Raw genomic sequence first — 46,416 nt, 5'->3', positions numbered from 1 at the left:
AAAAACAACACGAAATGTCCTATAAGCCAAAAATTTATTCCACTTGATTCACTTCAACATTTTGATCGAAATTCCGGATCTCAATTCTGATACAGTATCCCCGTCTTTGTATGTTCTTTATACAAAAAGAAGGATGACCCATCCTTGGTAATGGAATGGGTCCTCCTTGGCCTGATTGTATATTTATTAGAACTGATTTCTTAGTCCAGAATATTCAATGCGTAAATACGGTATTCTTTTTCAAGTGCCTGCGACTTTTTAGCCATTTCGATCTGAAGATCAGATGCAGTATCATAATCTCCATCTTCAAGGGCTTCGTTCAGGCGGGTGCAGATGCACTTTTCTTCTTCTGTATCCTTGGCAAGTTCGATGCGGGCAGCTTTGATGGCTTTCCATCTCTTCTCGTCAAGTTTGTCATCGTTATCAAGTTTCTTGTAACCTTTGACAGCAGCTTCCGTTCCAGGAATGATACGGTCGATCAGTTCATTCTTCCAGCGGTAGAGGATGGAAGCGATGAAGGATTCAACGATATCCTTGGAAATGACATCATCTCTTGTAATGGATGCTACTTTGTCAGGATTTGCTCTCATGATGCGGACGTTTTCCCAGACGGTAGCCGGCGGTTTGCCAAATACAGCGTCTCTCTGTTCCTGATCGTAATCTTCGAATACGTTCTTTTCACAGCGGTATTCTCTGTCCTTGGAAAGGTAATCAGCATCCTCTCCTGCTGTCTTGGAAAGCTCAGCCAGGAGTTCATCCGGGCCTTTTCCAGAGTTCACTGCATATTCGATGCCGTCGAGAGCTGTCATGTAAAGGCAGGAAACAGCCATGTATGTATTGGTGAACGGGTTTGGGGCACGAAGTTCGAAGCGTGTTGCCTTCGGGTTTTCGGTATCGCGGATCAGGCCCATCAGGATGGATCTGTTTCTGGATGGAACTTCCGGAGAATGTCCGAGAGAAGTAACGATGCAGACCGGTGCTTCAAAGCCTGGTTTCAGTCTGTTGAAAGCATCTGTTGTTGAAGAAACAAACGGATTGGTTGCTTCATAGTTGTTGAGAATGCCCATGATGAAGCCATAGCCGACGGTGGAAAGAAAGTCAGCGCTCATGTCTTCCGGAGCAAGAAGGTTGATGGTCTTGCCGTTCTTAAGAAGAGCTGCAATGCCTACATGGGTATGTTCACCGCTTCCTGCTACGCCGATGATCGGCTTTGCACGGAAGGAAACGTCAAGGCCGTTTCTGCGGAATACCTCACGGATGACGATGCGGGCTTCCAGTTCGTTATCTGCAGCCTGCAGCGGGTTTGTCGAGAAAAGCCAGTCAAGTTCAAGCTGTTCGCATACGTCGAAAATGTGACCGTCATCATCGATCTTCGGCTTGATGCCTCCGACTTCCTTATGACCCATTTCAACGCGCATTCCGCGGGCATCCAGTTCTTCAATGGCCTGTTCCATAGCGGTACGGACATTGCCGCGCATGCGCTGCCAGTACTGTTCCTGCAGTCTCTGGGAAATGGAAAGGTGCTGAACGGTTTCTTTTTCGCTCGGCGTCTTTACCCAGAATTCAAGTTCAGTGCCGGTTGTAAATACGATATCCTGGATTTCAGAGAACGGGAAGTTTTCCATTCCCTTGACCTGTGCATCGGAAAGAAGCTTCTTGAGCTTTTCGGATACATATTCACAGGATTTCTTCAATACGGATCTGGAATCAATGAACTTGCCGTTATGGATCAGGAAGCATGGAATACGCAGCGTTCCGACCGGGCGGCCGTTTTCATCGGAAATATTTTCATCATTGTAATCAACGTACCAGTTGACGGTGCTGTCAGCGACCATGTCGACTCTGGCATCATTGAGTGTTGCAATGTTCATGAATACAACGGAGGATCCATCGGTCTGCACAGCTTTTCCTGCGAAGAAGTCCTCATAATCTTTCATAAAAATTTCAATCGGAATTTTCTCATCGGTATCGTTGCCTGCCAGATCGATTCCTACCAGAGATACGAATCTGATTTCCGGATGCTGTGTCAACAGGGACAGAACTCCTTCTTTTCCATATTGACCAGCGGGGATGCAGTACAGCAATTCTTTGTTCATCTTAGCCCTCCTGAAAAACTATCCACCATTTTTGTTTTCCCAGACTGCGCCTTGATAAAAATAAAATAAAGGAGACTCATCCCTTTCGGAATGAGTCTCCTTTGACGCAGCATATTAACTTATGTTCTAAGGATACACCACGCATCCTGCTTCTGTCAAGCACAGTCAAGCAAGAATCTTGCGCACGATCTGGTTAATTATCTTACCGTCCGCCTTGCCTTTAAGCTTTGCCATGACGGCCTTCATCACAAGGCCCATGCTTCTCTGCTCTGGATCCATTGCATCTACGACTGCTTTTACTACGGATTCAATTTCTGCTTCAGGCATTTCAGCCGGCAGGTATTTCTCCAGTACAGCAATCTCAGCTTTGGTCTGCTCAACCAGGTCTTCTCTTCCGGATCCGTCAATTTCAGCGAGAGTTTCCTTTCTCTGTTTGACTTCTTTCCGGAGAACAGCAAGAACCTGATCATCATTGAAGTCAGCGTGTCCGTCATCGATCTCAGCCTGTCTGATATGGGCACGAGCCATACGGATCGTATTCAGAGCAAGCTTTCCTTCTTCTTTTGCTTTCATGGCCGTTTTCATGTCGGCCATCAGCTGTTCCTTAATTGACAAAACGTATCACCTTGCAACCTGTTATTTAAACTTACGTTTTCTTGCTGCTTCAGATTTCAGTTTACGTCTAACGCTGGGCTTTTCATAATGTTCACGTTTTCTTACTTCAGAAAGAACCCCGGCTTTTTGGCAGGAACGTTTAAATCTGCGAAGAGCACTATCAAGAGATTCGCCCTTTTGAACTTTGATTTCAGACATCTATATCCCTCCCTCCCAATAAGACTGATGGGGTGCTATTGCACACTTATAAATTATAAATTAGAACCCTCTATATGTCAATTCCTATTTTCTAATTTATCAATCACGTGTTTCATTTACTGCAGGAAATCAATCGTTTGCCGGGAATGGAGGCCATCCCATTTCTCTGCCGCCGATAATGTGCGCATGGAAATGGAATACGGACTGGCCTGCCTTTTCACCGGTATTAATGACAAGGCGGAAGCCGTTTTCCTTCAGTCCTTCTGCTTCGGCAATCTTTTTGATGACGAGGAAAAAGTCAGCAAAGTTTTTATTGTATTCTTCATCAAATGCAAGAATGTTATCCACATGCTTCTTCGGGATCACCAGAATATGAACAGGTGCGCAGGGTTCAATATCCCTGAATGCGAACCAGTGTTCATCCTCATAAACTTTTGTGCTCGGAATTTCTCCGGCAGCAATTTTACAGAAAATACAGTCAGCCATTTTACTCCTCCTTCGCTAATACCCCTGAAAGGCCATCATCCGTCATCGTATCAATGAGTACGTTGTACATTCCGCCTCTTTCGACTCCCTGGCTTCTGATTGATACGCGGATGTATTCTTCTGTCAGCCCTTCAAAATATCCATCCTTGACCTCTTCGGCCAAGACGCAAACAGTTTTGCCCATGAAACGGGCTCTGTATTCACGCGAAATTTCCTTTTCGAGTTCCTGTACCCTGTGAACTCTCTGCTTCTTTATTTCATTCGGAACCTGATTCGGGTATCCGGCAGCCGGTGTTCCGGTTCTCTTGGAATACGGGAATACATGGATTCCGGAGAATTTAAGTTCCTTCAGCGTTTCCAGTGTCTCCTGGAACAGCTCCTCCGTCTCTCCCGGGAAACCGACGATGAGGTCGGTCGTGAGTGCAAGGCCCGGAATCTTTTCACGAAGTTCTGCAATGAGTCTCTTGTATTCAGGCAGGCGGTAATGACGGTTCATGCCGCGAAGGACGCTGTCTGATCCGGACTGGATGGGAAGATGAAGATGACGGCATACCTTCGGTTCATTCCTGATGATATCGATCAGTTCTTCTGAAAGTTCAACGGATTCAATAGAGCCGAGACGGATGCGGAGAAGATCCGGGATCTTGACCAGTTCTGATACAAGGCTGGAAAGAGACGTGCCGTCATGGAGATCCTTGCCGTAGTTTCCAAGGTGGATTCCCGTCAGGACGACTTCCCTGTAGCCTGTATCGACCAGGTTCCTGATTTCCTTGACTGCGTCTTCCTGCCTTCTAGATTTCAGCCTTCCTCTTGCATAGGGAATGATGCAGAATGTGCAGTAATTGTCACAGCCTTCCTGTACCTTGATGAAAGCTCTGGTCTTCACTTCCCCTTCGGGACGGACAAACATGTTTTCAAACGTGTTGACTTTCATGATGTCGACGACTTCATTCAAAGGCTTGCCTGCGCCTCTGGCCTCTTCCACATATTCCACAATGTGAGAACGGTTATGAAGACCTACGATGACATCGACGTCTCCCATTTTCTCAAAGACTTCCGGTGCAAGCTGTGCATAGCATCCGGCTACGGCAATGACAGCATCCGGGTGCTGGCGTCTGATGCGGCGCACCATCTGCCTTGATTTCCTGTCGCCGATGCTTGTGACGGAGCAGGTGTTGATGACATATACATCTGCATTCTTATAGTCTTCTACCTGGCTGTATCCCCCGTCAACAAAGAGGGTTCTCATGGCATCACTGTCATACTGGTTGACCTTGCAGCCAAGAGTAATGAATGATACGGTTTTCTCTGTGTTCATAATTTTATTTTCCATGGTTTTATTATATCACGAGTCAATCCCTGATGAGCGTCTGATTCAATCTCCTCAGGCATATAAATTCAGATAGGTAAGAAAAAAGCGGAAGCGCCCGGCTTCCGCCCTTCTTTTCATACAAGAAGCTCTAGGCTTTGGCTGCCTTAAGTTTCTTTCCTGTTTTTGCTTCTTTCGTTTCCTTGGCCTTGCGGTTTCTGTCGCTTGAAATATGTTCATTCCAGGTAACCCAGATGGACGTAGCCACGCAGACAGAGGAATAAGCGCCGGAAATGAAGCCGATCAGCATGACCAGGGCAAAGTTCTTTGTCGTATCCCCGCCGAAGAAATAAAGGGAAGCTACGCAGAAGAGTGTCGTTGTCAGCGTGTAAAGCGAACGGCGGATTGTCTGGTGAATGGAATCATTCGCCAGGACAGCATAACTGTCCGTACGCTTATGCGTATGCATCGCTTCACGGATTCGGTCGAATATGACGACAGATTCGTTCATGGAATAACCAAGAACTGTCAGGATAGCTGCCAGGAACGATGCATCCACTTCCAGATGGAAGAATGCAAAAATACCCAGAACCATCAGGATATCGTGCGTAATGGCGACAATTGCTGAAAGCGCGATCCTGTGTTCGAAACGGATCGACATGTAAAGGATCATTGCGCCGAAGGAAATGAGTACGTTGAGCAGTGTATTCTTCGTTACTTCGGAACCGATGACAGCACCGACCGTTTCCATACGCTTGAGCTCTGTCTGTCCGACTTCGCTGCTGACATCAGAAACGACCGTCTGTGCTTCTTCCGGGCTCAGGTTCTTTGTCCTGATGATGACATCATCACCGGATTCGCCCTGAACATTCTTGCCGGAAAGCTGGATGACTGCCGTCTCAAGACCGTCCTTGCGAAGACCGTCTCTGACCTGTTCGACAGTGACCGGCTTGCCAAATCCCAGTTCAAGGATGGTGCCGCCGGTAAAATCAATGCCCCAGTTAAAACCGAAGGTAACGATGGAAATGATGGAGAGTACGATCAGAATCCCTGAGAAAGAGAACCAGATCTTTCTTTTGGAAATGAAATCAAAGTTGTTAAACATTATCTGTCATACCCCCTTTCCCCGCCAAACCACCAGGGGTTATGAATCCAGTTGGCATCAATCAGGAGCATCAGGAGCGTGCGGCTGACGGTGATGGCTGTGAACATGGATACAGCAACGCCAAGGCCCAGTGTCAATGCAAAGCCCTTGACTGTTGCACTCCCCAGGAAGAAGAGGATGGCAGACGTAATGATGACCGTCATGTTCGCATCGAAAATCGTTACGAAAGCTCTCTTGAAGCCTGCCTGTACAGCAAGGCGGAGAATCTTGCCTTCCTGTATTTCTTCCTTGAATCGTTCAAATATGAGGACGTTCGCATCCACCGCCATACCTATGGACAATATGACGCCCGCTATACTTGGAAGCGTCAGTGTCGCATGGAGCAGGTACAAAACGCCTAAAAGAATCAGTACATATACCAGAAGCGCTGTATCAGCGACAAATCCGGATATGCGGTAAACTGCCAGCATAAACAGTACGACAAGCGAGAGGCCGATTGTAAATGCAACGATGGACTTGTCTTTGGAATCTTGTCCCAGGGACGGTCCTACTGTTCTTACTTCAAGGACAGACATCTTGACCGGCAGTGCGCCGCTTCTAAGAAGGATAGCCAGATCTTTGGCTTCTTCAAGTGTTCTCTGTCCGGTAATGACGGCTGCGCCGCCCGTAATGGCTTCATTGACGACCGGATTGGTCAGCATTTCACCATCAAGATAAATGCCGATATGTCTTCCGACATTGGCAGCAGTCAGGTCAGCAAACTTCTTTCCGCCTTCATCACTGAATTTCAGGGATACGAGCGGCTGCTTGTTCTGGCCGAGCTGTTCCTTGGCATCTTTCAAATCTTCGCCGGTCAGGCGGACATTTCCCTCTTCATCCTTGAACTGCAGGACGGCTGTCTTGCCGATCGTATCAATGGCCTTCTGCGGATCTTTCTCGCCCGGAAGTTCAATGATGATACGGTTGCTGCCTTCACGCTGGATGATTGGTTCAGTCAGACCCATTTCATTGACACGCTTCTGCATGATGTTGATGACCTGGGTAATGGCCTCCGGCGTAACCTTGTTCTGATCTGTATCTTCTGCCTGCATGACAATATGAGTCCCGCCCTGAAGGTCAAGGCCCTGACGGATATGTCCGGCAAGCCATCCGACGGTACATGCAAATATGCCGATAATCGCAAAAATGACTACGAAAAATCGAAGCAGAGCGCCCTTCCTCACGGGGCTTTTACTTTTCTTTTCCAAAACTTCAACCTCTTTTCGTAACGATGACAGATTTGTCGGTTACAATCTTCGCTATTTTCTGATCAAACGGTTCAGACGGGATATCCGGAATCACCTGGAAATCCCACAGGGCTGCCACTCTTTTCTCAAACGGGACGCGGGCAAGATATCTGTCATAATATCCTGCACCCATGCCGAGGCGGATTCCTTCCTGGCTGACAGCAAGTCCTGGTATCAATACCAGATCGAGCGATTCGGGACTGGTCACTTCATAACCGGCAGGAAGATTCCTAAGACCCAGCGGCCCTTTTTCGGAGTGTTCCATATCAATCAGGCGTCCTGCTTCCATCTGGCGCTCAGGAAGGCACACAGGAATGTAGACTTCTTTTCCATCAAGAAGAGCCTGCCTGATGAATCCGTCCAGATTGGATTCCCCTTTCATGGCAAGGAAAGCCATGATCTTTTTCGCGTTCTTGTATTCCGGAAGTGAAAGGATATTCTCTTTAAGAGAGGAACTCCTGCTCTCCGTTTCATTAGCAGAAAGAGCCCGCCTCATGGCGAGCATCTTCTGCCGAAGCCCCTTTTTCCTTTCGGAAATTGAAGGATTCGATTCTGTCATTTCTTTTCCTCTTTCGCCGGTGCCTTTTCAGTAGATTTAGCGTCTTCTTCGACAACTTCCTCAATGACCTCTGTGCCCGCATCTTTCGGATCATCTACTTCAACGACTTCTTCAACGATCTGAGTTTCGCTGCCGTCAGGATTCTGTACAGTCTTCACAGTTCCGTCGGCAACTGCCTTCTTGGCAGATTCTTCATCAATCAGCTTGACATCTCCATGCTGGATGGCAGATTTTTCAACTTTGATGACGACCTTCGGTGCAATTTCCAGTTCTACATACTTATCACGCAGAACCTTGATCACGCCGTGCACGCCGCCGGAAGTAACTACATGGTCTCCCCTCTTCAAGGACAGCAAAAATCTTCCTCTTTCAAGGCGCAGCTTCTTCTGCGGACGATACATGAAAAAGTAGAAAATGGCAATCAGGATCAGGAAAGGCCATACTAAACTCAAAAAGTTCATCGCTTGTTCCAATTCATTCACCTCCGTAAACTCATATCGTTTATTTTACCACAACAAATCGGGCTCTGTCTTTAATTTCTTTATCTTTTGTAGCCGCTCATGAAATTCTCACGGAATTCGCTGAAATTCCCGTCAATGATCGACTGGCGCATGTCTCTCATGAACTGCAGAAGGAAGTACAGGTTGTGGATCGTGGCCAGACGGAAAGCCAGAAGCTCTTCGGACTTGTACAAATGACGGATATACGCCCGGCTGTAATGCGTGCATGTATAGCAGTGGCATCCTTCCTCAAGCGGCGCCCAGTCTCTTTCGTACTTCTTGTTCTTCATGTTCATGCGGCCGCTGTGGACCATGGCCATCCCGTTTCTTGCCACGCGTGTCGGGAATACGCAGTCGAACATGTCGATGCCTCTTGCCACGCCTTCCACAAGGCAGTCCGGCGTTCCTACGCCCATGAGGTATCTTGCTTTATTTGTCGGAAGCCACTGCGTCGTGTATTCGAGGATATCGTACATGATGTCATGCGGCTCGCCTACAGAAAGTCCGCCGATGGCTATGCCGTCAAAGGGCCTGGAGGAAATTTCCAGTGCGCTTCTCTTTCTTAAATCCTTGTACATGCCGCCCTGCACGATGCCGAACATGCCGCGGTCTTCCCTTGTGTGCGCCTTGATGCATCTTTCTGCCCAGCGGGTCGTTCTTGCCGTGGACTGGTCCGCATACTTGTAATCGGCCGGATAAGGAATGCATTCATCAAATGCCATTGCGATATCGCTTCCGAGATCTTCCTGCGCATGGATGGATACTTCAGGGGACAGGAACTGTTTGGAGCCGTCAAGGAAGGAACGGAAATGGACGCCTTCCTCAGTGATTTTTCTCATAGCGCCAAGGCTGAATACCTGGAATCCGCCGCTGTCCGTCAGGATGCCCTTCGGCCAGTTCATGAAGGAATGAAGGCCGCCGGCTTCCCTGATAAGGTCTGTTCCCGGGCGGAGGAAAAGATGGTAGGTATTGGATAAAATGATCTGCGCTCCCATATCTTCCAGTTCTTCAGGCGTTACTGTCTTGACCGTCGCCTGCGTTCCTACCGGCATGAACATCGGTGTCTTGAACGTCCCGTGCGGCGTATGAAGGAGCCCTGCGCGCGCCCCTGTCTTCTTGTCTTCTGCAATCAGTTCGTAATTAATTACCATGGAATCGTTCCTTATCTGATAAACATGGCATCGCCAAAGCTGAAGAAACGGTATTTCTGGCGCACAGCTTCTTCATAAGCGGCCAGGATATGTTCTCTTCCTGCAAAGGAAGCCATCATCATAATGAGTGTGGATTCAGGGAGATGGAAGTTGGTGACGATGGCATCGACCATTTTCCACTGGTATCCCGGATAGATATAAAGCTGCGTCCAGTTGCTGCCACTCTTGAGCTTTCCGCTCTGGCCGGCAGATTCCAGCGTGCGGACGGACGTCGTGCCTACGGCAATGATCCTTCTGCCTTCTTCTTTGGCTTTATTGATCTTCTCAGCCGTTTCTTCGCTGACGGTGTACCATTCCTTATGCATCTCATGATCTTCAATATTCTCCTCCGATACCGGACGGAAAGTACCGATGCCGACATGAAGTGTTACAAAGAGGAGTTCTGCTCCTTTTTTCTTCATTTCTTCCATCAGTTCTGGCGTGAAATGAAGTCCTGCTGTCGGGGCTGCGGCCGATCCCTTGTACTTGGCATAGACGGTCTGGTATTCATCATTATTATCCAGCTTCTTATGGATGTAAGGAGGAGTCGGCATTTCACCGATCTGGTCAAGAAGGCTGTCAAAATTGCCGTTGTAATGGAATTCTACAAGGCGTCCGCCGAATTCTGTCTTGTCAAGGACCTTGCAGTAACAGTCATCGGAAAATTCAATTTCCGTTCCAGGAAGTGCTTTTCTTCCCGGGTTGACAAGGACTTCCCATACATCATTTCCCTTAGGAGTCAGGAGAAGCATTTCCACTTTTCCGCCGGTGTCTTTTTTCTTGCCATAGAGTCTGGCCGGAATAACCTTTGTGTTGTTGAATACGAAAATATCTCCTTTGCGGATTTCGTTCAGAATATCCCTGAATCCATGATGCTCCCACTCTCCCGTATTCTTATCGAGCATCATCAGACGGCAGGAATCTCTTGGTTCAGCCGGTTCCTGTGCAATTAATTCTTTTGGCAGATCGTAATTGAATTCTTCTAATTTCATTGCTTAATCTAACTCCCGTTTCTTTATAATTGATTGTTTCAGCATTTTTATGCTGAAGGCACGATTCAATAAATCTTCTCTATTTTTGTGCCTGTAAAATAATGGGACAAAATTGTTTTATAATAATTTTTCCCGTCACCATGCTTTTCAGCCATTGCCTCGGCTCCCCACTGGGAAAGCCCGAGCCCGTGTCCGTATCCATACCCTGTAATCGTCAGTTCTTTTCCCTTGGCAGAAATATCGAAAAGCGTGCTGTCCAGGCCGTAAAGCCTCTGCAGCCTTTCACCTGAAACGGTCGCACGTCCCTTCTTGCCGACAAAGACAACTGACTTGACGCGGCCGGAAATTCCCCTGTCGGAAGAATGATTGGCCTCGCCTTTTTTCAGATGGGATAATTTGATGCTCTTCAGGTCACCGATCTTGTATCCGGCATTTTCAAGGCTCTTGGTAAAAGATGCCCTCGTCATTGTTTTCTTCCATGGTGTCATGAGATAAGTGCTTGATTCTTCCTTGACGCCCCTTAAGTAAGGAATGACGGATCCCCATACATTTTCGCTGTTTTCGGTAAAGCCGCCGCCGCTTGAATGGAAAAGTGCATCGATCGGCTTTCCTGCATAGGTGACAACTTCACCGGCCGTTTCGGAAACTGCGCGGTTTGTAGCTGCTGTTTCCGCTGAAAAGCCGCGGTAGACCTGAGTCCTTGTATCATCGGTCACATCGTAGCCGGATGACCGGTATCCATTCCTGTGGTACGTCGCATAGGTGCGCGCGGCAACGGCCTGCGCCTTGATTGCATCCATTCTCCAGGATGGAACGATTTCACTTGGTACGACGCCCTTCAGGTAATCTTCCATGGGAAGCACATTGATGAGCGTGATTCCATTTCCCCATCTTGAGGGAATAGCCTTCATATCTCCCCTGTACTTGTTTCCCTTGACAAGAAAACCGGGCACATTGCGCGCGGGCGCGAAAAGAACCTCACGGCCTGCTTTTTTGCCGTTCACATACACATTGCTGCCTTTTCTCGTAAGGACTACGACAGAGCCTGTCTTGTACTTCCCGATGGTCTTTCCCCCGGCTTTTGCATTAAAGTCGGAAGCGCCGGCAAGGCGAAGTTCACATCCGGAAATGAGCCCTACTTCAATCAAAGGACTCGTGCTTATAGGCTTCTCGTCCTTTCTCTCTTCCTTTTCAGTCTTTGATCCGGCTTTTGAAATGGTCTTTTCATTTTGATAAGCCGTTTTCTTTACTGAAGGAGAAGCCGGCACGGCCGGCACTGACATATGCGTAATCGTTACAGGACGTCTCTGGATGGGAATCGCCTCGGCTTTTGCGCTGATGCCGGCACTTGCTGCCATAAGCGCTGCCAGGGCAATCGTAATGATTTTTCGTCTCATAGCGTTCACCTTCTGAAAAACAGGTTCAACAGAACCGTACCAACAATGCTGACTACAAGGCAGGATACCCATGGGAAGTAAACATCCGTATTGCCCTTGGAAAAATGAATATCGCCGGGAAGGTGCCCCAGAAAAGAAAGCTTTCCGCCTGCCATGAAAAACAGCCCGGCTGCAATACAAATAATTCCAAGGATAACAAGTGTCTTACCGATCCCCATCTGCTTCCTCCCTGAGAACCTCTTCCGGTTTCTTATCCCAGACGGCTCCGATATGGTCGTAAGCCGCTTTCATGGCAATCCTGCCGCGGGGCGTACGGGAGATGAAACCGATCTGCATAAGGTATGGTTCGCACACATCTTCAATCGTATTGCGTTCCTCGCTGACTGCGGCTGAAATCGTATCCACCCCGACCGGACCGCCGTTGAACTTGTAAATGATGCACTTCAGGATCTCATTGTCCAGATCATCAAGACCGATATCGTCCACATGGAGCGCTTCCATAGCTTCCGATGCGATTTCCGCTGTAATGGCGCTGTTTTTGATCTGTGCAAAATCACGGATCCTCTTCAGGAGCCTGTTGGCGATACGCGGCGTCCCCCTTGAGCGGCGGGCAATCTCTGCCGCCCCGCTCTCTTCAATCTCGATATTAAGAATACCGGCCGCGCGGGTGATGATGTGCTTCAATTCATCCGGTTCATAGAATTCCATATGATGATTGATCAGGAAGCGGTCACGCAAAGGTGCTGAAAGAGAGCCCGGTCTTGTCGTAGCACCGATCAGCGTGAACGAAGCGAGGTTGATGCGGACAGATGTCGCACCCGTCCCCTTTCCCATGACCAGATCAAGCGCGAAGTCTTCCATCGCAGAATAGAGGATTTCTTCGACGCTCCTGTTCAACCGGTGGATTTCATCAATGAAAAGGACATCATGTTCCTGCAGCGTGGTAAGAATGGCAGCAAGCTCGCCAGGACGCGCAATCGCCGGGCCGCTTGTCACCTTGAACTGTGAGCCCAGCTCATTGGCAATGATTTTGGCCATGGTCGTTTTCCCGAGCCCCGGAGGCCCGTAGAGAAGGACATGGTCCAGGGATTCGCCTCTCCCTTTGGCGGCTTCAATATAGACCTTCAGATTGTTCTTGAAGGCAGTCTGCCCGATATAATCGTCGAGACGCTGAGGACGGAGAGACGTCTGCCAGGCATCCTTGGAAGATTCTTCCGTGGAAACGATGCGTCCTGTGCTTCCAAGCACCTCTTCATCCTTTTCTCCGCCTAGGCTTTTTATGTATTTATTCTTCATGATTCATCTCCCCTAGCCCTGCGCTTTGCCAAACTCACGAAGCACAGCGCCGATCAAATCTGAAAGCGCAGGATGATCGGGCGCCAGTTTCTTAAGGAGAGGCAGCACTTCCTCACTGGAATAGCCGAGACCGGAAAGGGCGAGCGATGCCTGTCCTATAAGACCGCTGTCAGCTGCCGCGATATCTTCGCCATCCATTGAAACACCTTCCATTTCAAGATTTGCCACCTTGTCCTTCAGCTCGACGACCAGCCGCTCTGCTGTTTTCTTTCCGATTCCCGGAAGTTTCGTAAGAGCTGTCACATTTCTTGATACGATCGCGCAGACAAAGGCATCCGGCGTCATGGAAGAAAGGATGCCTATTGCCACTTTGGGGCCTATCTTGGAAACGGAAATCAGGATCAGGAACAAATCATATTCATCCTGCTCCGGAAATCCATATAAGAGTATAGCATCCTCGCGGACAGCCATGTATGTCAGAAGTCTTGCCTCTTCCCCGATATGGAGAAGAGATCTTGTTCTTTCCGAGATGAAAATCCTGTATCCAATCCCTCCGGTTTCAAGAAAGCATGCATCTTTTGGAAATCCGGAAACAATTCCTTTTATATATCCGATCATTTTTCCCTCTCAAACAAACTGCGGTGTTCCACATGATAAATGGCTGTAAGTCCGATGGCGAGCGCATCGGCAGCATCATCAGGGTCGATTTTCCTGGTAATATTCATCATCCGCATGACCATTTCAATGACCTGCTTCTTTGTCGCCCTGCCGTATCCCGCCATCTGCTGCTTGACCTGCAGCGGCGTCACGGGAATGATCGGCACATTCTGCCGGTAGCCTGCAAGAAGGATGACGCCCCTTGCCTGCGCGACCTTGATGCCGGTCGTGATATTCGTATTGAAATAAAGAGTTTCCACGCCCATGAATTCAGGACGGTATGTTGCAATGAGCTCTCCGATTCCTTCATAAACGATATTCAGACGTTCCAGATCGCTTTGATCCTTGAACGTTTCAATGACTCCGTAGTTAATGGGAATAATCTGGTTTCCCCGTTTCTCAACGACTCCGAAACCGCATCTTCCGGTTCCGGGATCAATGCCAAGTACCCTCATGGTCCCCCGTTTCTTCCTCCTGGACAGATTCATCCTTCGCGAATCAAATGACAGTTCTTCTTATTATATACTAAACTGCCAGATGATTCATAGTTTTTAAGAACATAGATTCCAAAGCCGCATGAATTCCCTGAAAGGATCCTGCAATGAAAAACCGCACGGCCCTAATTGCCGCGCGGTTTTATCAACAAGCCTTTATGCGAGTCCGTCTTTCATCAGATGTGCGTAGTGTTCCTGAATCTTTCTGGTAACAGGTCCCACTTCGCCGCTTCCAATCTTCTTGCCGTCAATGGAAAGAACTGGAACGATGCCGTCCTGTGTATTGGTCAGGAATACTTCTTCAGCATTCATCATGTCTTCGAGCTTGACCGGATCGGCTGCATCATCAATGGATGTTACGCCTGCGGTAGGAGCAACCCTTGTCAGGACAAGGGAGCGTGTAATTCCGCGGATCATATGCTCATTGGTAGCCGGTGTCCAGATGACGCCTGCCTTGACGATGCATACATTGGAATGGGATGCTTCAGTCAGAAGTCCGTCTTTAATGAAAATCGTATCATAAGATCCTTTTTTCTGTGCTTCTGCCCTTGCCATCATATTATCCAGCTGATTCAGGGAAAGGATATCGCAGTGATGTCCGCGGTCATCTTCTGCTGTAATGCAGGTGACGCCGTCCTGAACTTTTGCAATGGATGCTTCATCAAGCGGTCTTGCGTACACAAGAACGTTCGGCTGAAGTTTGTTTCTGGCCGGAATGGTGAAATCATGTTCACCAGTGCCTCTTGTTACGATAATCTTCATGAATCCTTCCTTGATTCCGGATTCATCAATGACAACTTCGGCAATTTCAGTAAATTCATCCGGTGCTGTGACAGGACGGATGCCTAAGAGTCTCATCGAACGGTACAGGCGGTCAGTATGATAGGACAGGGCAAATGGATGACTATTGAAAATGCGGATCCATTCATAGCAGCCGTCGCCGAACTGGAGTCCTCTGTCGTCAGCGCTGATAATTTTGGAAAAATCATAATAGAAATTGTGGTTGTAGTATATGGTAGTCTTGGTATCTGCCATACGTTTCACCTCCATACAGAAATAATTACTGGTTTCTTTATTATTATAACATCAATTATTCTTTTTCTGCTTTCAATTCCTTGATTTTATCGATGAAGCGCGGGATAAATTCCTTGATATCGGCTACAACGGCATAATCTGCCATAGCCATGATCGGCGCATTCGGGTCTTTGTTGACAGCAATGATAATATCCGCATTGACTGCGCACATATGCTGCATGACGCCGGAAATGCCGAAGGCAAAGTATACTTTGGGAGCTACGCCCTTGCCGGTCTGGCCGATCTGGTGGGATTTAGGCTCCCAGCCAAGTTCGCAGATCGGGCGGCTGCATCCAACGCTTCCGCCAAGAAGTTCAGAGAGCTCATAGAGCCTGTCCCATTCTTCCTTGCTGTGGAAACCGCGTCCGCCGGCCACGACGACCTTTGCCGTTTCAATCGGATGTTCATCCTTCTCGCCCTTAAGGATTTCCTTAAGGATGGTTCCGATGTCAGATTGTTCAAGTTCCACTTTGACATGGACAGCTTCGCCCTTTCTGGAAGCATCGGGAGCTGGCGAGCGGAAAATGCCAGGGCGTACCGTGCAGACCTGCGGACGGTAATCCGGGCTGATGATATCAGCCAGGATGTTGCCTGACATTGCCGGTCTTGAGCAGATGACAAGGCCCGTATCCTGATCGATGTCAAGTTCAGTGACATCAGCGGTTACGCCGCAGACAAGATCAGCGGCAATGCGCGGTGCCAGATCGCGTCCTTTCGGTGTTGCGCCGAAAATGACTGTGCTCGGTTTCTTTTCCCTGAAGAATTTGACAAGAACCTTCTGGTAAGCCTGTCCGTCATAATGTACAAGGAGCGGATCATCCATCACGTACACATGATCAGCGCCTAATGCAATGAGAGACTGCGGATCATCTTTCAGATCGCTTCCCAGAAGAACAACGGATACTTCTTCTCCGCTCTTGTCTGCCAGTGCTCTGGCTTCGCCTGTGAATTCGCCGGTAAACTTGCGGATATGACCATCAAAGAGGGCGCCAACGACATAAATGCCCTTATAATCAGAAAAATCCATAGCTGCCCTCCTTAAATAACATGTATTTTCTGCATAGCCGTGCAGAGCAAATCAACTGCTTCATCCGTCGTCTTTCCTTCAATGCGGAGGTTTTCCTTCTTCGGCGGAACGACAGGACGGACCTGCTTTACGCGTGTCGGAGAACCTGTAAGGCCGATGCGGGAAGGATCGACATCCAGATCAGCAGATGTCAGTTTATGGATTTCAACATGATCTTTCTTCATGATTCCCAAAACGCTTGGATAGCGGGGACGATTCAGCGATTCAGCCGTGGTAATGAGAGCCGGCAGCTTCATTTCGAGCACTTCATCCTCATCAGAGAGCTGTCTTCTGACTGTGATATATCCTTCTCTTTCATAAGAAATATCGACAGCGCCGCTTACATCAGGCATGCTGAGCGTTGCAGCGACTTCCGGTCCGATCTGGGCCGTGTTGCTGTCCAGGGACTCCTGTCCGCAGAAAATCAGGTCAAAGCTGCCCAATTTGCGGATGGCTGCTGCCAGAGTATAGCTCGTAGCCAGCGTATCAGCGCCGCCAAATGCGCGGTCTGTTGCCAGATATACGTCATCAGCACCCATGGAAACTGCATACTGGAGTACATGTTCAGCCTGCGGCGGTCCCATCGTCAGAACCGTTACTGTGCCGCCAACCTGATCGCGAAGAGCGAGAGCCGCTTCCAATGCATGAAGGTCCAGCGGGTTGATAATGCTGTTTGCATTATTCCTGTTCAAACGACCCGTATTCGGGTCAACTTCCATTTTGGAGGTGTCCACAACCTGTTTTACGCAAACCAGAAACCTCATAATAGCCCCCTTTAACAAGCTTATCTCTGAAAATAATCATTCGTCTTAGTATACCATACGGCGCATAAATCCGCATGAAATTATCATTTCGTTCAAATATTCCCTGATCCGGAATTCCTAAGGGCAACGGCTCTTTCTCCAAGAAGCATCCTGAAGTCCCTTTCGGCCTCTGATGAGTAGTTAACATAGAATTTCGGAGCTGCATGGATTTCCTGCCCGGTCCGCATCATATGCATGATGACCGGCGTTTTGCCATGGTGCTTCTGGAAAAGCCCTGCCAGTCTCAGGCTGACCTCATTGGAATCATGGGCGGCATCGATGTAAAGGTGAAGGACTCCGGCCGGAGACGGCGCGGATGCACGAAGCTTGTCAAGCGGGATGATTTCTTCAGCCAGTACCCTGACATCTCTTTCGTTGGCCTGCACGCGCCCGCGGATGGCAACAGCGGCATCTTCAGCAAGAATCGGCCTTACTGTTTCCCAAACAGACGGGAATACGACGGTTTCCACTTCGCCGTCATAATCTTCAATCGTGACATAGCCCATGGGCTGTCCCTTCTTTGTCATCGTGCCCTTGATGCGGGAAATCGTTCCGCCTATCGTCACCATCCTGCCGTCGTACTGATTTCCTTCTGCCGTCAGATGGTAAAGAGGCGTGCAGGCTTTGAGCTGTTCCTTATAGGAATCCAGCGGATGGCCGCTGACATAAAATCCCAGAAGTTTTCTTTCCCATTCGATTTTCTCTTTCGGGTCCATATCAGGAAGGTCCGGATAGACGATCGTCTCCGGCGTTTCTTCTCCTCCGAACAAGTTGAGCTGCCCGGATGCGCGTTCATTCCTGATCGACTGCGCATCTCCAAGCGCTTCAGGAAGCGCCGCCAGAAGCTGCGAGCGGTTGGCTCCCAAGGAATCCAGCGCGCCGCAGCGGATAAGGCTTTCACAGGCGCGGCTGTTAAGTCCCCTGTTGTCTGCCCTTTCTACGAAATCAGAAAGCGATTTGAACAAGCCGCCCTGTTTCCTTGCTTCGATGATAGAACGGACAGCGCCTTCGCCCACATTCTGTATGCCATCAAGGCCGAAGAGAATCTTATCGCCTTTGACGGAGAAATAAGCCTCTGACAAGTTGACATCAGGCGCAGCAATCACAACGCCTGCGCGGCGGGTGTCTGAAATATAGCGGCTGACCTTGTCGCGGTCTCCGTTGTAGCAGGTCATCATGGCCGCCATGAATTCTGGACGGTAATGCGCCTTCAGGTAAGCCGTCTGCCAGGCAATCCATCCATAGCACACGCTGTGAGATTTATTGAAACCGTAACCGGCAAAGTGCACCATGAGATCGAAGACATAGTTGGCCGTGCGGTCATCGACGCCGTTGGCAACAGCGCCGTCGACGAACGTTTCCCTGTTCTGCTGCAGGATTTCAGGTTCCTTATGGCCCATAGCACGGCGGAGCATATCTGCCTGTCCAAGGCTGAACCCGCCCATGACGGATGCAATCTGCATGACCTGTTCCTGATAAAGGATGACCCCGTACGTTTCCTTCAAAATCGGTTCCAGTGAAGGATGCGGATATTCGACAGGAATCTTGCCGTGTTTTCTCTTGATGAAATCTTCTGCCATGCCGCTTCCAAGAGGCCCCGGACGGTAAAGTGCAACCATCGGGATCAGGTCTTCGAAACGCTCCGGATGAAGCTGCATGAGAAGGCTTGTAAAGCCGGAGGATTCTGACTGGAATACGCCGATCGTATCACCGTCGCAGAGCATTTTGCATGTTTCTTCATCTTCGCTTGGTATCTTGTTGATATCAAGATCGATGCCCCTGTTTTCTCTGATCATTTCAAGTGCATCATGGATGACTGTCAGGTTCCTGAGGCCCAGAAGATCCATTTTCAAAAGCCCAAGCTGTTCGACCTGGTCCTTTTCATACTGCGTCTGGATGAACCCGTCCTGCGTCAGCTGGATCGGCACATATTCTTCTACAGGCTTGGAGCAGATGACGACTCCGGCTGCATGCGTGCCGGAGTTCCTTGAAATCCCTTCCAGGTCAAGGCAGTGATCGATTAGGCAGTGGACCGTCGTATCAGAATCATAGAGATCCCTGAACTCGCGGGATCCTTCCATCGTCTTCTTCAAAGTGACGCCCGGGCCGACCGGCACCATCTTTGCAATCCTGTCCACTTCGCGAAGCGGCATATTCGTTACTCGGCCTACATCCCTGATGACGGCCCTTGCCGCCAGAGTGCCGAATGTAATGATCTGCGCCACCTGATCGGAGCCGTACTTCCTTGCAAGATACTCAATGACCTCGCCCCTTCTCCTGTAGCAGAGGTCCGTATCAATATCAGGCATGGAAACGCGGGCCGGATTCAGGAATCGTTCAAACAGGAGGTCGAAGCGGAGCGGATCGACTTCCGTAATATGAAGGAGGTAGGAAACGATGCTTCCTGCCGCACTTCCCCTTCCAGGGCCTATCGGAATACCATGGGATTTTGCATAATGGATGAAATCCATGACAATCAGGAAGTAGTCGGAAAATCCCATCTTGTCGATGACGCCGAGCTCATAATCCATGCGGCTTCTTTCCTTGTCAGTAACGATAGCGTACCTCTCGGGAAGTGCTTTTTCGCAGAGCTTTCTCAAATACGATGCAGCAGTCTCTCCTTCAGGCACGTCAAAGGAAGGGAGCTTGTGCTCACCGAAAGTAAGCTCCACATTGCAGCGGTCCGCAATGACCCTCGTATTTTCAATAGCGCCGGGGAAATTTCCTAAAATGGCGCGCATCTCATCCCCGCTCTTGCAGTAGAATTCATCATTGGCAAAATGGAAATGATACGGATCATCCAGCGTCTTTCCCGTGGAAATGCAAAGCTTGATTTCCTGGCTTCTTGCATCTTCCTTTTTCGTATAATGGAAATCGTTTGTCGCAACCAGCCCAAGTCCGTATTCTTTGGCAAGACTTGCCAGTACAGGACGGACAGCCGCTTCTTCAGGAAGACCGTGGTTCTGGATTTCAAGGAAGTAGTTATCCTTGCCAAACGTATTGATGTAGAATTCAATGACCTTCCTTGCCTCATCCATATCGCCATTCAGGATAGCCTGCGGCACTTCCCCGCCTACGCAGGCAGATGTCACGATAAGGCCTTCATGATACTTTTCAAGGAGCTCATGATCGGCTCGCGGGCGGTGGTAATAGCCTTCCGTCCATGCTTTCGAGCATATCTTGATCAGATTCTGATATCCTTCATTATTTTCAGCAAGCAGGATCAGGTGGGCCAGTTTTTCCTTCCCGTTTCCGGACTTGTCAAAGCGGCTTCCCCTCGTGACATAGATCTCACAGCCGATAATCGGCTTGATTCCCTGCTTGATGCATTCCTTATATAAGTAAATGGCGCCGTACATCACGCCGTGGTCGGTAATGGCAAGCGCGGTCTGTCCCATTTCCTTCACATGGGAAACGAGCTCTCCGATGCGGCTGATTCCGTCAAAGAGGCTGTATTCAGTATGCGAATGCAGATGTACGAAAGGATCCAATCTCTTCACTTCACTTTCGGTAATTTAAAAAGCTGTTTTTATCATTTTACCATACGCATAAAGGCAGGCCGCCTGAAAGAAAACACAAAAAAGCTGCAGGTTTCCCCGCAGCCTTATTGCTTACTCGTCTTTTCCGTCTTTTTTGTCTTCCTTGTCGGAAACCTTCTTCAGAACGACGGATGCACCGTTTTTCTCAGCTTCAAACTTGTCTTCTTCCGATAAATGTTCCGAATCAAGAACAATCTTGACGCCCATGCGGTCAAGCATTTCATCGATGGTATGCTGTGTTTTGTATAATTCGCCCATAATATGCCTCCAGGGATTCCCCTTTAAATATGGTCACGCCATTCATATTCCTGCTTTTTCCTGATCTGCTTCCAGACAAATGCGCCAAGCGACCAGACGATGGCAAGGACAAGCAGTGCCGTTCCAGGTGCTGCCGCCATTGCGCTCTTCAAAGCCCCTACTTCTACTTTATAAAGAAGCGGGATCTTCACGGCATAGGCAGAAAGGTAAATGGAAATGGCAAAGAATGAAGATAAATAAGCAGCGGCAAGTCCTACCTTCACATGCCTGCTTCTTGTAAAGAAGAAAGCAACGAGGAAAAGGATAGCTGTTGCGACAAGGCCCATCCAGAAGAAACTTCCGTACATATGGGAACTTCCCACGTTAGATTTGAGAAGTATCGCCAGAATAATGTAAACGACAACCGTCAGGACGCTTGCCACAAGGAATGCAGCGCGGAAGCGCTCACCCAAAGGATTCACCACTTTGACAGCGCCGTAGAGGCATCCAAGCTGGAATGCGGCAAGGATCATCCATAATGCGCAGAAAATACCAAGGACTGTCACAAAGGATCCATCATCCATGATGAAGGATGAACCGGAAAGCCCCATGAGGCCCAGACCCAGGAATGAGAAGATGCTGAATGCCTTCACAACAATGGGAGACGAAAAAGCATCCTGAAGGAACGATGCAGCCAGCCGGAGCAAAGCCCCCAGTACGACGAACACGCAGAGCACGATATTCCCCGAATGGATCGGCGTTTCCGAAGCCGTCGGAATGGCGGCGCTCAGCATGAATAATCCAAGGAAAAACCAAAGTTCATTGCCATCAAGGCCAGGCCTTAAAAGACCGATGATGGCTTTATTTTCTTCACGGTTCCTGCTGACAATCGGAGCCGCAAGGCAAAGGCCCCAGTCCGCTGCCTCCAATATCATATATAGTCCAAAGAAACACAATGGCAGCAATAATGCATTCGATTCCATAAATCCCCTCCGTCAATGTGCCGGCACCTGCCGGAAAATTCATTTCCATACACATTGAAAGTATACCACATCCCCATTATGCGCGACAAAAATATTTCATTTCACAAAAGCAAATCGGGGGATTCCATTAGAAAAAGCTGCCGAAGCAGCTTTCCCATTAATTATTTTCAACGCCGAGTTCGTGTTCGATCACGGATGCGATATCATCAATGATTCTTTCGAGCTGGTTGATTTCTTTCCCTTCGCCCATGACGCGGATCAAAGGTTCCGTACCGGATGCACGGACGAGGATGCGCCCGTCGCTTCCCAGTTCCTCTTCGCCGGCCTTGATGGAATCGCTGATCAGTTCATTATCCTGCCAGCCGTTCTTGCTGTACACCCTGACATTTTTCAAGATCTGCGGATAGGTCACCATCAGATGATTCATTTCCGAAAGCGGCTTGTTCCACTTCTCCATGACTTTAAGTGTCTGGACAGCCGTAATGAGACCGTCGCCTGTCGTATTGAATTCCGGGAAAATGATGTGGCCGGACTGTTCTCCGCCGATGGAGTAATTGTGCTTCATCATTTCTTCAAGAACGTAACGGTCGCCGACCTGTGTGGATACGGTCCTGCATCCATGCTCTCTGAGCGCTTTGCCAAATCCAAGGTTGCTCATGACAGTTCCGACAACCATGGAATCATTGAGTCTTCCTTCTTCCTTCATCTCAAGGGCATTGATCAGCATCAGATGATCGCCGTCCAGGACTTCGCCCTTTTCATCAACGAAAAGGCAACGATCTGCATCGCCGTCATTGGCAATGCCGCAGTCAGCACCGAGTTCAACGACGGTCTTCTGCAGTGTTTCCATATGCGTGGAACCGCAGCCGTTATTGATATTCACGCCGTTGGGTTCACGGAAAATGGCAGTCACGTCAGCGCCGAGTTCTCTTAAGATTTCCGGCAGGAAATCGCTGGCTGCGCCATTGGCGGAATCTGTTACGATCTTCATTCCTTCAAAGCTGCAGGTGACAGTAGATTTGACGTAATCCCTGTACTTGGCAGCCAGTTCAGGGCTCTGGCGGATCGTTCCGATGCCGTCGCCTGTCGGGCGGATGATTTCTTCATCATGACGGAGAATATTTTCAACTTCTTCTTCCGTACGGTCCGGCAGTTTGTACCCTCTCTTGTCAAAGAACTTGATCCCATTATCCGGGAACGGATTGTGTGAAGCAGAAATAACGACGCCTGCATCATAGCCTTCCGTTTTTGTCAGATAAGCAACACCAGGCGTTGGAATCACGCCGACGATATCAACATCGATTCCGGATGCGCATAATCCGGCAGAAATGGCAGCGGTCAGCATCGGACCGGAAACACGTGTGTCCATGCCGATCAGGAAACGATGACTTTTGCCTGATTTACAGAAATAAGCGCCAGCCGCGCGTCCCAGCTGGTATGCCAGTTCCGGCATGAGTGTAGAATTGACCAGTCCGCGGACGCCGTCCGTCCCAAATAAAGTAACCATTTAAGTTCCTCCCAAAATCATACAAATAACCTAACAAGCATACCCCTAAAGTATCATTTCGTCAAGATGTACGATTCATACTTTATTTTGCAGTAAAGGAGGGTAAACCTGCCCGAAAGGTACTGCCTGTCAATCCTTCTCTATCTTGATGGTAACCGTTACCTGCGGCACAGCCACGCTTCCTCCCAGAGGAGCCGGTACATTCACCGTCTGAACGACATCCTTGCTTGCTCCCGTCACGTCGATGGGATCGAGCTCGATGGCCTTGTTCTTGTCAAAGTAACTGATCGGAGCCGTTACCGTTGCAACCGGAGGCGTAACGATGACATCCGTAATACGGTAGCCTTTGGCTACTTCACCCTTCGTCGATGCCTTTACCTGAAGGTTCCCGACCTTCTGGTTTTCCTTGACGTTCACAGAAACCTTGACCTGGCTTGGCATGATTTCAAGGCCGGTCACTGTATTTCCGTCAGCATCCAGAATATTGACGGAATCAAACTCGGTGAAGTTCTTGTCTTTTCCTGCAATATTGACAGAAACAACGGCTCTGTTGGCTTCAGAAATCTTGGAAGAGCTGCCTGCAATCATGATGGACCCGGGCGTTACCTTATTGTCCCCCACGGTGAAGTTCGGGTCAGGGTTGCCGAAGATCTCAACCGTAGCCGGCAGGGATTTCACTGCGTACGTATCCACATTCAGATTGAAGAACTGCGGGGATACGGAGAGGACTGTTTCATCGCCCGGAACGGAAACATGGATCTGCGTATTGGGATGATCGCCGTCCGTCACACCGGAAAGATCCACGTAGGCTTTGATATCATCCGTACGGAGAGATATCATATCGCTTCTGGACATCCTGATTTTTACGCGCACCTTCGAAGGCACATTCGTTGCAACAAGCGAACGGTCCAGGTTTCTGACCTCGACAGGAATCGTATATGTGTTTTCCATGACAGGGTTCTGTTCATTCATGACATAAACCCAAAAAGCACAGGCTGCTATTAAACAAAGAAGCTTAGGCAGCCACCACTGCGTTCTTGAATATTTCATTTAAGCGGACTCCATTTCTGCAGCACATCACTGACGCCCTTCGGCTTGCTACGCATCAGGTAATTTCTAAGGACATTCCTGAGGCTCTCTGCATCCTGGCCGCGATGGATATTGCCGCCATAGGTGTAGGAAACGATCCCTGTTTCTTCACTGACGACGACGACAACGCAGTCTGCCTGCTCAGACATGCCGATAGCAGCGCGGTGGCGCGTGCCCAGTTCGGAAGAAAGACTATGGTCTCTTGTCAGAGGAAGAAGGCATCCTGCTGCCATGACCCTGTTTTCCCTGATGATGACCGCTCCGTCATGAAGCGGTGTATTGACGATGAAAATATTTCCGAGAAGTTCCTTGGAGACAAGGCCCTCGATACGGATGCCCGTATCAATCCTGTCATCAAGGCCGACGCTTCTTTCAAAAACGATAAGAGCACCGATCTTATTGGCTGACATGATCATGGCTGCTTCTACGACATCCCCGATGACATGATCCCATTCCACATCATTCATCATGCGTGAGGAAACGTAGAACTTGCCACGGCCGATCTGTTCAAGGGCACGGCGGAGTTCCGGCTGGAATACGACGGGGAGGGCGACAATAAGGACCGTCATAAGTTTGTCCAGGATCCAGCTGACGACATGGAGCTGCAGCCATCCGGCCAGGACAGTGAAAATTCCCAGGAAAATGAGCCCTTTCAGAAGAGCTGTCGCGCGTGTATCGCGGATGAGGATATATATACGGTATAAGAAAAATGCAACGACCAGGATATCCAGGACATCCCACAGGCGCATCGTCATGAACAAGCCTTGAATCTGACTCAGCATAAAAACTCCTTTTAAGCTGTATGCAATAGTAAACGAATAAATTAGATTGACTCTTTTATTTTAGCATGGATGAAACCAATAGTGAAATATCGATTGCACCATTGATTTATCGGAAATAAATGAAATAGACTGCGGCAAGCGATGCGGCAAAGGTAATGAGCCAGAGGCTTCCTGCCTGCGAGCGCTGCGCTTTCCACCTTGCATTTTTTTCTTCTTCCGTTTCAGGTCTTGTTTCCACTCTCTTCCCCTTCACGCGGCCAAGCATGAAAAGGAGGACAAGCGCAGCCAGTTCAACGGCAACGGCCATACGCAAAGATTCCTCGGAAGGAAAAAGATCGAAAGCAATCAGAAGGCAGGGAAGGAAAATAATTGCCATCAGAAGAAACCGGAGAGGACGATACCAGACCGGATAAATAACGGTTGGTGATTTTTTTCGGGAAGCAGACCACATCCAGATGGTCTCAAGAAATCCTATGGCAAGAAATATCATTAAAAAGTCCATGTGAGCCTCCAAAGAGGAATATATTCTTCACTTATTTTGGCACAGTTTTGGCGATTTGTAAAAGAAAACGTCTATTTCTTCAGCAAAAAAGCTGCGGATCCACGCGAGTTCGCTTTCCGCAGCTCTTTATTGCTATATGATCACACCTTGCGGGCGCATTCTTCCAGCCTCTTATTGATTCTTCTGCCGGTTGGCGTCATGGCAAGGCCCGCCAGACTCGTTTCCCTGAGTTCCACAGGAAGTCTCCTGCCCACATCGTTCAAAGCTTCAATGACTTCATCGGGAGGTATGACGCTTCTGATGCCGCTCATGACCATTTCAACCGATGTCAGGGCGTGTACGGCATGGAATGCATTTCTCTTCACGCAGGGGACTTCGACAAGACCGCCCACCGGATCGCAGACAAGGCCTAAAATGTTCTTGACGGCAAGGGCAAAGGCATGCCCCATTTCCTCGGTCGTGCCGCCGATCAGATCGACAGCGGCCGCCGCTGCCATTCCGCAGGCCGTCCCGCATTCTGCCTGGCATCCGCCGACAGCGCCGGCAATCGATGCTTTCTCGGCAACGATTCTTCCTACGGCACCTGCCGTAAAGAGAGCTCTTGTAATATCTTCCTCACCGGAGTTTTCTTCTTCGGAAACTGCAGCAATGACAGCCGGAAGTATGCCGCAGGCACCTGCTGTCGGGCAGGCAACGACCCTGTGCATCTTCGCATTCGATTCCGCGGTTGCCAGCGCATAAGAAGCAGCCCTCTGGCAGATGGGGCTTAAGAAACGCATCTTCCCGTGATAGAGACGGCTTGCATCTCCTCCGACGAGGCCGCTTGCCGATTTTCCTGTATCAGACAGTCCCTGACGAATTGCATTCCTGAATACAGGAATCGTCTTTTTCATGCGGTTCCAGACTTCCTCACAGCTTTTTTCGCTCTCTTCTGCTTCTGCCCGGCAGGCAATGATGCCCGGGGAGCATTCCGCTTTATCTGCCAAATCAAACAATTCTTTCAGAGAATGATAAGTATACACAATAACCTCCTCTATATAATTTCAAGCGTCATTGCGCAGGATATATTCGGATTTGCCTTTTCAATACGTGCGGCCAGCTCTTTTGGTACATACTGGTCCGTATGGATGATCATGACAGCTTCCGTTCCCTTTCCCTTGCGGAAAAGGCGCATAGTTGAAATATTGATGTTTTCTTGAGCCATGATAGCGGATACATCGGCTACAATGCCCGGCACATCATGATGGCGTGTCAGGAATGTATATTCCTCGCCGTTGATTTCCACATCATAACCGTCTATTTCAGTAATCATGACGCGGCCGCCCCCAAGGGATCTTCCCACAACGGAGACCTTTGTACCGTTTACGCCTTCCGCATCAATTTTTGCTACATTGGGATGCCCTGCAACTTCATTGGAAAGGGAGAATGCAATATCGATTCTCTTCTCCTTTGCCGTTTCAAGCGCAGTCCTTATGATTTCGCTGTCAGGCGCATAGCCCATAAGGCCGGCCGCCAGAGCGCGGTTCGTACCGTGGCCCTTTCCTGTCTTTGCAAAAGAGCCGTACAAAGTAATGTGCGCTTTCTTCAATGGTTCTCCCAGGATGCGGCTGGCGATCAGGCCTATGCGCGCTGCTCCTGCCGTGTGAGAACTCGAAGGACCAACCATGATTGGTCCGATAATATCAAAAATACCCATGTTTCCCCCTTTTTTGAAAAGAAAAAATCTGCCGTTTCCAGCAGATCTCCCTTGACCTCGTGACAGTCTGCCCTCTATGGGATCCTGCATCGACCATAAATCGTTTAAGGCTGTCACTATTATATATTTTTATCATTGAATTGTCTATATAAGTTATAGTTCTTGTTCACTACATCGATATTCTTCTGAAAATGACATATTCTCATTTCCATTTGGTATTTACATCCAGTGGCTTAAATCAAAATCTTCGCCGATGGTTTCCCTGATGCAGATCTTTGCGATGTACATGCCCATGAGTGTCAGGGACGAGCGTCTCAGCATGCTGTTATCCCAGGCTTCGCGCATTTTTTCCAGTTCAGGAGAAATTTTGCCAAGCGTGTATTCCATTTCCTTCTTGTCATAAGGAACCGGTCTTGATTCCACGATGGCCAGGATGCCTTCCCTGCGGCCCGTATCCTCGATTCCCATATCATTCATCAGTTCGGAAAGCATGGATTCATCGACAGCAGCCGGCTTGTAGTAAGAATTATACAAGCTGGAGACGATGGACCCTTCCGGCCATGACGGATAGACGGAAAGGAGTTCTGCCTTCATGCAGCCCCTGAATGCGAAAATGAGCGGGTAGGAATCATGCAGTACCTGTCCGAATGCGATATCCTTGTTTTCAAGGGATACGCAGTGCAGGTATTCAAGCTGCTGATAACCGCTGTATTCATCGGGAAGCTTTCCGACAAACGGAACGACATACTTCTCGGTGTAGGATTTGAGGTGGCCTGCATCGTAATTGTCTGTATTTCTAGAGTAATGGAAAAGAAGAAGGAGCGCAAGGGCATGGAATTCGCTCTCATCCATGCGCGGCATAGCGCGGAGCGCATCATAGGCAAGAATGGTCTTCGTATCGGAACGGCTGCCATGCGCTACATCATAGAATGCGTCATTCACCATTTCAAGAACGGTGTCGGTCGGCATCATGACATAGGTGCGCTGTGCATTCTGGAGCGCTTCCTGCACCATGATATGCGTCAGCGTATCCACAGCTTCTTTTCTTCTCATATGGAGCCCGTCGATCAGGCGGTGCGTCACTTTCCTTGTATCCTGCTCAACCGTATGGGAAACGGCGCCGTAGCGGTTCAGGAAATGTTTGACAAAGTATTCTTCAAGGGAATCCACATCCGGTTCCTCATTGAGGATGACAGGATTGGGTTCTGGCGGGAACGGTCCCTTGGCATGCGGCACAGGATCCCTTTCTGCCGTTTTTTCCAGTTCTTCCTTGGAGAAAATTTTCGTCTTCTCCTCATCGGCTTCGGCTTTCTTCGTCTTTCCAAGCCTTGGTGGAAGAATCTGCGTCTTCTCATCCGTATAGAGCTTCTTTTCCTTATGCGGTTCGCTCTTGGGGAGAGGCACCTTCTTTACAATGTCTTCCCGTGAAGGAACTTCGGATGCCTTCTTTTCTATTTCACGGTGATCAGCCGTTTTCTTCCTTCCCGACACGCCGAAAAACATCATGTAGCAAATAAAGAAGAAAAGCAGCGCGACAGCTGCCAGTACGAGATACGGGATTATAAACATGAATTCACCTGATTTTCCATTACATTCGATTACACAAAATTCAGTTACATGGTATCATACTTTGCCATCGACTTCAAATAAGGGATAAAAATCAGGAAAACCGGTCATGACTTTTCATTCTTTTCCCAATGGTATAATTAAATTATATAAGGTAGAAATTAGAAAGGACTCATTATGGATAAAATCACTCTTGTTTCCAAAGGCGCGAGCCTTTCCATTTCGGATGAGAAACTGCTGATAAAATTCGACAGGGACATGAATTCCCTTTCCACCGCCCTCTGGGCAGGCGGATACAGAAGCATACGGTCTGCTCTTAATCAGAAGCTGACCGGGTATTATGAATCCCTTCAGGATTTCCCGGGAGGGTCGGTTGAGTCATACCTGAAGATCTGCGCAGAAGAAGTCACAGAAAGCCCTGAGAAATGTCCTTCCCTTCTGACCGCTGCCCGCGTCAGGCTCTATTCCCATAAAGTGCTTTCCGCGGGCGGCATGACCATAGAGGCCGTTACAACAGGCGGTGTTGAAAAGACAGCCTGCCGCGCTTCTTCCCCTGCCCTTTACAGGGAAGAAGACGAGCATTTCTTTCCGGTCGGAACAATCAACATGATGATCATTGCCAGCGGCTTCCTTCCCGAAGGTGTCATGGCAAGAGCCCTGATTACACTGACGGAAGGAAAATCCGCTGCCCTTCAGGACCTTGGGATCGCTGATGTCAATAACGGCCTTCCTGCAACAGGAACATGCACAGACGGCATTACCCTCATCTGTGATCCAGAAGGGAAAAAATACACGGATGCCGGATCTTTTTCCCTCCTAGGCTCTCTTCTTTCAAAGGCCGCCTATGAGTCGGTCAGGGACTGCATAGAAACATATGACCATCCCTGGAATGCCTCTTCCCTGCTAAGGACGCCTCCTGCCCAGGGCATTGACCGCTTGAGAAAACTCTCTGAAAAAAGCTGATCCGGCAGGCTTCCATTTACAGAGCATAAGTAATATTAGACAAAAGCACCATGCTTTGCTATGATTGGAAAAGATGATTCCATGTAATGAATAAAAGGAGTTGGTAAGGCTATGCCCTATGACGAGCGGACCATCGAAGAACTAAGTGAATCGGCAGAAATTACCCCTATGGGGATACAGCTTGAGGTGAATGCAGAAATATTCCAGACCATTCACAACCTGCTCTGCACTCTGAAAGGTGAGAAGGCCATACAGCCGGCAGATGAAGCGCGCCTTTATAAGCTCTGGCGTATGACCATCCATGAAATGTCTCTGATCGAACTCCGCAAGGGACATGGTCTTGCTATGTCTGCGCAAGTCGGCATGCTCAGGGAAGCTTATGCCATCGAAACGAAATACGTGCAGGATCAGATATTCCGTCCTGTGACAAGCGCCAAGCTGACGCGCCAGGTGATTGAAAAGGAAAGCAGGTTCGATCCTGCTGAAATGGATGATTTTTTTGAAAAGACGGTCTGGCCTTCTGTCACTGAAGGAAAGACGGGCCACAAAAAATATCCCACTGCCTTTATCATCGCAGGCCAGCCCGGATCAGGAAAAACCCGCATGTCATCCATGGTCATTGAAGACTATGACGGCGATATCATCCAGTCCATGAGCGACAACTTCCGCGGTTTCCATCCGCGCTACAAACAGCTTCTGAAGAAATACGGACAGTACGCTGCCTGCTTCTCCATGGCGCAGGGCCAGTACCTGTCTGACCTTACGATGAAGAAAGCGGGAGAAGAAGGCTACATCATCCTTCAGGAAGGATCGCTGGAAAATGTAGCCCACACGATGAATTACATCAGCTACCTGAAGGAAAAGGGGTACACCATCTGCGTTCTTCTAAGGGCCTGCCCCAAGAAGGAAAGCTGGAAGGCCATCCATCAGCTCTTCCTCCAGCAGAGACTCAAAGCGCCTGGACTCTCCCGCCTGATCACCAAGGAATTCCATGATAAAGCATGCCTCTCCTTCCTTTCTGCAACGAATGATCTTGTTGCCCAGAATCTGATGGACAGGCTCATCATAAAAAGTCCGAAAGGGCTCCTTTACGACAGTGACGACATGCCGACGGAAAAAGTCAGCGAACTTCTTTCCAAGCGCATGGTTAAATAAACACAGAGGCTGTGACAAAATGTGCAATCATTTATTCACAGCCTTCTTTTTATTGAATGACACGAGGAAGGGAACGACCCCGCATTGCTGAAGGCCTGAAAAAAAGGCAGGCAGCATGACTGTATTCCGTCCCTTTTTCATGAGGTTATGAATGAATGCGAAAGAACTTTTAGTCAAAACGGCTGCGTCTTTGCAACTCGATGCCTGCGGCGCAGCATCAGTGAATTTTTCTGAAAAACTTTCAGAAAGGCTTACTGAAGCAGGAACCATTCCCTTTGCGCCCGCTGACATAAAGGAACGGATAGATACGGAAGCCCTCCTTCCGGGGAGCCGCTCCTTTTTTGTCATCCTTTTCCCCTACCGCCCATCCCACAAGGAGGAAGGAAATATTGCGCTGTATGCAAGAGGGCTTGATTACCACAAAATGATCCAGTCCTACCTTGACCGCATTATCGGCGTGATGAGAAATGCATATCCGGAAGCAAGATTCAGGGGCCTTGCCGATACGTCCCCCATGGTCGACCGCTGGCTTGCCTATGCTGCAGGGCTTGGATTTTTCGGGAAGAATCACTGCATCATCAATCCAAAGTACGGCTCCTTCTTCACCATCGGATCCATACTGACGACCCTTGAGCTTTCGCCTGATTCCCCGCTCGATCTTTCCTGCGGCGAATGCAGGGAGTGCTTCTACCACTGCCCGGGCCACGTCATCCGCGAGGATTCCTTCGATGTATGGCACTGCAAATCCTACCTGACGCAGAAAAAGGAAGCGCTGACTGAAGAAGAGGAAAAAATCATCGCAAGGACGCCTCTTATTTTCGGCTGTGATGAATGCCAGCTCTGCTGCCCGTTCAACAAGAACGCCGCCGTCTCCCCTCTTCCCGAAATCAGGGAAAACAGGTTTCCCTTCCTTACCCGTGAGAAACTGGAATCCTATTCCAACCGTTCCTTTGACAAGGAAATGAGGGAATATGCTTTTGCATGGAGAGGAAGAAAAGTGCTTCTTAGAAATCTGGATCTTACAGAAAAAGATTCCGGAAAATAATTCAACAGAAAGGGGCTTTAGCAAAATGACTGTTCATTTTGCTAAAGCCCCTTTTATGTACTCTGTTTTGTATCCTGTTTTAGAAAGAGAACAGGCTGATCTGTTCCTCATCAGGCATATTTTTCAGAATGCCCATGGAATCCATGGTGTCGATGATACTCTGGCTGACCTTGCCGCGTTTCTTCAGATCTTCCTTCGATGTGAAAAGATGCTCGTCCCTGGCACGTACAATTTCCTTTGCCACAGCATCCCCTAAGGCAGGAATACAGTTGAAAGGAGGAAGGAGCTTTCCGTCCACCATCTTGAATTCGGATGCATCCGAGCGGTCAAGATCGATGGGAAGGAATTCCATGCCGCGAAGGTACATTTCCGCGGCGACTTCAATGACAGTGGCATTGCCCTTCTCGACGGCTGTCGAATGTTCAAGCGCTGCAATGCGGGCGAGTTCCGCCTTCTGCGATTCAAGCCCCTTCAGGATGACCGGTGCATTGAAAGACCCTTCTGCGCGGATGGTAAAGTACGCCGCATAATAAGCAAGCGGCTGGTACACCTTGAACCATGCGATGCGGAATGCCATCATAACGTAAGCGACAGCATGGGCTCTCGGAAAGAGGTATCCGATCTTCAGGCAGGAATCGATAAACCACTGCGGTACATGGGCAGCATCAAGTTCTGCCTTGTTATTGGAACCGCCCTTTTCAAGCCCCTTGCCCTTACGGACATTTTCCATGACCTTGAATGCAGTCAGGGGTCTTACGCCATGTTCAATCAAATAGTTCATGACGTCGTCTCGGGTGGAAATGGCTTCTTCCAGTTTGACTGTGCCGCTTCGAATCAGATCCTGCGCATTGTTCAGCCATACGTCGGTCCCGTGGGAGAATCCGGAAATTCGTACCAGTTCGGAGAAGTTCTTCGGCCTGGTATCTTCCAGCATGCCGCGGACAAAAGGCGTCCCGTATTCAGGAAGCCCGAGGGCTCCTACGGTAATCCCCTTGTTCCCGATCACGGCTCCAAGCTGCTGCGGCGTAAGGCCCAGTGCTTCAGTGGAGCTGAAGAGAGACAATGTCTTCTTGTCATCAAATGGAATCTTAAGCGGATCGATGCCCGTAATATCCTGGAGCATGCGGATAACCTTAGGATCATCGTGGCCCAGGATATCCAGCTTGAGCATACGGCCCGAGATGGAATGGTAATCGAAATGGGTGGTAATGGTTCCGGGGATGCGGTTTCCTTCTTCATCCTTCAGGTACTTCTTGTTGGCCGCATACTGCAGAGGCGTGAAGTTATGGATGTCCATATCCCTCGGGCAGACCATGATGCCTGCCGGATGCTGGCCCGTCGTCCTCTTGACGCCTGCCACGCCGGCAGAGAGCTTTTCAATGAAGATATCGTTGAAGGTGAGTCCTCTGTTTTCCGCATACTTCTTGACGAAACCGTAGGCTGTCTTGTCCTGGATGCCTGCAATGGTCCCTGCGCGGAAAACATTGTCACGGCCGAAGAGTTCTTCCGTGTACTTATGGGCAACGCCCTGATCATCCCCTGAGGAGAAGTTAAGATCGATATCAGGGACCTTATCACCGTCGAACCCGAGGAAAACGGCAAACGGAATATTATGGCCGTTCTTGTTGAGCGGATGACCGCATTCCGGGCATGCCTTGTCAGGAAGGTCAAAACCGCCGCCGACGGAGCCGTCGGTATAGAAATGCGTCCAGTGGCAGTTCGGGCAGACATAGTGCGGCGGAAGCGGATTGACTTCCGTAATGCCGGACATGGTAGCAACGAAGGATGAACCGACGGATCCTCGTGAACCTACCAGGTATCCTCTGTCATTGGAATGTTTTACAAGCTTGTGCGCAATGTAGTAGAGGACGCCGTAGCCGTGCTTGATAATAGGCGTCAGTTCCAGTGTCAGGCGCTCCTGCACTTCTTTGGGAAGCGGGTCTCCGTAAATGGCCTTGGCATTGGAATAGCACATTTCCACCAGTTTTTCATCGGCGCCGGAAATTTTCGGGTTGTAAGACTTCCATTCCTCGGCAAGAGGATGGAGGACTTCGCATTCTTCTGCAATCCTTCTCGTATTTTCCACGACGATTTCAAGCGCTTTTTCCTTGGGGAGATAGCTGAATTCATCCAGCATTTCCTGTGTCGTCCTCATGTAGACCGGCGGATGGGATTCAATCTTCCCCGGTTTTTCCCAGTTGGAAAGAAGGATGTCGCGGTTTCTCTGATCCTCGGCAAACATATAATGCGCATCAGACGTAGCGCAGACAGGCCGTCCAGCCTTTTCGCCGATTTCAATGACCTTCCGGTTCAGATCCTGCAGATCCTTTTCCGAATTGACTTCGGCAAACTTGTCGTCATTGATCAGGAATTCATTATTTCCAAGAGGCTGCACTTCCAGATAGTCATAGAACTTCGCCATCTCGATCAGTTCTTCATCACTTTTTCCTGCAAGAACTGCGCGGAAGAATTCGCCCATGACGCAGGCCGAACCGTAAATCAGCCCTTCGTGGAGTTCCTTTAAGATTGGTTTTGGTATCAGAGGACGCTTCCTGTAGAACTTCAGATGGGAAAGCGTGACCATGCGGTAGAGATTTCTAAGGCCCGTGACGTTCTTGGCCAGGATGATGATATGGTTGTACTGCTGCCTGTCCGTATCGGGATCGGCAGGGATATCTTCAATCATGTACCCTTCCATGCCGTAGATGACCTTCTGCTTGTACTTGTCCGCCAGATCCTGGATCTTTGGGAAAGCCTGTATGACGCCGTGGTCTGTAATTGCAACGGCCGGATGATGCCACTTGGCAGCCGTCTTGATGATTTCCTCATTATCGATCAGTCCGTCCAGGCTCATCTTCGTATGGAGATGGAGCTCGACGCGGGGCGTCGGATAATCGTCTTCATGATCGATCTTGATGATTTTTCCTTTTTCCACCTGCTGCAGTTCAAGGACAAGGCCGCCGGAATACTTGTCAAAGCGTACGTTGCCGCGCACCTTGACTGCCATCCCTGCCTTCAGTTCTTCCAGTCCGCCTGCTTCTTCCGGGCGGTCGAAGAATTTCTTGCAGGAAATGCCGTTCGTTTCATCGGAAAGGCTCATCAAAAAGAGCTTCTTCTTGCTCCTAAGTTCCCTCATTTCACAATTAATGACAGTGCCCACAAAAACGACCCCGTCTGCCTCATCAGTGATTGTGCGGATTTCAACGGGATTTCCGGTAATATGCTTCTTGCCAAGGTACATGCCATTGACAGCCCCTGAAGCATTCTTCTTTGGAGAGGAAACAAATGCAGTCTTTGGAAGAACGCTTGCAAGGTCGGGAAGAATATCAGGCATTGCAAATTCAGAAGGCCTCTCATCTGCGATAGATGCCTCCTCCCTGCCGCTTTGTGAAGCAGCTGCCTCTATTTCCTCTGCCGAAGGGAGAGGCGAAAGAGGAGCCGCGCCCGCTTCCTCATATCCGTATTCATCCGGAGGCGGCACATCATCCGGCATCATTTCTTCAGGCGGCATGTATGAGCCCTGCGGCGCAAAATCATCCGTCTCGCTCTCAGGCATGAATTCTTCGGGATATGAAGTCTTTCTGGCAGCTGAAAAAGCGCTTAATATATCTTCGGTCATATCATCCCCGTTGACGTAGATGGACTCCAGGCAGCGGATCGATTCACCCATGGATATCAGCGTTTTGACAGCAGCATCTTTATCATCAGCTTTGACATACCAGGCTCTGCATTCCGTATCCACTTCAAGAAGCGTGATGACGGAACCTTCCTTTCTTGATTTCAGCTGGTACTTGCCCATTAACCCTGCTCCTCCTTCAATAGAAAATCGCCTATCATTATACCGCATTTCATGCGGAAGGGTTTATTCCGTTTTGTCATTACCTTCAGACTTTGCTTTATCCTCATCAGCTTTTCGGTCAGATTCGCTCTTGTAGGTGATGACTGTATCTACGGGATCATAATCGGAGTAGAACGTATCGTGATACGTCCTTCCGCCAGCCCATTTGACATTCTGTGTGACGACGACATGGCGTCCGTCATGTCCCTCGTCTGTCTTTTTGTTTTCCTTCTGTGACGGATCTATTTTCGTTTTCGTCTTATTCGGAATCACATCGTTCTTGTCTGTGGAAATATCCACATAAGACGGCTTGTCCTCCCTGTTTCCAAGGATATAAATCGTGACGCTTCCGGGCGTATAGTCTGAATAGAGATAAACACCGTGCTTCAGATCATTGTGGAAGGCAAAATCAATGATGCCTTCAGCGACTGTCGCATCCCTGCCGATTGGTGCATAGTGGATGGGCGAATAATGGTTGGCTCTCTGCGTAATTTCAAGGCCTGAAAGAAGCGCCGCATTGAAGAGCGTCGTACTTACCTGGCAGACGCCTCCGCCTATGCCGGGTTCAAGCTTGCCATTGATGATGACCGGCGCTTCCTGATAGCCGTTTTCCTTCGACCTTGCGCCTGTCGCCTGATTATAGGAGAATGACTCCCCTGGCTTCACGTAGACGCCTTTAATGCTCTTGGCCGCAATTTCAATGTTCTTGTCGCGGCTTCCGTCGATCCCGAATTCCGTGGTGTACCTTCCAAGGACAACATTGACCTCCTTGGCTTCCTTTTCCGTCAGATCCGGTTTCTTCTCATCAAGGACGGAAACATCTGCTTCTCCGCTTGTTCCGTTTGACAGGATCCTTCCTGCATCTGCCAGGAGCGCCTTTTCGTCAAACTTGAGATAAGGGCGGCCTCCGGAGAAGGTGACAAACCCGTCTCCATGGAAAGAAGGCTCTGCATTGACAGGAGGCTTTCCGTATTCAGAAGCCAGTGCTTTGACCTTATTCCCGAGCGCCCCATCATCATACGATGCCATCCAGTGCACAGCATCTCCTATGACAAGGGCATGCCAGCGGTCATACCAGATTTTCGCTATATTCCCATCACGGCCTGCTTTGAGTGCCTTATCGATTTCATCGTCTTTATAATGAACAGAAAAATCAGAAAACTTCCATGCTTCGTCAATGACGCCGTCTGCGCTTTTCACAGCCAGCACGTCCGTCTTCAGTTCCTCATTTTTCTCATGCATGAGAGTTTCCAGTTCTTCCCTGCTCATTCCCCCTGCCGGAGTTCCATTGATCCTTACGCCCGGAATGACTCTGTCCGTTCCGGCCCAAAGGAAAGGCGCTGCTCCTGCTGTGAGGATTATGACAGCGCAAACAGCCCCCGCTATTCTTTTTATTCTAAGCCGGCTCACTATTCTACCTTCGTTCCATACAATATTTCAGAAAAAGATCTTTGAGACTCATGTCTCTGTCCCCCATTCTCTTTTTCAGTTGGTAATTAAAAATTCCAAGAAGCATCCATTCTGCATCCTTCTCGGTGACTTTATCCGCATCCCGTTTCAGATAACGGTATGCATAAGGAGAGCGCATGCCGAGCGCTTCCCTGATTTTCGATTCAGGCATCCTTGCTCTTTCCATTTCCTTCAGAATCTTTATATTCCTGAATTTGGAAGAAATAAGGCCCAGCCCGCTGATTTCTGTCGAAGTGTCTTTGAACACCTTGTCTGTGCTTTCCAGGATCTGCTTGACCTTCTTGGAAAGGAGTGCGTCTGCAAAGGCAAAGACGCCCTGATTCACGTATCCCGGAAGTGAAAACTCCAGAACACGCTTGGGCACCGTCACCCGTTTTCCCGTCATCAGGTCGATTTTTTCAACCTCGACCTCAAGAAGAGGCCGGGAAACATTTTCCCATGTGGACAGGACTTCTTCCAGATATTCCCTTGCTTCCGGTTCAAAGCTCTTTCCCCGTTCCCCCAGGATCTGCGCCATGATGCCGGCTGCCTGATCCGGCTTGATGAAGCCCATCTCTTCTGCCACGCAGAATTTTTTCAACTCTTTGACAACCTTCGTCCTTGCGTCCGGCTTTCCTTCAAAAAGCATGATAAGAAGCGTCTCTTCAGGGATTTCTCTTGCTGTTTCCAGAAATTCCTTCTGCTGCTCTTCTTCCTTTTCTGATTTTACAGCCTTTTTCAGGAAGAATGGATTCTGGATCAGGACTGCCGTATCTGATGAAAAAAGGGACTGCCCGCAAAGGGCATTCCTGTATTCCTCAAAGCTTCCCTTACCCTCAAAGTAAGCGGGTTCCGGCGGGTTTCCCTTAAAGTATGTATTTAATATGTCTGACTTTCTCTCATTAAGAAGAACCGGGTCGTCCCCGTAAAGGAAGTAGCAGTTCTTCTTCACTTCATTCAGCGCCATAGACCTTTACCTTTTAATTCCCATTTTTCCCTGAAAACCGCCGTCTGCATTCCATCTTCATAGACATTGGCTGCAGGGATTCCCATATATTCAAAAATTTCCGCATCCTCATAGGATTTGGTCAACCTGCTTCCTGCATAGACGGCTGCCTCTGGATGAATCGCGGAAACCTCTTCCTCAGTCAGAGAATCTGCCTGTTTTCTGCTCCCTGCCATCCAGAAGAGGCCAGGCGGATACTTTGTATCCGTAAGCAGTTTATTTCCTGAAAAAAGGACGCCGGCCTCATCAAAGGAAACAAGCCAGCTGCTTCCGTTTGTCCTGAAAATCATATCATCCACTTTTGCGCTGCCGCCCTGGATCATGCGGACGTGAGCCTGCTGACCAGCTAAAAGCTCGCGGCAGATTTTTTCCGGATCGCCTCCCGTCACCCAGATTTCCTTGATCGGAATCGTCATGGACAGAGGAATAGGGTTTTTGGCGTCTTCCAGATTCAGCAGAAGGATGTCGGCTGCAAAAATGCCCTCATACCCGAGAAGGGAGTTCCATTCCCAGACGGAAGTCCTTGAAGCAAGGCTGCCGCTCTTATAGTATAGTATTTTTCTGCCGTCTTTTACAAGAACAGCCCCCTGATCCGGACCGAGCTCGGGGACAAGCACGTATGTGGACGGCGCAGAAATCCAGAGAATAATGACGATTGCAGTACTTAAGGGAAGAATCAGCATAAAAATACTTCTCCATATTTTAGATGCAAGGATTTTCTCCCTGAAATAAAGAAAGGCGACTGTGATATAATAGCAGGCCGTCTCTGCAGCATTGAGTCCTCCGATGCCGATCGACGCCTTCGGCCAGCCTGACATCCACTGGTTCATCCGGATGCCTGCCCATAAGAGGTAATCCGAAACGTAGAGAATCCCGGCCGCAAGGGGCGTAAAGATCAATGCGATGACGGATGCCATGAGCCCTGCAATGATAACCCATTCAAGGAACGGCGTCACAATGAGATTGGCAGGAATGAAAAACAGCGGAAATACATGAAAGTCATAGAGCACGATGGGCATCGTAAATACCTGCGCCGCCGTGGAAAGCGCCGTTCCTTCCCGCACCTGCACGGGAAGGCGGGGAAATCTTTTGAAGAAGTAAAGAAGCGGCTTGTAAAATATCAGGATACCGGCAGATGCGCCGACGGAAAGCTGGAAGCTCACATCAAAGAGGAAAAACGGATCCCACAAAAGCATCCCTGTAACAGCAGCGCCTAAAATATTGACGGCTGTTTTCTCCCTGTCAAAGAAAAGTCCGGCCACAGAAAGGATCCCCATGATGGCGGCTCTCAGGACAGGAGGGACAAATCCGGCAAGCCCTGAATAGAAAAGGACCAGAATGATGGCTCCGCCAATAACAAGCTTCTTTGGAAGGTGCATCCATTTTCCCAGGAAGTAAAGGAAGCCGAAGATAAGCGCCACATGCGATCCCGAAACGGAAAGGATATGGACGATCCCTGTCGCGGAAAAAGAGCTCATGACTGATTCCGGGATTTCATTATAGCTGCCTCCAAAAAGGAGCGTCATCATGATGTGGAGCCTGACGGGATCCATGTAGGGAGAAAAGGTATCCATGACCTTTCCCTTGATGAGTTCGGCTGCCTTTTCGGCCCGGTATTCTCCGGAATCGCCCAGAGATCTGACTGACTTTTCATCCTCGGTATAGATGCGCCCTATGATGCGGCGGCTTCTGTACCTGCTTTCCAGATCGATTTTCCCGGGGTTGTCATAAATCCTGATCGGCGTCATTTCCCCTTTGACGGAGAGTTTCACGCCCGGCCCGTAAATCTCCTTAGGATTTGTCTCATAAACATAGGCGAACCCCTTAAGCGGCTTTTCTGTGCCGTCTTTGTAACGGATATCTTTTAATTCAGCAGTATACCTGGCATACCCTTCCCCTTCCCGGTTGACGACAGGAGGCTCTGTCACGACAGCCGTATACGTCCCTTCGGCATGAAGCGCCCAGGAGGACTGCGCCTTCCATACTTCGTCAGCAAGATGCATGCGGCCCATTCCGCAAAGGGAAATAAAAAAAGCGCCGCACAAAATAAGGACGGCTTCTTTTTTATGTGTTATTTTTATGGCTGCTAAGGCAGGCAGCACAAAAAAGACGGCAGCAGCTGCGATTCCCTCATAAAGAGGAAGACTGCCGTAGAGGAATATGCCGAATGAAAGACAGAGAGCACTCCAGAACAGGCCGTACTTCATACTCATAGAGTAATTTTATCCGCCAGTTTCGCATATCTTCCATCGCTTATGGATGGAACCTTCTTCAGATCCTGCTTCTCGGTGAAGTACCCGTTTTCCTGCCTGTACTTCACAATCTTTTCAGCCGTCACTGCGCCGACTCCGGGGAGTGCTTCCAGTTCCTTCGCTCCGGCCGTATTGATATTGATGAGACCTCTTGCTGCGGGATCGCTGCGGTCAGGGTTGAGCGGGATGTAAATCTTCATGCTGTTTTCTATGGGCGCTGCCATATTGACAGCTTCCACTTCTGCATAGGGAAGGACATCGCCTGCTGCCTTGACGGCATCATAGTAATGGCTTCCCTTCGGGAGTTCATAGACGCCTGGTTCCTTTACAGCGCCTACGACATACACGAGAAGCTTGTCATCCTTTTCATTGTTCCCTGCCTCGGCAGTCACGACGACCGGCTTCTCCTCTTCACGCAATGAAAAAGGATCGAATACAAAAAGCGCCGTCCCTAAAAGAATAAGACCTATGCATAGGCAGAGTATAGTCATCCTTCTGCTTTCTTCATGATCCTGTTCCATGGAATTGCTCCTTGTTTCAATCCTTCAGGCATTGCCTGCATCCATACCAAAGAAGAGTCCCAGGAGCGCCTGGAACTCTTTTGCTGCTCCTTCGTAATTTCTTACTTTTTATTTCCGTTGTCTTCAGCCTGTTCCTGCTGCTGGCGTGCAGCTGCAGAGTTGGAATCAATCAGGCTCTGACGGTTCTTCTTCAGGCTGTCCAGTACGTTTTCCATGTTGGTTTCCACGTACTTCAGCACATCGGTTGCATAAGTAACAGAGCTGGTGCGCAGTTCTTCTGCAGACTTATTGGCAGAGGAAATCACTTCATTGGCTCTTTCCTGTGCCTGCTTGACCAGTTCGCTTTCTTCTGTAATGCGGGCGATATAGTCCTTTGCCTGGGCAACGGTGTCTTCTGCCTTCTTTTCAGCATCGAGCATGATTCTTTCCTTATCAGCCACAATGCGGCGGGCACTTTCAAGCTCGTTTGGCAGGGACTGGTTGATGGCATCAATCAGTCTTTCAATTTCGTCCTTGTCCACCATTTTCTTATTGGTGAACGGCACTTCATTTGCACTGTTAATTACATTTTCAAGTTCTTCCAGAAGTTTTCTCGTATCCATAACAAGCAGCCTCTCATTTCTTAATAGAATTCATTTTCCTGTGTATCATTTCCTGTACGTATGGCGGCACCATTTTGCTCACATCCCCGTTAAAATGGGCCAGCTCGCGGACACCGGTTGAGGAAAGGAAGGAATAGCGGCCGTCCGTCATAAAGAAGGCAGTTTCCAGAGTCGGTGCAATCTGCTTGATCATCAGCGCGCGCTGGAATTCATATTCGAAATCGCTGAACGCTCTGAGGCCTCTGATCAGAAGATGGCAGTCTCTCTTTGCTGCGTATTCATTAAGAAGACCGTCGAAGGCATCCACTTCCACGTTAGGAATATCCTTGGTTGTTTCCCTAAGCATATCCAGACGCTCCTCGGTGGTGAACATGTAATGTTTTGTCGGGTTCAGAAAAGCGGCGACGATCAGTTTATCGACCATCTGCGCGCTTCTTTTTATAATATCAAGATGACCATAGGTTACCGGATCAAAACTTCCCGGGCATATAGCTAATTTCATGGATTAAACTCCCTCTGTAGTTCTGCAACGCAGATAAGTAACAACAATGGCGCCGGATTTCTTCTCTTTCCAGAGGTCGAGCCTGTCTTCGAAAAGGGAAAGGTCCGGTGCTTCGGACACGGAGTGTTCCGCAACAATAATAGCATCATCACTGCAGATCCCGCAAGATAGTATCTCCTTCAGGATCTCATTGATATACCCCTTGCGGTATGGCGGATCCATGAAGATATAATCAAAGCTTTTGCCACCTAAGAGCTTCAAGGCCGGCGTGACGTCTCTTGCGATGACCTTCACCTGCCCGCTCATATGGCAGCGCTCTGCATTCTTCCTGATAATATCACTTGTTGTCCTGTCTATGAAGACAGCTTCTGCCGCTCCGCGGCTCAAGGCTTCAAGCCCCATGGCTCCGGTTCCGGCGAAAATATCCAGAACCTTCGCTTCTTCCAGTCCCACATTAGCAAGAACATTGAAAATGCTCTCCCTCACTCTTCCAAGAGTGGGCCTTGTTGTATTCTTACCTGCCGGGGACAGTAAAATCGTACCTTTTGCTTTGCCGCCTACAATTCTCATTCTTAATTTTCCTTATAGTGATCTGTATCAAACGGGCAGCCCGTCAATCCGCACTTAGCTAGATTATAGCATAAACGGACTATATTGAAATAAAATTTTTTATGCTTTCTTCAGAAAGATATTCCATTCATGCATAAAGAATTTATATTTCTCCGCGTAATTTCTTCCGCCAGATGCCGAAAACACAGGAATCCTTTAAAACAGCATTACCCCTACCGGCATCCGATAAGGGTAACATCAAGGCAGACTGATGAATTCGTATGGATTAAAGAGATTCCGTCGGATACGTTTCAGACTCTGCTTTCTTGGCTCTTGCCATCAGTACTTCCAATGCCTTTCTTGCTGTATGCTCCCCATTGATCAGGCAGCATACTTCTTCTGTGATCGGCATGTCAATATGTTCTCTTTTGGCAATTTCATGGACAAGGAGCGCTGTACGCATTCCTTCAACGACCATATTCGTTCCTTCAACGATTTCCTTCGCTGTCTTTCCCTCGCCCATCATGACGCCGGCCGTATGGTTGCGGCTGTGCGAGCTCGTGCAGGTAACGACAAGGTCTCCCATGCCGGAAAGGCCGAAGAATGTATTCATCTTGGCACCGAATCTGACACCGAATCTTGTCATTTCAACAAGTCCGCGTGTCATCAGGGCAGCGCGGCTGTTGTCGCCCAGTTTGATTCCGTCAAGCACGCCGCAGGCAAGAGCCATGATATTCTTCAAAGCTCCGCCGTATTCGACGCCGCGGATATCATCACTTCTGTACACCCTGAATACAGGGCTCATGAAAAGATCCTGGACGATCTGGACTGCCTCAGGCACTTCAGAGGCAGCAACGGTTGCGCATGGAAGGCCGGCGCCGACTTCTTCGGCGTGGTTCGGTCCGGACAAAGCAACAATCCTGTCCGTAATCCCTGCCACCTTTTGGGCAATGACCTCGGAAAGGCGGTGGCCTTCATCATCGGCAAGGCCCTTGGATGCAGAAACGACGACTGCATCTTTTTCAAGCCATTTGGCAATTTTGCCTGCCGTATCAGCCACAGCCTTTGACGGCGTGCAGATGACGACGCAGCCCGCGCCTTCCACTGCTTCCTTCAGATCACTGGTAATACGGATAACCTCCGGAAGATGAACTCCGGGCAGGTATTCCTTATTTTCCCTCTCGCGATTGAGCTTTTCTGCCGTTTCCGGCTTCCTGCAGTACAAGACAAGGTCTTTATGACGGCCGGCAAGGGAAATCATCATAGCTGTACCCCAGCCGCCAGCACCTATCATGGCTATTTTCACAAGACTTACCTCTTTTCTCTGGTAATCGGCTTTTCTTCCCCTTTCAGGAGCCTTTTGATGTTATCTTTGTGCTTCCCGATAACAATCACGGCTGCCAGAGCTGCGAATATGACATATTCGGCAGAAGCGCCTTCAATGAGAAGGACAAGAGCTACGACAGGGGCAGCTATGATGGAACTTAAAGACACGATGTGCTTTGCCTTGAAGACAAGAAGCCACACGGCAAAGGCACAAAGAACAGCCGGAGCTGAAATATAAGCAAAGGCGCCAACGCCGCAGGCAACGCCCTTCCCGCTCTTGAAGTGCAGGAAAATGGACCAGTCATTCCCTACGATGGCTGCGATAGCGCATGCCAGAACGATGAGCGGATCAGGCATCCCCAGATGAACGGCGATGAATCCTTTCAAAAAGTCACAGATAAATACGGAAAGGCCGGCAACAACGCCAAGCTCGCGATATGCATTCGTTGCACCGATATTGCCGCTTCCCGTCTTTTTAAGATCGACATGGTAAAATACTTTGCCAATGATATACCCGCTTGGGATTGCGCCGATAAAATAGGAGAGCACAATCCATAGGAATGATTCCATCAGTCGTCTCCACCATCCTTCTTGCTTCTGATAACAATGCGGATAGGCGTCCCTTCAAAGCTGAACGCTTCTCTCAGCCTGTTTTCCATGAAACGGACATAGGAGAAGTGGATCAGGTTGGCGTCATTCACAAACATGACAAACGTTGGCGGACGAATCCCTACCTGCGTCATGTAGTAAATCTTTGCTACGCGGCCGGAATGTGCCGGCGGCGGATTGACCATCTTGGCATCTTCGAGAAGGTCATTGAGAACAGCGGTCGGAACACGAAGGCTTGCCTGTTCTGCCACTGCATAGATCATGTCGCCAAGACGATGGATTCTCTGCTTGGTAAGAGCCGATCCGAAAAGAACCGGCGCATAGGATGCAAAAGGAAGTCCTTTTCTGATTTCCTTTTCAAACTCAACGTTTGTTGTATTTCCTTTTTCAATGGTATCCCATTTATTGACGAAAAGGATCAGGCCCTTCCCTGCTTCATGGATGTAGCCTATGATCTTCTTATCCTGCTCTGTCAGCATATCCTCGGCATCCAGAATGAAGATGGCTACGTCGCAGTTGTCGATAGCGCGGATTGAGCGGATGACGCTGTATTTTTCAACAGGCTCATCAATCTTGCTCTTCTTTCTCATGCCGGCTGTATCGACCAGCACGAATGTCTTGCCCTTGAACTTCCATACGGAATCGACTGCGTCGCGCGTCGTTCCCATTTCGTCAGCTACAAGGGATCTCTGGTATCCGAGAAGCGAATTGATCAGCGTGGATTTCCCGACATTCGGACGGCCTACGATGGCAGTACGGATAATGTCTTCGGAAGACTCTTCCGTTCTTGCCGGGAAGCCTTCCGTGATGCGGTCGAGAAGTTCGCCGAAGCCCAGACGGTTGACGGCAGAAATTCCGACCGGATCCCCGAGTCCGAGCGAATAAAATTCATAGACATCCATTTCCTGGTTTTCACTGTCTACTTTGTTGACGCAGAGAACAACCGGTTTGCCTGTCCTTCTGAGAAGTCCTGCGATTGTTTCATCGTCTGCTGTCATTCCTGTCCTTGCATCCACAACGAAAAGAATAACGTCGGCTTCATCCATGGCCAGTTCTGCCTGCTGGCGGATGCCGCTGGAGATCTGGTCCCTTTCGTCCTTGAATTCAATTCCGCCCGTATCGATCAATGTGAACTCTCTGTCGAGCCACTTTACATCGCAATAAATTCTGTCTCTTGTTACGCCGGGGATGTCCTCTACAATGGAAACGCGCCGCTGCGCCAGACCATTAATGAGTGTCGATTTTCCTACATTCGGTCTGCCTACAATGGCTACGAGAGGTTTACTCATGATTCCCTGTCCTTTCCTTTGGACCTGTCATTGGTCCAGTAATCTTCTTATGTAAAATTCTATTCAGGATAGCAACACTTTCCCATTTTTATCCTTATAAAAAATTGTATGCCCTGCCCTTATAGATGTCAAGTTTATAGTTTACCATAAGAGCCCCTTTCCGTCTATGAGAAGTCATAAAGCAAAGAAAAGCTGCGATAAAGCAGGAAATGATAGAGAATACGCGGATTATCCCCTGATTTCTCCATTTTCACGTGGCATACAAAAAAAAGACCGCCGGCGGCGG

The 46,416-nt window shown here is 49.1% G+C and carries 43 protein-coding genes; 3 read left to right on the top strand and 40 right to left on the bottom strand.

The window, feature by feature from the left end:
• Positions 1-200: 200 nt before the first annotated feature.
• The 29 genes from M3200_RS01650 to M3200_RS01510 form a co-directional block, all read right to left on the bottom strand.
• On the bottom strand, positions 201-2,096 hold the full coding sequence (locus tag M3200_RS01650) for a type I glutamate--ammonia ligase (RefSeq protein WP_022381801.1): 1,896 nt from the start codon (positions 2,094-2,096) through the stop codon (positions 201-203).
• A gap of 165 nt (positions 2,097-2,261) precedes the next feature.
• Entirely contained in the window at positions 2,262-2,711 is a 450-nt protein-coding gene (locus M3200_RS01645) for a GatB/YqeY domain-containing protein (RefSeq protein ID WP_288178073.1), read from the bottom strand.
• Between the two features lie 21 nt (positions 2,712-2,732).
• Positions 2,733-2,909 (bottom strand): 30S ribosomal protein S21, encoded by a 177-nt coding sequence (gene rpsU, locus M3200_RS01640; protein ID WP_022381799.1) that lies wholly within the window; start codon positions 2,907-2,909, stop codon positions 2,733-2,735.
• Positions 2,910-3,038: 129 nt separating this feature from the next.
• Positions 3,039-3,395: a histidine triad nucleotide-binding protein gene (locus M3200_RS01635; protein WP_022381798.1), complete on the bottom strand. Its 357-nt coding sequence runs from the start codon at positions 3,393-3,395 to the stop codon at positions 3,039-3,041.
• Between the two features lies 1 nt (position 3,396).
• Complete coding sequence (mtaB, locus tag M3200_RS01630; RefSeq protein WP_022381797.1) at positions 3,397-4,713, bottom strand: tRNA (N(6)-L-threonylcarbamoyladenosine(37)-C(2))-methylthiotransferase MtaB; 1,317 nt, start codon at positions 4,711-4,713, stop codon at positions 3,397-3,399.
• A 142-nt stretch (positions 4,714-4,855) separates the two neighbouring features.
• On the bottom strand, positions 4,856-5,809 hold the full coding sequence (secF, locus tag M3200_RS01625; protein WP_022381796.1) for a protein translocase subunit SecF: 954 nt from the start codon (positions 5,807-5,809) through the stop codon (positions 4,856-4,858).
• The gene (secD, locus tag M3200_RS01620; RefSeq protein WP_108850900.1) at positions 5,809-7,032 is read right to left on the bottom strand and encodes a protein translocase subunit SecD; all 1,224 of its coding nucleotides are present in this window, start codon (positions 7,030-7,032) and stop codon (positions 5,809-5,811) included. Before secD ends, secF begins: the two co-directional genes overlap by 1 nt.
• A 28-nt stretch (positions 7,033-7,060) precedes the next feature.
• Complete coding sequence (locus M3200_RS01615; RefSeq protein WP_022381794.1) at positions 7,061-7,654, bottom strand: 5-formyltetrahydrofolate cyclo-ligase; 594 nt, start codon at positions 7,652-7,654, stop codon at positions 7,061-7,063.
• Positions 7,651-8,115 (bottom strand): preprotein translocase subunit YajC, encoded by a 465-nt coding sequence (yajC, locus tag M3200_RS01610; protein ID WP_108850901.1) that lies wholly within the window; start codon positions 8,113-8,115, stop codon positions 7,651-7,653. Before yajC ends, M3200_RS01615 begins: the two co-directional genes overlap by 4 nt.
• Positions 8,116-8,195: 80 nt before the next feature.
• Positions 8,196-9,305 carry a tRNA guanosine(34) transglycosylase Tgt gene (gene tgt, locus M3200_RS01605; protein ID WP_022381792.1) on the bottom strand — a complete coding sequence of 370 codons (1,110 nt, stop codon included), beginning with the start codon at positions 9,303-9,305 and terminating at the stop codon, positions 8,196-8,198.
• A gap of 11 nt (positions 9,306-9,316) precedes the next feature.
• On the bottom strand, positions 9,317-10,336 hold the full coding sequence (queA, locus tag M3200_RS01600; protein WP_022381791.1) for a tRNA preQ1(34) S-adenosylmethionine ribosyltransferase-isomerase QueA: 1,020 nt from the start codon (positions 10,334-10,336) through the stop codon (positions 9,317-9,319).
• A 65-nt stretch (positions 10,337-10,401) separates the two neighbouring features.
• Positions 10,402-11,733 (bottom strand): SpoIID/LytB domain-containing protein, encoded by a 1,332-nt coding sequence (locus M3200_RS01595; protein WP_022381790.1) that lies wholly within the window; start codon positions 11,731-11,733, stop codon positions 10,402-10,404.
• Between the two features lie 5 nt (positions 11,734-11,738).
• Positions 11,739-11,951: a DUF2905 domain-containing protein gene (locus M3200_RS01590; RefSeq protein WP_022381789.1), complete on the bottom strand. Its 213-nt coding sequence runs from the start codon at positions 11,949-11,951 to the stop codon at positions 11,739-11,741.
• Positions 11,938-13,029 (bottom strand): Holliday junction branch migration DNA helicase RuvB, encoded by a 1,092-nt coding sequence (ruvB, locus tag M3200_RS01585; protein WP_022381788.1) that lies wholly within the window; start codon positions 13,027-13,029, stop codon positions 11,938-11,940. Before ruvB ends, M3200_RS01590 begins: the two co-directional genes overlap by 14 nt.
• A 12-nt stretch (positions 13,030-13,041) precedes the next feature.
• Positions 13,042-13,647: a Holliday junction branch migration protein RuvA gene (gene ruvA / locus M3200_RS01580; protein WP_022381787.1), complete on the bottom strand. Its 606-nt coding sequence runs from the start codon at positions 13,645-13,647 to the stop codon at positions 13,042-13,044.
• A complete protein-coding gene (ruvC, locus tag M3200_RS01575) occupies positions 13,644-14,141 on the bottom strand; it encodes a crossover junction endodeoxyribonuclease RuvC (RefSeq protein ID WP_287536675.1) in 498 nt (165 codons plus the stop codon). The genes ruvA and ruvC overlap by 4 nt, the downstream gene beginning before the upstream one ends.
• A gap of 195 nt (positions 14,142-14,336) precedes the next feature.
• Complete coding sequence (locus M3200_RS01570; RefSeq protein ID WP_022381785.1) at positions 14,337-15,215, bottom strand: aminotransferase class IV; 879 nt, start codon at positions 15,213-15,215, stop codon at positions 14,337-14,339.
• A gap of 55 nt (positions 15,216-15,270) precedes the next feature.
• The gene (locus M3200_RS01565; protein ID WP_022381784.1) at positions 15,271-16,281 is read right to left on the bottom strand and encodes an electron transfer flavoprotein subunit alpha/FixB family protein; all 1,011 of its coding nucleotides are present in this window, start codon (positions 16,279-16,281) and stop codon (positions 15,271-15,273) included.
• Positions 16,282-16,292: 11 nt separating this feature from the next.
• The gene (locus M3200_RS01560) at positions 16,293-17,084 is read right to left on the bottom strand and encodes an electron transfer flavoprotein subunit beta/FixA family protein (protein ID WP_022381783.1); all 792 of its coding nucleotides are present in this window, start codon (positions 17,082-17,084) and stop codon (positions 16,293-16,295) included.
• 92 nt (positions 17,085-17,176) lie between these two features.
• Positions 17,177-20,614 carry a DNA polymerase III subunit alpha gene (locus tag M3200_RS01555; protein WP_288178072.1) on the bottom strand — a complete coding sequence of 1,146 codons (3,438 nt, stop codon included), beginning with the start codon at positions 20,612-20,614 and terminating at the stop codon, positions 17,177-17,179.
• A gap of 120 nt (positions 20,615-20,734) precedes the next feature.
• Entirely contained in the window at positions 20,735-20,920 is a 186-nt protein-coding gene (locus tag M3200_RS01550; RefSeq protein WP_022381781.1) for a hypothetical protein, read from the bottom strand.
• Between the two features lie 23 nt (positions 20,921-20,943).
• Positions 20,944-21,882 (bottom strand): cytochrome d ubiquinol oxidase subunit II, encoded by a 939-nt coding sequence (locus tag M3200_RS01545; RefSeq protein WP_022381780.1) that lies wholly within the window; start codon positions 21,880-21,882, stop codon positions 20,944-20,946.
• Positions 21,883-22,039: 157 nt separating this feature from the next.
• Entirely contained in the window at positions 22,040-23,389 is a 1,350-nt protein-coding gene (gene glmM, locus M3200_RS01540) for a phosphoglucosamine mutase (RefSeq protein WP_022381779.1), read from the bottom strand.
• Between the two features lie 129 nt (positions 23,390-23,518).
• A complete protein-coding gene (locus tag M3200_RS01535) occupies positions 23,519-24,439 on the bottom strand; it encodes a CdaR family protein (RefSeq protein WP_022381778.1) in 921 nt (306 codons plus the stop codon).
• Positions 24,436-25,260 carry a diadenylate cyclase CdaA gene (gene cdaA / locus M3200_RS01530; RefSeq protein ID WP_022381777.1) on the bottom strand — a complete coding sequence of 275 codons (825 nt, stop codon included), beginning with the start codon at positions 25,258-25,260 and terminating at the stop codon, positions 24,436-24,438. The genes M3200_RS01535 and cdaA overlap by 4 nt, the downstream gene beginning before the upstream one ends.
• Positions 25,261-25,366: 106 nt before the next feature.
• Positions 25,367-25,762, bottom strand: coding sequence for a hypothetical protein (locus M3200_RS01525; RefSeq protein ID WP_022381776.1), 396 nt, complete (start codon positions 25,760-25,762; stop codon positions 25,367-25,369).
• 140 nt (positions 25,763-25,902) lie between these two features.
• Complete coding sequence (gene sdaAA / locus M3200_RS01520; RefSeq protein WP_022381775.1) at positions 25,903-26,784, bottom strand: L-serine ammonia-lyase, iron-sulfur-dependent, subunit alpha; 882 nt, start codon at positions 26,782-26,784, stop codon at positions 25,903-25,905.
• Positions 26,785-26,795: 11 nt separating this feature from the next.
• On the bottom strand, positions 26,796-27,458 hold the full coding sequence (gene sdaAB, locus M3200_RS01515; protein ID WP_022381774.1) for an L-serine ammonia-lyase, iron-sulfur-dependent subunit beta: 663 nt from the start codon (positions 27,456-27,458) through the stop codon (positions 26,796-26,798).
• A gap of 219 nt (positions 27,459-27,677) precedes the next feature.
• Positions 27,678-29,027, bottom strand: a complete 1,350-nt coding sequence (locus tag M3200_RS01510) for an LPO_1073/Vpar_1526 family protein (protein WP_022381773.1) — start codon at positions 29,025-29,027, stop codon at positions 27,678-27,680.
• Between the two features lie 174 nt (positions 29,028-29,201).
• Between M3200_RS01510 and M3200_RS01505 the strand changes: the two genes are divergently transcribed.
• The 3 genes from M3200_RS01505 to M3200_RS01495 all read left to right on the top strand — a co-directional run bounded on the left by M3200_RS01505 (position 29,202) and on the right by M3200_RS01495 (position 32,187).
• Positions 29,202-29,987 carry an adenosylcobinamide amidohydrolase gene (locus tag M3200_RS01505; RefSeq protein WP_022381772.1) on the top strand — a complete coding sequence of 262 codons (786 nt, stop codon included), beginning with the start codon at positions 29,202-29,204 and terminating at the stop codon, positions 29,985-29,987.
• Positions 29,988-30,098: 111 nt separating this feature from the next.
• Positions 30,099-31,142 (top strand): zeta toxin family protein, encoded by a 1,044-nt coding sequence (locus M3200_RS01500; protein ID WP_022381771.1) that lies wholly within the window; start codon positions 30,099-30,101, stop codon positions 31,140-31,142.
• A 151-nt stretch (positions 31,143-31,293) separates the two neighbouring features.
• Positions 31,294-32,187 (top strand): epoxyqueuosine reductase, encoded by an 894-nt coding sequence (locus M3200_RS01495; protein ID WP_022381770.1) that lies wholly within the window; start codon positions 31,294-31,296, stop codon positions 32,185-32,187.
• Positions 32,188-32,266: 79 nt separating this feature from the next.
• Here the strand turns inward: M3200_RS01495 and M3200_RS01490 are convergent, their stop codons facing one another.
• The 11 genes from M3200_RS01490 to der all read right to left on the bottom strand — a co-directional run bounded on the left by M3200_RS01490 (position 32,267) and on the right by der (position 46,130).
• A complete protein-coding gene (locus M3200_RS01490) occupies positions 32,267-35,986 on the bottom strand; it encodes a PolC-type DNA polymerase III (RefSeq protein ID WP_022381769.1) in 3,720 nt (1,239 codons plus the stop codon).
• Positions 35,987-36,049: 63 nt separating this feature from the next.
• Positions 36,050-37,435: a VanW family protein gene (locus tag M3200_RS01485; RefSeq protein ID WP_022381768.1), complete on the bottom strand. Its 1,386-nt coding sequence runs from the start codon at positions 37,433-37,435 to the stop codon at positions 36,050-36,052.
• Between the two features lie 4 nt (positions 37,436-37,439).
• Complete coding sequence (holA, locus tag M3200_RS01480) at positions 37,440-38,441, bottom strand: DNA polymerase III subunit delta (RefSeq protein ID WP_022381767.1); 1,002 nt, start codon at positions 38,439-38,441, stop codon at positions 37,440-37,442.
• Positions 38,432-40,693: a ComEC/Rec2 family competence protein gene (locus M3200_RS01475; protein WP_022381766.1), complete on the bottom strand. Its 2,262-nt coding sequence runs from the start codon at positions 40,691-40,693 to the stop codon at positions 38,432-38,434. The genes holA and M3200_RS01475 overlap by 10 nt, the downstream gene beginning before the upstream one ends.
• Complete coding sequence (locus tag M3200_RS01470) at positions 40,690-41,253, bottom strand: ComEA family DNA-binding protein (RefSeq protein ID WP_022381765.1); 564 nt, start codon at positions 41,251-41,253, stop codon at positions 40,690-40,692. Before M3200_RS01470 ends, M3200_RS01475 begins: the two co-directional genes overlap by 4 nt.
• Positions 41,254-41,354: 101 nt before the next feature.
• Positions 41,355-41,855, bottom strand: a complete 501-nt coding sequence (locus M3200_RS01465) for a hypothetical protein (protein ID WP_022381764.1) — start codon at positions 41,853-41,855, stop codon at positions 41,355-41,357.
• Positions 41,856-41,868: 13 nt separating this feature from the next.
• Entirely contained in the window at positions 41,869-42,357 is a 489-nt protein-coding gene (gene coaD, locus M3200_RS01460; RefSeq protein WP_022381763.1) for a pantetheine-phosphate adenylyltransferase, read from the bottom strand.
• A gap of 3 nt (positions 42,358-42,360) precedes the next feature.
• Positions 42,361-42,927: a 16S rRNA (guanine(966)-N(2))-methyltransferase RsmD gene (rsmD, locus tag M3200_RS01455; RefSeq protein ID WP_022381762.1), complete on the bottom strand. Its 567-nt coding sequence runs from the start codon at positions 42,925-42,927 to the stop codon at positions 42,361-42,363.
• A 265-nt stretch (positions 42,928-43,192) separates the two neighbouring features.
• A complete protein-coding gene (locus M3200_RS01450; RefSeq protein WP_022381761.1) occupies positions 43,193-44,212 on the bottom strand; it encodes an NAD(P)H-dependent glycerol-3-phosphate dehydrogenase in 1,020 nt (339 codons plus the stop codon).
• 5 nt (positions 44,213-44,217) lie between these two features.
• Positions 44,218-44,802 carry a glycerol-3-phosphate 1-O-acyltransferase PlsY gene (plsY, locus tag M3200_RS01445; RefSeq protein WP_022381760.1) on the bottom strand — a complete coding sequence of 195 codons (585 nt, stop codon included), beginning with the start codon at positions 44,800-44,802 and terminating at the stop codon, positions 44,218-44,220.
• The gene (gene der, locus M3200_RS01440) at positions 44,802-46,130 is read right to left on the bottom strand and encodes a ribosome biogenesis GTPase Der (protein ID WP_022381759.1); all 1,329 of its coding nucleotides are present in this window, start codon (positions 46,128-46,130) and stop codon (positions 44,802-44,804) included. Before der ends, plsY begins: the two co-directional genes overlap by 1 nt.
• Positions 46,131-46,416 lie beyond the last annotated feature (286 nt).

The organism is Dialister sp. CAG:357 (genome assembly GCF_000435155.1).
GTDB lineage: Bacteria > Bacillota > Negativicutes > Veillonellales > Dialisteraceae > Dialister > Dialister hominis.
Note: the sequence above shows the minus strand (reverse complement) of the source record. Positions and strands in the feature narration are given on the sequence as shown.

What these genes read in the sequence shown, in the direction of transcription:
- M3200_RS01510 (WP_022381773.1), bottom strand. Translation starts at nt 29,027, where the DNA reads ATGTTTATAATCCCGTATCTCGTACTGGCAGCTGTCGCGCTGCTTTTC.
- M3200_RS01495 (WP_022381770.1), top strand. Translation starts at nt 31,294, where the DNA reads ATGAATGCGAAAGAACTTTTAGTCAAAACGGCTGCGTCTTTGCAACTC.
- sdaAB (WP_022381774.1), bottom strand. Translation starts at nt 27,458, where the DNA reads ATGGGTATTTTTGATATTATCGGACCAATCATGGTTGGTCCTTCGAGT.
- M3200_RS01570 (WP_022381785.1), bottom strand. Translation starts at nt 15,215, where the DNA reads ATGGCAGATACCAAGACTACCATATACTACAACCACAATTTCTATTAT.
- holA (WP_022381767.1), bottom strand. Translation starts at nt 38,441, where the DNA reads ATGGCGCTGAATGAAGTGAAGAAGAACTGCTACTTCCTTTACGGGGAC.
- ruvC (WP_287536675.1), bottom strand. Translation starts at nt 14,141, where the DNA reads ATGAGGGTACTTGGCATTGATCCCGGAACCGGAAGATGCGGTTTCGGA.
- M3200_RS01590 (WP_022381789.1), bottom strand. Translation starts at nt 11,951, where the DNA reads ATGGGGATCGGTAAGACACTTGTTATCCTTGGAATTATTTGTATTGCA.
- coaD (WP_022381763.1), bottom strand. Translation starts at nt 42,357, where the DNA reads ATGAAATTAGCTATATGCCCGGGAAGTTTTGATCCGGTAACCTATGGT.
- M3200_RS01535 (WP_022381778.1), bottom strand. Translation starts at nt 24,439, where the DNA reads ATGAAATATTCAAGAACGCAGTGGTGGCTGCCTAAGCTTCTTTGTTTA.
- glmM (WP_022381779.1), bottom strand. Translation starts at nt 23,389, where the DNA reads ATGGTTACTTTATTTGGGACGGACGGCGTCCGCGGACTGGTCAATTCT.
- queA (WP_022381791.1), bottom strand. Translation starts at nt 10,336, where the DNA reads ATGAAATTAGAAGAATTCAATTACGATCTGCCAAAAGAATTAATTGCA.
- M3200_RS01550 (WP_022381781.1), bottom strand. Translation starts at nt 20,920, where the DNA reads ATGGGCGAATTATACAAAACACAGCATACCATCGATGAAATGCTTGAC.
- yajC (WP_108850901.1), bottom strand. Translation starts at nt 8,115, where the DNA reads ATGAACTTTTTGAGTTTAGTATGGCCTTTCCTGATCCTGATTGCCATT.
- cdaA (WP_022381777.1), bottom strand. Translation starts at nt 25,260, where the DNA reads ATGCTGAGTCAGATTCAAGGCTTGTTCATGACGATGCGCCTGTGGGAT.
- tgt (WP_022381792.1), bottom strand. Translation starts at nt 9,305, where the DNA reads ATGGTAATTAATTACGAACTGATTGCAGAAGACAAGAAGACAGGGGCG.
- M3200_RS01490 (WP_022381769.1), bottom strand. Translation starts at nt 35,986, where the DNA reads ATGGGCAAGTACCAGCTGAAATCAAGAAAGGAAGGTTCCGTCATCACG.
- M3200_RS01560 (WP_022381783.1), bottom strand. Translation starts at nt 17,084, where the DNA reads ATGAGGTTTCTGGTTTGCGTAAAACAGGTTGTGGACACCTCCAAAATG.
- M3200_RS01475 (WP_022381766.1), bottom strand. Translation starts at nt 40,693, where the DNA reads ATGAGTATGAAGTACGGCCTGTTCTGGAGTGCTCTCTGTCTTTCATTC.
- rpsU (WP_022381799.1), bottom strand. Translation starts at nt 2,909, where the DNA reads ATGTCTGAAATCAAAGTTCAAAAGGGCGAATCTCTTGATAGTGCTCTT.
- M3200_RS01465 (WP_022381764.1), bottom strand. Translation starts at nt 41,855, where the DNA reads ATGGATACGAGAAAACTTCTGGAAGAACTTGAAAATGTAATTAACAGT.
- M3200_RS01545 (WP_022381780.1), bottom strand. Translation starts at nt 21,882, where the DNA reads ATGGAATCGAATGCATTATTGCTGCCATTGTGTTTCTTTGGACTATAT.
- M3200_RS01500 (WP_022381771.1), top strand. Translation starts at nt 30,099, where the DNA reads ATGCCCTATGACGAGCGGACCATCGAAGAACTAAGTGAATCGGCAGAA.
- M3200_RS01650 (WP_022381801.1), bottom strand. Translation starts at nt 2,096, where the DNA reads ATGAACAAAGAATTGCTGTACTGCATCCCCGCTGGTCAATATGGAAAA.
- ruvB (WP_022381788.1), bottom strand. Translation starts at nt 13,029, where the DNA reads ATGAAGAATAAATACATAAAAAGCCTAGGCGGAGAAAAGGATGAAGAG.
- M3200_RS01565 (WP_022381784.1), bottom strand. Translation starts at nt 16,281, where the DNA reads ATGGATTTTTCTGATTATAAGGGCATTTATGTCGTTGGCGCCCTCTTT.
- mtaB (WP_022381797.1), bottom strand. Translation starts at nt 4,713, where the DNA reads ATGAACACAGAGAAAACCGTATCATTCATTACTCTTGGCTGCAAGGTC.
- M3200_RS01595 (WP_022381790.1), bottom strand. Translation starts at nt 11,733, where the DNA reads ATGAGACGAAAAATCATTACGATTGCCCTGGCAGCGCTTATGGCAGCA.
- M3200_RS01470 (WP_022381765.1), bottom strand. Translation starts at nt 41,253, where the DNA reads ATGGAACAGGATCATGAAGAAAGCAGAAGGATGACTATACTCTGCCTA.
- M3200_RS01615 (WP_022381794.1), bottom strand. Translation starts at nt 7,654, where the DNA reads ATGACAGAATCGAATCCTTCAATTTCCGAAAGGAAAAAGGGGCTTCGG.
- M3200_RS01525 (WP_022381776.1), bottom strand. Translation starts at nt 25,762, where the DNA reads ATGGACTTTTTAATGATATTTCTTGCCATAGGATTTCTTGAGACCATC.
- der (WP_022381759.1), bottom strand. Translation starts at nt 46,130, where the DNA reads ATGAGTAAACCTCTCGTAGCCATTGTAGGCAGACCGAATGTAGGAAAA.
- secF (WP_022381796.1), bottom strand. Translation starts at nt 5,809, where the DNA reads ATGTTTAACAACTTTGATTTCATTTCCAAAAGAAAGATCTGGTTCTCT.
- plsY (WP_022381760.1), bottom strand. Translation starts at nt 44,802, where the DNA reads ATGGAATCATTCCTATGGATTGTGCTCTCCTATTTTATCGGCGCAATC.
- rsmD (WP_022381762.1), bottom strand. Translation starts at nt 42,927, where the DNA reads ATGAGAATTGTAGGCGGCAAAGCAAAAGGTACGATTTTACTGTCCCCG.
- M3200_RS01505 (WP_022381772.1), top strand. Translation starts at nt 29,202, where the DNA reads ATGGATAAAATCACTCTTGTTTCCAAAGGCGCGAGCCTTTCCATTTCG.
- M3200_RS01635 (WP_022381798.1), bottom strand. Translation starts at nt 3,395, where the DNA reads ATGGCTGACTGTATTTTCTGTAAAATTGCTGCCGGAGAAATTCCGAGC.
- ruvA (WP_022381787.1), bottom strand. Translation starts at nt 13,647, where the DNA reads ATGATCGGATATATAAAAGGAATTGTTTCCGGATTTCCAAAAGATGCA.